Consider the following 56,005-nt stretch of genomic DNA (forward strand, 5'->3'; position numbering starts at 1 on the left):
CGATTCTGCGTCTGGATAGGTCGTGTCGGGGCGACAGGATTCGAACCTGCGACCTCTCGGTCCCAAACCGAGCGCTCTACCAAGCTGAGCTACGCCCCGGGAAATAACCTCGGTAAGTCTAGTGCACCGAGTATCAGCCAAACCTGTACTACGATATTCGAGTGCCCTCCGGGGTGCGCGGGGATGTAGCTCAATGGTAGAGCCTCAGTCTTCCAAACTGATGACGCCAGTTCGATCCTGGTCATCCCCTCCGTAATGTTCCAGAACCGTCAGCCGGCCGTTCGGATGCTCGTGGTCGCCTGCGAGGTCACCGAACGTGTGTAGTACCCGGCCTTGGTGCCCGTCACGGTGACGGTGATCCGCGCGCCGGCATCTGCGGCGGCCAGTCGGTAGAACGACCCGGTCGCGCCGGCAATCGGTGATCCGGAGCGTTTCCACTGGAAAGTCAGCCCCACGGGCGCCGGGCCCCAGGCGGGTGTCGCGACATAGAGGTTCGACCCGACCGTGGGTGTTCCTCCGATCGCCGGCGTCGGCACCGACGTCAGTACGCCGACGACGGTCGCCGTCTCGGACGACGTGCGAGTGGATGCCGCGTAGCCGGCCTTGGTGCCCGTCACCGAAACGGAGATGTGCGCACCGATGTCCTTCGCGGTCAGTGTGTACGTCGACGACGTCGCCCCGGAGATCGGCCCACCGTTCCGGAGCCAGAGGAACGAAAGGGTGACGGGGTCCGGCTTCCAGGTGCCCGTCTTTGCTACCAGCCTGGTGCCTACGGAGGTGTCCAGTGCCGAGATCGTGGGCGTGGGCCCGTTCAGCACGCCGAGGTTGGTCACCGCGACCGTCGGGCCCGACGTCTTCGTCTGCGCGATCTGGTCGCCCTTCGCCCCCCGCACGGCGACGGTGAGCTTGAAACCGAGATCGGCGGCAGTGATGGCATACGACTTGTTCGTCGCGCCAGCGATTGCCACGCCTTTCCGCATCCACTGATAGGTGAAGGCGTCGGGGGTCGGCAACCAGGTTCCCGCAGCAGCGATCACGGTCGATCCGACGGTGGGTGAGCCGACGATCGTCGGTGTCGGCGCCTGGTCAAAGGGATGCTTCAGGGCCAGCGCGGCATCGAGCTCGGACAGATCGGCGGCCGTGCCGACCGTCACGACGGTCGCCTTGGCCGGATCGGTGCTCCCACCCAGCCATCGGGTGAGGAAGCCCGGGTTCGAGGGCGTGAATCGAACGGTGTACGGCGCGGGGATCACGGATCCGATGCTCCACCGCCCAGCGGTGTCCGTCGTGGTCGAGTAGATCACCACGCCATCGGACGGCCTCACGAGCGAGACGATGGCCGCGCCATCCGGTCTCGGTGGGGATGACTGCAGAGTCACCGTCCCCCGAAGGGTAGCGAGCGTGAGCGCGGTGTTGATGTTCGCGTCGACGGCCGTCAGCTGCTGCCCGGCAGAGACGGTGAGAGTGGATGCCGCGGCCGACGTCGGTGAGGCACGCCACCACTGACGGAACGACCCCTTCTCCTTCGGCGTGAAAGAGACCGAGTACGAGCCGGGAGCGACGCCCGGGAAGCGGTAGGCACCGTCCGCTCCGGTCGTCGCCGTCGGCGACGGCAGCCCGGGATACCGGGGAGTGAGCTTCACCGTCACCGCGGCCACGGGCGCACCCGAGCTCTGCAACCGGGCGGTACCCGACACGGTTGCGGCGGCGACAAGGGAGACGTCGATCGTCCGATCGGTGTCGGGCGCCGCTGTCGTCGACCGGAAAACGGTCGAGTAGCGCAGGGATGGGTCGGTGTACGTCACCTTGACGCCGACGGTGCCTGCGAAGGGGCCGATCGTGTACCTGCCCGACGACGACGTGATGACCGTGGCGGCCGTCTGGGCAGAGACGGCAATGTTCGGCAGCGGCTTACCTGCCGGGGAGGTGACCACACCAGTGATGAACGTCTTCTCCGACATCTGAAAATCCGCGTTCGTCACCTTCTGGCCTGCGACCACCTCGACTATCTGAGGGGAAGGCTGATTCAGAAGAGGATCGGACACGGGCTGCACCGCATACTGAGCCTTTGTCAGACCGTTGATTCTGAAGTAACCCGCGGCATCCGTGGTGGCCGTGAAGATGATGCTCCCATGAGAGTTGTCCTTCGCTTGGACAACCAGTCCACCGACACCGACAGACGGAAGGGCGGTGGTGGTGATGTGGCCAGAGATGACCGCGGACGGAAGGAGGACGACGGTCGTCGAGAGTGTGGCATTCGGCGTCAGCACAAATGCCGGTGAATCCTCCAATGAGCGCGCTACGAAGTCGCCGGAGTGCGCAGCCGAACCGGCCAGACGGTAGGAGACGCGATTCGGGCTCTCCCCCGCACACGTTCGAGTGGCGAGCGCGTCAGTGAAGGTGAACTTCCCGGCACTGTCGGTCACCACAGACTTGTCGTAGACGGTGCGTGGTTCCTCACCATCGCAGCCGAATGCCTCACCGGAGAGCGTCACCCGCACGCCCGCCAGTCGAGGCCCCCCAGAGCTGCCGCCGAAGACGACTCCCGACACCGAGCCCAAGGTGTCTCCCTCCGCCGCGTCAGCCTGTGCGACCACCGGGCCCGCAATCACGAGCCCTGCCGCCACAGCGAGGGCAGCGAGGATCGCCGCCCCGCGCATCCGAAAACCGCCGAGTCGTCGAAGATCCACGTCAGTCATGTTCCCCCCAAGGAAAGGCACCGAGCCTGGGAACAACCTACCGTCAGCCGGCCCCGAACGGGCTACTCGAACGCGGCTACTCGAAAGCAGCCTCGAAGCCGCAGGCGGGGCAGATCCACACGCCGAGGTCGAGGGCGGCCTCGGCCCGTTCCTCGTCGCGCGTGATGGTGTGCCCACAGTTGGGGCAGGAGAATTCGGCCATGGGGCGATCCTATTGCTCGCGCGTGGCCGCTGCCTGCGCCGCGACGAGCTTGGCATCGATGCCGGTCGCCGGGCACAGCTAACCTGTGACGCATGGGTGAGGTCAACGACAGGTACCGCGGCATCCTGAAGTCGGTCGGCAACACGGAACGGCTGCAGTACTTCAGCGATGCGGTCTTCGCCATCGCGCTCACACTGCTGGTCCTAGAGATCGCGTTGCCCGAGATCCAGGATCCGACCAACCTCACCATCAACGAGGGCCTACTCGACCTCTGGCCGAAGTTTCTGGCATATGCGCTGAGTTTCGGCGTGATCGCCATCAACTGGGCGGGGCACCACCGCAAATTCGCGGTCACCACCGGTTTCGACGCCGGCGTGGTGTGGATCGACCTGCTCCTGCTGTTCCTCATCGCGTTCCTCCCGTTCCCCACGTCGCTGCTCAGCGACTACCCGGGCTACGTCACCCCGGTCATCCTCTACGCCGCCATCGTGAGCGCGATCAGCCTCGTGCAGTTCTGGCTCTGGTCGTACGCGTATCGCAAGTCGTTCCTCGACGAGCGCATCGATCGTTCGATCTACCGGATGGTCAGGGCCGACCTCCTCGTCGTGCCAGTCGTCTTCATTGTGTCGATCCCGATCGCGCTGCTGCCGTTCGACTGGGCCGCCTTCGCGGCGATGTACTTCTGGATCGTGACGTGGCCGGCGAACATCGTCATCGGGCGTCTCCGAGCCCGTACTTCCGCGTGAATACAGGTAACCCTGCCCTTCGTTAGCCGAGCCTCAGCTTGCTTGCGCGACATTTCAGGCTGAGTAACGTTGAGGTCACTGACCCGCCCGATGGGTCGCAGACTTCAGAAGGGAGACGTCATGTCCGACGTTGTCACCACCATCAAGAGCTCGTCCAACCCGGATGTCGCCGCAGCCGCCGCGCAGTTCCTCAGCCAGGTCGTCATCGACTCGCAGGCGCTCGTGCTGAACGGCAAGCAGGCCCACTGGCACGTTCGTGGGGCGAACTTCATCGCCGTGCACGAGCTGATCGACGAGATCGTCGAGCACGCCGAAGACCACGCCGACACCGCCGCTGAGCGCGTCGTCGCCCTGGGCCTCCCGATCGACGCCCGCGTGGGCACGGTCGCCGCAAAGACCACGCTGCCCGAACTGCCCGCCGGGTTCCAGCCCGCCGAGGTCATGGTCGCCGTTCTGGTCGCCTCGATCGACGCCCTGCTCGTCAGCGTGAACAAGGCGATCACCGAGCTCGGCGCTATCGATGCTCCCAGCCAGGATGTCGCGATCCAGATCGCGCGCAGCCTCGAGAAGGACCGCTGGTTCCTCTTCGCTCACATCGCGACCGTCTAGACGCTCCGCGACACCGCTTCAGGCCGAAAGGGCTCCGTCATGGGGCCCTTTCGTCGTTTCGTCGTTCGCCTCCACTGAATCGGCGGCCCTGGCGCAATCCGTCGCGAAGACGGCCGCGGATCGGGCTGTGGCCGCCGATTCGTCGTCGCGCCCGCCTATCGGGCCCGATGGGTGCCACGGATCAGGTGTCAGGCACGCCTGCGCCAGACTTTTCTGATATTCTCTCAGTTGTGATTCCCGTGCCCCAGCCCCGAAGCGGAGCCGCTTTAGGCGAGCAACCCCCGGGCCCGGCTACGCAGCTGCCGCAACATCTCGATGGCGCCAGACCGCCCCGCCATCGGCCGGCAGCCGTTGTCGTCATCGTGATCGCAGTGGTGTTTGCCGGAATCGCCGTCGGCGTCGCCCTGCTGCTCGGCCGCGGGTTCGATCTGGTGCTCATCGGGCTCATCGCCGCGTTCCTGGTGCTCGGGGGGCTCGGCTTCGCACTCCGTTTCCTCCCCAGCACTCTTCCGCTGGTCCCCACGGCGCGAAGCGCCCTGGGGTTCCTGGCGCTTGCCACCCTCGCCGTGCTGGTCTCCCTCTACGTCTATCCTCTCTTCGCGAACGGTACGGGGCCGGGGCGCGGGTTCGCTCCCGCAGGGCCCTCGGTGAGCCTCACCAGGCAGGCGACCGTCGTCTACTCGCTGACGGGAAGCGCGGGCGCCCGTGTGAGTGCGGCGTCCCCCCTGCCAAGCGGCGACTCGGCACCGGAGACGGTCGACCAGCTCCCGTGGGAGAAGTCGGTGCAGCTCACGGTCGACAGGACCACGCCCGGCACCTTCACCCTGGTCGCCATCGGGCTTCCCGCGGGTGATGACGCCCAGCTCGCCTGCACGATCACCCTCGACGGGACAGTTGTCGCGCATGAGGAATCGACCGGAGAGTTCCGCTCCGTCTTCTGCAGCGGCACACCGTAGTGGGACGTCTCACTCGGGTGGCCGTTGCGGCGGCGGTCGGCCTGCTCCTTGCCGCAGTGATCGTGCTGGCGATCATCCAGCGGCTGCATCTCTACCCCGGGCTGGCACGTCTCTGGGAATGACGAGCGCGGTCGCACCGGCGGCCCTCTGCGCAGATGGCCGCCGGAGGGTCAGGCGAGGGCGGTAGCCCAGGGGGCGAGGTGTGTGGGGCGGCCGGCGAGGAACGTGGCCGAGACGGGCATCCCGCGGAGCTCGTCAGGGTCGGAGGCCAGCGGGTCGAGGTCGGTGACAACGAGGTCGGCCGGCATACCCACGCCGATGAGGGGATTACCGTTCGCCGATGCGGCGACCGCGTCCGCCGCCGCGATGCGCTGCTCCGGATGCCACGGGGTGCGCCCGTCGCGCGAGCGGCCGACAGCGGCAGCCATCGTCACCCACGGGTCGAGGGGGGCGACGGGGGCGTCCGATCCGAGCACGAGGAGCGCACCGGATGCCCGGAGGGACGCCAGCGCGAAGGCCCTGTCGGTGCGACCCTCCCAATAGTGGTCGGCCACGTCGCGGTCGTCCATCGCGTGTTCGGGCTGCACGCTGGCGGTCACGCCGGCCGCCGCGAACCGCGCGAAGTCGGCGCCCGCGACCAGTTGGGCGTGCTCGATGCGCCCGCCCGAGCCGAGGCGTTCGAAGGCGTCGAGGGCGAGGGCGTTCGCGTGGTCGCCGATCGCGTGCACTGCCGGCACCAGCCCCGCGGCCGTCGCGCGTTCGAGCAGGGCGAGCAGGTCATCCGGAACCACCGTCAGCATCCCGTACGACCCCGGCTGCCCTTCGAGCCCCGGGTATTCGTCGTAGCAGTAGGCGGTGCGCGTGTTCAGGGAGCCGTCGGTGATCACCTTGAACGGTCCGACGGTCAGGAGGCCGCCCGTCTTGGGGATGATGTCGCCGGTGCGCAGCCGCGCCTCGATCGCCTGGTCGAGGTGCGCGGTGTAGATGCCGACAGCGACGCGGAGGTCGCGTTGTCCCGCAGCGATCCGTCGCCGCCAGACGGCGAGGTTGTCGGCCATCTCGAGGTCGACGATGCCGACCACTCCGCGGGAGGCTGCCACGCGCGCCGCTTCCGCAGCCAGGGCGTCGCCGGCCTCGGCGCTGACGTCGTTCACGAGGCCGGTGACGCGGAAGCAGTCGTCTTCGCGGAGCAGTCCGGTCGGGTGGCCGGCGAGCCCGAAGTGGGCGAGAGCCGCCGAGTTCAGCCAGCAGCAGTGCAGGTCGCCACTGATCAGGATGACCTGCCGCGCACCCGCCACGGCGTCGAGGGCTGCGCGGTCGAGGGGCGACTCCCAGAGCCCGTCGCGGAGGCCGAAGCCGATGAGGGGGGCCGGCGCCGAATCGTCCGATGCCCCGACGCCGCCCGTGGCCGAGCCCAAGCCCGCGCCCGCACCGGGGCCCGCTCCCCCACCGCTGACGATCGATGCCACCCTCGCGAGCACGTCCCCCGCCGACGCGGTCGAGCCCGAGAAATCGTGCCGCCGGCCCTGCGCCGCCCACTGCGTGAAGTGCACGTGGTTGTCCCAGAGGCCCGGCACGAAGAATCGCCCGTCGAGCGCCAGCACGCGCGACCGGGACGGGGTCGATACGATGCCGTTCGGCACGATGGCGCGGATCCGCCCGTCGGCCAGAAGCACATCGAACGTGCCCTCGTGCCCGGGCATCCGACCGCCCTGCAGGAAGATGTCGTCGGTCATGCGGTCTGGGGCGGCACCGCGAGGGGGTGCACGCGGCGCATCTCGGCCGCGAGAGCGGGGTTCGCGTAGTGCTCGCCGACGCTCAGTTCGTGGATGATCCGCTCCACCGTCTCGGCAGGACGGTTCTGGCTGAGCTTCCACTTCGCCTCGATGCGGGTCGCCGTGAGGCGGAAGCCGACCGTGCCCGCGCTGATGCGGGCCGCGTACTCGGCGTTCTCGAGCGTCCCGTTCATACGGCGGGGCTCGGGCATCCGGTCTTCGAAGTGGTCGACGAGCCGCGCCAGCACGTCGAGGTTCTCCGCATCGGAGAGGATCTCAGGCACACCGTGCAGGTGCGCGACGATGAAGTTCCAGGTCGGCACCGCGGGATTCGCGTCGTACCAGCCCGGCGAGATGTAGCCGTGCGGGCCCTGCACCACCACGAGCACCTCGTGCTGGCCGAGTTCGTGCAGCCGTTCATCCGGCCGACCGACGTGGCTCAGGATGGCGATGCCGTCGGCGCTCTCGTCGAGCACCACGGGGTAGTGCGAGGCGACCAGGCCGTCTGACGTGTTGCTGACCAGCGTGACCGACGGGTTCTCCCTGATCAGGCGCCGGATCTCGTCATCGCTGGGCGCGTCGAAGGCCGGGTTCTCCCTCATGCGGCGACCGTTCGCGGCGTCTTCTGGTCTGTGGGGCACCAGTAGAGCTTTCGTGAGCCCATCTCTTCGAGCAGGATGTTCGTTCCGCAGACGCGGCAGGGCAGACCCTCGCGTTTGTACACCCAGTAGCGGTCGGCACGACTCCGACGCGCTTTCGCTTCGTCGGCGGGCGAGAGGTCGTCCATCGTGAGCATCATGCCGGTGCGGATGCCGATGTCGAGCAGGTAAACCCAGTCCTGCCAGAGCGCGCGCAGGCGTTTGACCGAGACGTTCTTCCCCGGGGTGTGCGGGTTCAACCGCGCCCGGAACAGCAGCTCGGCGCGGTAGACGTTGCCGATCCCGGCCACCACCGACTGGTCCATCAGCAGCAGTCCGATCGGCGTCGGCTTGGTGCGCACCCGCTTCACGAACCGGTCTTCGGATGCCCGGCTGGCGTCTTCGGCCGGGTCGGGGCCGAGCTTCTCGATCGCCACGGCGACCTGGGCGGAGTCGATCACCTCGCAGGCGGTCGGGCCGCGGAGGTCGGCGACGCTCTCGTCTGTCATGAGGCGCACACGCACCTGGCCCACGGGCTCGGGCGGGAAGGTCTCGAGGTCGGTGGACTTCGCCGTCTCGCTCTCGGCCATCCGCAGGGCACGACGGAGCCTCGGCGCGCCGATGCTGCCCCGTGCCTCCGACTCCTCGGTGATCGGCGACACGATGCCGAAGAAGTCCCAGGCGCCGTAGAGGCCGAGATGGATGCGCAACCACCTGTCGTTCTCGAACTCGAGGAACATCTGCTTGCCCACAGCGTGGGAGCTGAGCATCCGGAGCCCGTCGATCTCGGACGCGCCCTCGGCGAAGCGGCCCTGCGGGGAACTGACGGTGACGGTGTGGCCGACGAAGTCGCGCTCGAACTGGAGCGCGATGCGGTGGACGGAGTGGCCCTCGGGCATGGCGCGGGCTCCGCGCTACTCTGCCGAGGGCTGTGCGGAGGGTGCCGCGTCGGCCTGTGCGTCCGCAGCGGCCGGCACGTCTGCTCCCACGTGCACGCCCGTGATCGCCCCGGTCGCCTCGTACTCGGCGAGCTGCGCGATGCGGCGCGCGTGCCGCTCCTCGAAGGAGAACGGCTCCGTGATGAACGTGTCGATGAAGGAGACCGCCTCGTCGACCGTGTGCTGGCGCGCGCCGATCGCGATGAGGTTCGCGTCGTTGTGCTGGCGGGCCAGCAGCGCCGTCGCCTCGCTCCAGACGAGCGCCGCTCGCGCGCCGTTCACCTTGTTGGCGGCGATCTGCTCGCCGTTGCCCGACCCGCCGAAGACGATGCCGAGCGCCTCGACTCCCGCCCGCTGGTCGCGCACGACACCGAGCGCGGCATTGATGCAGAAGGAGGGGTAGTCGTCGATCGGGTCGTAGCCCGTCGGTCCGTGGTCGATGACCTCGTGCCCGGTGGCCGTGAGGTGGTCGAACAGGTGGCGACTGAAGTCGAGCCCAGCGTGGTCTGTGCCGAGGTGGATGCGCATCCCCCGAGTTTACAAGTCGCGGACCCCGTGCATGTGGCTAGGCTGGAGGGCGGAAATAACGCACGCACGCGACATCCGGCCCACGAGGCCGCGCCTCGCGTATCAGCCCCACGACCAGTACGGAGAACATCAGTTGCCTGGAGAGAACCTCACCCGCGATGAGGCCCGCGAGCGCGCCTCGCTCGTCTCGACGTCGAGCTACGACATCAGCCTCGACCTGACGACGGGCCCCGAGACGTTCCTCAGCACGACCACGGTGCGCTTCGCGGCGACCGAGGGTGCGTCCACGTTCATCGACGCCATCACGAAGACCGTGCGGAGCGTCACCCTGAACGGCACGGAGCTCGACCCCGCCGCCGTCAGCGACGGTGTGCGCATCCAGCTCGATGGGCTGCAGGCCGAGAACGAGCTCACCGTCGTGAGCGACGCGCTCTACACGAACACGGGCGAGGGCCTGCACCGCTTCGTCGACCCGGTCGACGGCGAGGTCTACCTGTACAGCCAGTTCGAGGTTCCGGACTCCCGCCGCGTGTTCGCGGTGTTCGAGCAGCCCGACCTGAAGGCGACATTCACGTTCACCGTGACGGCACCGAGCTACTGGCAGGTCGTGTCGAACTCCCCGACCCCCGAGCCCGTCGCAGCCGGCGAGGGCACCTCGACGTGGAGCTTCGAGCCGACGCCGATCCTCTCCTCCTACGTCACTGCCATCGTCGCCGGCCCCTACGTGGTCGAGCGGAGCGAACTCACCTCGAGCGACGGCCGCGTCATCCCGCTCGGCGTGTTCTCGCGGGCCTCCCTCTCCCAGTTCATGGACGCGGACTACGTGTTCGAGAAGACCCGCCAGGGCTTCGAGTTCTACGAGAACGCCTTCGACTATCCCTACCCGTTCGCCAAGTACGACCAGCTCTTCGTGCCCGAGTTCAATGCGGGCGCGATGGAGAATGCCGGCGCGATCACGTTCACCGAGGCGTACGTCTTCCGCTCGAAGGTCACGGATGCCCAGCGGGAGCGCCGCGTCGTGACGATCCTGCACGAACTGGCGCACATGTGGTTCGGCGACCTGGTCACGATGAAGTGGTGGAACGACCTCTGGCTGAACGAGTCGTTCGCCGAGTACGCCTCGACCCTCGCCACCGCCGAGGCCACCGAGTGGAAGGGCGCCTGGGCGACCTTCGCGTCGACCGAGAAGAGCTGGGCGTACCGCCAGGACCAGCTTCCCTCCACCCACCCGATCGTGGCGACGATCAACGACCTCGACGACGTGCAGGTGAACTTCGACGGCATCACCTACGCCAAGGGTGCCTCCGTGCTCAAGCAGCTCGTCGCGTGGGTCGGCCAGGACCAGTTCCTCGCCGGGGTCAGCCACTACTTCAAGAAGCACCAGTTCGGCAACACCGAGCTGAGCGACCTGCTGCTCGAGCTCGAGCACACCAGCGGCCGCGACCTCGCGGGCTGGTCGGCCGACTGGCTGGAGACCGCCGGCGTCAACACCCTGCGCCCGCTGGTCGAGACCGACTCCGACGGGGTCATCACCTCGTTCGTGATCGAACAGAGCGCCATCGAGGCGTACCCGACCATCCGCCCCCACCGCCTCGCGATCGGGTTCTACAACCTGCACGAGGGTGCGCTGATCCGCAACCACCGGGTGGAACTGGATGTCGCGGGCCCCTCGACCCCGGTCGACGAGCTGATCGGGCTGACCCGGCCCGACCTGGTGCTGCTGAACGACGACGACCTCGCCTACGCGAAGATCCGTCTCGACGACATCTCCCTCTCGACCGCGATCGCGCACCTCGCCGCGATCGAGGACGGTCTGGCCCGTTCCATCGTCTGGGGCTCGGTGTGGGACGCGACACGCGACGCCGAGACGAAGCCGCGCGACTTCGTGCGGCTGGTGCTCGGCAACGTGGCGACCGAGGACGAGTCGACCACGCTCCGCACGGCGCTGAACCAGGTCGTGCAGACGGCGAACACCTACGTCGCTCCGCCCTTCCAGGCGTCCACGCTGGCGCAGGCGGCCGACGAGCTGTGGGCCCTGGCGCGGAACGCGGCACCGGGTTCTGACGAGCAGTTCCAGTTCGTGAAGTTCTTCGCCGCGGCCGCACGCACCGAGGAGGCCCTGGCGCACGTCGCCGGACTGCTCGACGGCTCCGTGGTGCTCGACGGGTTGACCATCGACACCGACCTCACCTGGGACCTCCTCACCGCGCTGGTTGCGGGAGACAAGGCGGGAAGTGCGGAGATCGATGCTGCCCTCGCCGCGGACAACACCGCCTCGGGTGCACAGTCGGCCGCGAGCGCGCGGGCGTCGATCCCGACGGCGGAGGCCAAGGCGGCGGCGTGGGCATCCCTCGTCGACAGCGACAGCGCCTCGAACCTCATCGTGCGGGCGACGACCGTGGGCTTCCAGCGGGCGTCGGATGCCTCGCTCCTGACGCCCTACATCGCGAAGTACTTCGAGGTCGTGAAGACGCTCTGGGAGACCCGCACGTATCAGATCGCTGCGACGCTGATCACCGGTCTCTACCCGGCCGGCCTCGCCTCGGTGGAGCTCCGCGACGCGACCGTGGCGTGGCTGGCGACCGACCCGGAGCCCGCTGCACTCCGCCGCCTCGTGGTGGAGAACCTCGCGGGCGTCGAGCGGGCCCTGGCAGCGCAGGCACGCGACGCCGACTGAGTCGCAGATTCGACAGCGTCATCAGGGGCCCCTCAGAATCGTCTGGGGGGCCCTCGCTACGATTGAGGCCATATGAGCGACTTCTTCACCAACCTCGGAAACTTCTACACCTCGTACCAGCACCTGCTCAACATCGTCTTCATCGTGTTGGGTGCGCTGGTCATCCGCCTGATCCTGCTGCGCTCGGTCGACCGCGTGGTGAAACGGATCGTCACCGGCGTCAAGAAGAAGCACGACGCCGCCGACACAGAGGCGATCATGGCCTCTCCGGTCGCTGCGGTGCGGGTGGTGCAACGCACGCGCACCATGGGCAGTGTGCTGTCGAACGTCATCACCTGGGCGATCGTGGTGTTCGCGTTCATCCTGATCCTCGGCGAACTGCAGTTCCAGGTGACGGCGATCGTCGCCTCGGCCGGTGTGCTCGGCGCGGCCCTCGGCTTCGGCGCCCAGAACATCATCAAGGACATGCTGAACGGCCTCTTCATGGTGGTCGAGGACCAGCTGGGCGTGGGTGACGTCGTCGATCTCGGCCCTGCGACCGGTGTGGTCGAGGCGGTGGGCATCCGGGTCACGACCCTGCGCGACGTCAACGGAACGCTCTGGTTCGTGCGGAACGGCGAGATCCTCCGCGTGGGCAACATGTCCCAGGGCTGGGCGCGGGTCATCATCGACCTCGCGGTGCCGTACGACACCGATGTCGACGCCGTGCAGGAGAAGATGCTCGACACCGCCAGCACGATGACGTCGAGCCCGAAATGGCGCTCGAGGGTCATCGAGAAGCCCGAGATCTGGGGCCTCGAGAGCATCTCTGCCGAGGCACTCGTGATCCGGCTGGTCGTCAAGACGCGCACGAACGCGAAAGACGATGTCGCCCGCGAGCTCCGGATGCAGCTGAAGAAGGCCCTCGACGAGATGGGTGTGCACCTGCCGTCGCTGAACAGCATCGTGCTGAGCGGCTTCGAGGGGGCGAACTCGGTGTCGGGCGCGCGCCCGCCCCGCACCCGTCCGGTTCCCGTGGCCGAGACGCCCGGGCCCGATGGAACACCGGAGAATGGATCGGGTGGCCCCGGAACCCCGGGCAGCCCCGGCGGCAGCACGCCGCGCACCCCACCGCGAGGACGGATCCGATGACCGACGCCAGCCCTCAGCCCGCCAGCGGGATTCCGCTCATTCCGGTCGTTCCCACGGCGGGAGCCGCGGCATCCGGAACCGGCGAAGCCGCGGGTAGCACCTTCTACGAGCAGCTCGGCGGCCGCCCCACCTTCGAGAAGCTGGTGCGCGAGTTCTACCGGGGCGTTGCGTCGGATCCCGTCCTCGTGGCGATGTACCCCGAAGAAGACCTCGAAGGCGCGATCCAGCGCCTGACCGGCTTTCTCGAGCAGTACTGGGGCGGGCCGACGACCTACAGCCAGGAGCGCGGGCACCCGCGGCTCCGGATGCGGCACAACCCGTTCAAGGTGAACCCCGACGCGCGCGACCGGTGGTTGTCGCACATGCGCGCGGCCGTGGATTCGCTGCAGCTGGCGCCCCTGCAGGACGCGACGCTCTGGGACTATCTCGAACGCGCCGCTCATGCGATGGTGAACACGTTCGACGAGTAGCCGACACGGCTCGCGGGACGCCCGCGACGGGAACGAAGGAGTTCTGACATGAACGCACAGTCCGACGTCATCATCGTGGGCGCGGGCCTCGCCGGGCTGGTCGCGGCTGCCGAGCTGGTCGACGCCGGTCGGCACGTGACGATCGTCGAGCAGGAGCCCGAGGCGTCCCTCGGCGGGCAGGCGTGGTGGTCGTTCGGCGGACTGTTCCTCGTCGACAGCCCGGAGCAGCGCCGCCTCGGCGTTCACGACAGCCTCGACCTGGCCCGCCAGGACTGGTTCGCCTCGGCAGGATTCGACCGCGCCGAAGACGCCTGGCCGAAGCGCTGGGCCGAGGCCTACCTGCAGTTCGCCGCCGGTGAGAAACGCTCCTGGCTGCGGCAGCAGGGTGTGCGGTTCTTCCCCGTCGTCGGCTGGGCCGAGCGCGGCGGCGGCACGGCCCTGACGCACGGCAACTCCGTGCCGCGGTTCCACATCACGTGGGGCACGGGCCCCGGCGTGCTCGAGCCCTTCGTGCGCCGGGTGCAGGCGGGCATCCGGAGCGGACTCGTGACGATGCGGCACCGGCACCGGGTGGACGCCCTGGTGAACACCGACGGGCGCGTGACCGGCGTGCGCGGGGCGGTGCTCGAGCCCTCGTCTGCCGCGCGGGGTGAGACGAGCTCCCGGGTCGACGTCGCTCCGTTCGAGCTCGAGGCCTCGGCCGTCATCGTGACGAGCGGCGGCATCGGCGGCAACCACGACCTCGTGCGGCAGAACTGGCCGGCCCGGTTCGGGGCTCCCCCGGCCTCCCTGCTCTCCGGCGTTCCGGCGCACGTCGACGGGCGGATGCTCGGCATCACCCGCGCGGCAGGGGGTACCCTCATCAACTCCGACCGCATGTGGCACTACACCGAGGGCATCACGAATTTCGACCCGGTGTGGCCGGCGCACGGCATCCGGATCCTGCCGGGGCCCTCGTCGCTCTGGCTCGACGCCACGGGGAAGCGACTGCCGGTGCCGCTCTTCCCCGGCTTCGACACGCTCGGAACGCTGGAGCACATCCTCTCGACCGGTTACGACCACAGCTGGTTCGTGCTCACGCAGAAGATCATCGAGAAGGAGTTCGCTCTCTCGGGCAGCGAGCAGAATCCCGACCTCACCGGCAGAGACCTGCGGCTGCTGGCATCCCGCGTCGGTCCGGGCGCGCCCGGACCCGTCGAGGCGTTCAAGGCGCGGGGTGTCGACTTCGTCGTGGCATCCTCCCTGCCGGAGCTGCTCTCGGGGATGCAGTCCCGCTCCGGCGATGCTCCGCTCGATACAGCGCGGGTGACGGCCGAGATCGAGGCGCGGGACCGCGAGATCGGGCACGAGTTCACGAAGGATGCCCAGATCACGGCTGTGCGCGGGGCACGGCAGTACCTCGGCGACAAGCTGATCCGGGTGGCTGCGCCGCACCGGCTGCTCGACCCGGCGGCCGGGCCCCTGATCGCGGTGAAACTGCACATTCTGACGCGCAAGTCGCTCGGCGGCATCCAGACCGACCTCGCAGGCCGCGTACTCGGTGCAGCGGGGTCGCCGGTGCCCGGGCTGTTCGCGGCAGGCGAGGCGAGCGGCTTCGGCGGCGGCGGGATGCACGGCTACCGCTCGCTGGAGGGGACGTTCCTCGGCGGATGCCTGTTCTCGGGGCGGCAGGTGGGGCGCGCGGTGGCGGCCGCGCTGTAGGGCGCGGCCGGGTCGCTGTAGGGAGCGGCGGAGTCAGCGCGGGGCTGGAGGGCGGGCCTGGGGCTGTGCACGCTGCGGCGACTGGGGTGCTGCCGTTCCGGCACTCAGCGGGTGAGGATGTGGCCGCGCCGGGTGCTGAGCCTCGTCCACGGGCCGGACTCGTAGAGCGCGACGGGGTCGTCAGGGCGCAGGAAGCCGAGGCTCACCGCGGCGAACGCCGCACCCGAGGCGGTCTCGTGGCCGATGCCTTCGATGGGGCGACCCCAGACCTGGCTCCGCACCCGGTGCACGAGCTGCTCGCCGGTGTCGGGCGGCAGCGCGGCCGCGACCTCGGAGATACCGTCTCCGGCGGTCTTCTCGAGCACGGCGGAGTCGACGAGGCCGAGGTTCGTCCAGCCGCCCCGGGGCGGCGAGATGCCGGCCCACGCCGTCGGGCCCTCCGACGGAGGAAGGTTCACCTCGACCGGGCCGGTACCACCGTTCGCGACGACCGACAGGAGCGCCAGCCGGTCGAGCAGGGCCCGGATCGACACGATCTCGTCGAAGACCAGCTCCCGGTCGGTCAGCGCGAAGGTACGGAGCCCCAGAACGGTCGGACCGGTGTCGAGCAGGCCCTTCGGTGCGAGCACCGACGCGTAGACGGCCAGCACCCCCTGGCCGCCGATCAGGCGCACCGAACCGGTGCCCACCCGGGCGGAGCGCCCGAGGAACACCTTGAAGTCACCGAGGGAGAGCGCGTCGGCGAGTGAGAACGAATGGACCATCAGCTTCTAAACTACAGAAGCTGACGCCGCCCCGCATGATCCTCGGGCGAGCTGTGGCCGGATCGAGACGGAGAGACAATGACGGACGCCTTCGGGAGCCTGCTTTCGGCCCTCGACATCACCGACAGCGGGGCGAGAACGAACGAGGACATCTTCGTCGGCCCCTCCGAGTGGACACCCCAGGGCCGCGTGTTCGGCGGGCAGGTGCTGGCCCAGTCCCTGGTGGCGGCAAGCCGCACCCTCGACGACAGCCGCGCCGCACATTCGATGCACGGTTACTTCCTCCGGCCCGGCGACATCGCGCAGCCCATCACGTTCTCCGTCGACCGGATCCACGACGGCAGGTCGTTCTCGACGAGGCGCACGCAGGCCTACCAGAACGGCTTGCCGATCCTGTCGATGATCGCTTCGTTCCAGACGTCGGACCCGGGCCTCGACCACCAGGTGCAGATGCCCGAGGGCGTGCCCGACCCGGAATCGCTGCCGACGACGGCCGACATCATCGGTCACCTCGATCATCCGGTGGCCCGTAGCTGGGCCTTCGAGCGCCCCTTCGACATCCGTCACGTCACCCAGCCGGTGTACCTGCGTTCGGATGAGAGCGGCGCCGCGCAACAGGCGGTCTGGATCAGATGCATCTCCCGATTGCCTGACGATCCTGTGCTGCACCGCGCGGCCCTCGCCTACGCGAGCGACTACTCGATTCTCGAGTCGGTGTTCCGCCGTCACGGGCTGAACTGGCTGACGCCCGGGGTCAGGGTGGCGAGCCTCGACCATGCGATGTGGTGGCACCGGCCGGGCCGGGCTGACGAGTGGGTGCTCTACACGCAGGAGTCCCCCTCGGCGACCGGCGGGCGAGGGCTGGCGATGGGGCGGATGTTCTCCCGGGACGGCCAGCTGCTCGCCAGCGTTGCGCAGGAGGGCACGATCCGGGTTCCGGGGCTGTAGAGAGGGCGCCGGCGGTGCGGGTCAGCGGCGGTGCAGGTCAGCGCCGGTGGAGGTCAGCGCCGGTGGGGGTCAGCGGCGGTGCAGGAACTGCAGGGGCGCTTCGACGAACGGTTCCCACGCCGCCCGCTCGGGGGCCGAGATGCGGCGGGGCCGGCCGTGCGCCGCGTCGAAGAGCACGAGAGTCGTGGCGGCACGGGTGAACAGCACACGCGACTCGCTCTCGACCGGGTTCCAGACCTCGTAGCAGACGTCGAGGCTCGCACCCGCGAGTCGCCCGATCCAGAGCTGGAGGTCGAGAGGTTCCCGCAGGTACGGAATCTGTGCCAGGTACTCGATCTCCTGGCGGGCTATCAGCGAGAGCGTGTTGGCGTCGGCGCGTCCGTCGAGCACCGCCATGGCGGAGTTGCCGCTGTACTCGGTGACCTCGCCGTCCGGCGTCTGGCGCGTCGTGGAGTCGGTCGACCAGAACGCCTCGATGCGCGCCTCTTCCAGGAGGCGCAGCATCGAGACGTTGTTGACGTGGCCGTAGGCGTCGAGGTCGGACCAGCGGAGGCGAGTCGGTACGTGCAGGCGCATCGGGCGACTGCGACTCAGTCGCGGGTGAGCTTGCGGTACGCGGAACGGTGGGGCTTGGCCGCATCCGGGCCGAGACGCTCGATCTTGTTCTGCTCGTAGGCCTCGAAGTTGCCCTCGAACCAGTACCAGTTCGCCGGATCCTCCTCGGTGCCCTCATAGGACAGGATGTGCGTCGCGATCCGGTCGAGGAACCACCGGTCGTGTGTGATGACCACCGCGCAGCCGGGGAACTCGAGAAGGGCGTTCTCCAGGCTTCCGAGGGTCTCGACGTCCAGGTCGTTCGTCGGTTCGTCGAGCAGCAGCAGGTTGCCGCCCTGCTTGAGGGTCAGCGCGAGGTTCAGCCGGTTGCGCTCACCACCGGAGAGCACACCCGCCGCCTTCTGCTGGTCGGGACCCTTGAAGCCGAAGGTGGAGACGTAGGCTCGGGACGGGATCTCTGTCTTGCCGACCTGGATGTAGTCCTGGCCGTCGGAGACGACCTCCCAGAGAGTCTTCTTCGGGTCGATTCCGCCTCGGTCCTGGTCGACGTAGGAGATGTCGACCGTGTCGCCGATGCGGAGCTCACCCGAGTCGAGGGGCTCGAAGCCCACGATCGTCTTGAACAACGTCGACTTTCCGACACCGTTCGGGCCGATCACCCCGACGATCCCGTTCCGCGGGAGGGTGAACGAGAGGTCGTTGATCAGCACACGCTCGCCGAAGCCCTTGGTGAGCTTCTTCGCGTCGATGACCTGCGAGCCGAGCCGGGGCCCGACGGGGATCACGATCTCCTCGAAGTCGAGCTTCCTGGTGCGCTCGGCCTCACTCGCCATCTCCTCGTAGCGCGCCAGGCGCGCCTTGGACTTCGCCTGGCGGCCCTTGGCGTTCGACCTGACCCATTCGAGTTCTTCCGCGAGGCGCTTCGAGAGTTTGGCGTCTTTCTTGCCCTGCACCTGGAGACGTTCCTGCTTCTTCTCGAGGTACGTCGAGTAGTTGCCTTCGTAGGGGTACAGCTTGCCGCGGTCGACTTCGGCGATCCATTCGGCGACGTGGTCGAGGAAGTACCTGTCGTGTGTGACCGCGAGCACGGCGCCCGGGTACTTCGCGAGGTGCTGCTCCAGCCACAGCACGCTCTCGGCGTCGAGGTGGTTCGTCGGTTCGTCGAGAAGCAGAAGATCGGGCTTCTGCAGGAGCAGCTTCGTCAGCGCCACACGGCGCTTCTCACCACCGGAGAGGTTCGAGACACTCGCGTCTCCGGGCGGGGTGCGGAGGGCATCCATCGCCTGTTCGAGCTGGGAGTCGAGATCCCAGGCGTCGGCAGCATCGATCTTCTCCTGCAGCGTGCCCATCTCCTCGAGCAGGGTGTCGAAGTCGGCGTCGGGGTCGGCCAGGGCGGCGGAGATCTCGTTGAAGCGATCGATCTGGCCCTTGATCTCCCCCACGCCCTCCTGCACGTTCTCGAGCACCGTCTTCGACTCGTCGAGCTCGGGCTCCTGCATCAGGATTCCCACGGTGTAGCCCGGGGACAGCGTCGCGTCGCCGTTGCTCGGAGTGTCGAGCCCGGCCATGATCTTCAGGATGGTCGACTTTCCGGCACCGTTCGGACCCACCACACCGATCTTCGCCCCCGGGAGGAACGACATCGTGACGTCGTCGAGGATCAGCTTCTCGCCCACGGCCTTGCGGGCGCGCACCATAGAGTAAATGTATTCGGCCATGACTAGAAGTCTATGGTGCGGGTCTCACCGATCAGGCACTTGCCGGTGCCGAGCAGCGGGGCCACGAGGCTGTGGTACTCCCCGAAGCCGTACTGGCCGATGAGGCACTGGCCGCCGAGCGCCACCGAGAACTGCACAGAGTCGGCCTTCACCCCGACTGTGGTGATGTCGGGTGTCAGCTGCATGTCTGCCACGGCGAATCCCCCGTTCCGGAGGGCGGTGACGAACCCCGCCCCGTCGGGGGTCTGGTTCGCCGCCGTCGCGGCCGCGACGACCCCACTGTTGACGGCGTCGAAGAACGGGAGGTTGTCGGTGGCCGACCCTCCGGGGACGAACGTCGCCGCTGTGGTCGGGGCAGGTGCGGGCGCACCCGTCTGGGTGGACGACGAGGTCGGGGACGGGTTCGGTGCATCCGTCGCCGTGCAGGCGGCCAGGACGAGGGCAGTGGCCGCCGTCAGAACCGCGGTGAGCACGACGCGAGACGAGCGCGCTGGCATGAAAACTCCATTTGTTGTGACGGATCCCCTATAGACGCGTCGAGTCTAGGTGAGGAGCGTGGGCGTCACGCTCCGAATCGGCCGTGGATGCCGGCGTGAAGCCGTCGGGTTCGAGCCCGTTGCCGGATTCGAGACCGCTGCCGGGCTCATGAGGGCTGCCGGGTACATGACTGCTGCCGGGTATGGTCCAGCCACCCGGCCCCAGGCCACCGCCCGCACCGAGGGAGCCGCTCGCCTCGCGCCCGTCGTCGCTCGACGGCCCCGGCCCCGCCGCTGCCGCCGCCGATCCGGACTGCAAGCTCTTCTGGAACGTCGTGGTGCCCCAGCCGAGGTCGTGACCGACCGATTCCGCTTCGATCTCCACGGTCATCCCGCTCTTCTCCGCGTTCTCCCACTCGCGGATGCGCAGCCGGCCCGCAGCAACCACCCGGTCGCCCTTCGCGACCGAGGCTGCGAGGTTCGACGCCAGTTGGCGGAAGGCCGTGACGGTGTACCAGTTCGTTCCCATGTCGACCCAGCTGTTCTGTTGACGGTCGAATCTGCGTTGGCTCGAAGCGAGCCGGAAGCTCGTGATCTCGAGCCCCTCCGTCGTCGTGATGTGCCGGGGCGTGGTCGCGATCACGCCGGTCAGGGTGATGGTGTCGGGCATGGCGTTCTCCTCTGGTCGTGAGCGGCCGGCCTCCCGATGCGGACTGCGAGGGGCGGTTCCCGGCTGCTCCGACGAGTCTGGATGCGCTGTGCCCGGTCGAGCGGGCGCCCACGACGATCTGTGGAGAGAACCGCGATCCGGTCGGTTGTGAGCGGGAGGGCGTGCGTGCGGCACGTCAGTGCTCGCCGGCACGTCGGGGGGGCGCGGCACGTCGGCGCGGGTCGGCACCGGAGTCGATGTCAGTGGCTCGGCATAGCCTGCACTCACACCAACAGCCGGGCCGGCGCGAACACCAGGAGGTCATGTCATGCACACCATCACCGTCGCCCGGCACACTGCGTCGGCCCCCACCCTGCGCCAGGTGCGCCCCACGCTCTGGCGGGTGCTCCGCTCCGACGGGAGCCTGGCCGGCTACATCGAGCGGGCGACGGAACGCTACGAGGCCCGTCGGATGCTCGTCTCCACCCGGCAGGTGGTGGGCGTCGGCGACTTCGCGTCCATCGACGACGCCCTGTCGAGCTTCCGCTGATGCTCGCCACTCCCCTCCCCGCAACACACGCCCGCATCATCCGGGGCATGGCCGAAGGCCGGAGGTAGTCTTCCCCCATGGAATGGTGGAGCAACTTTCTGGACTGGGCCAACACTGACGGCGGCGCGTACGTGATCACGAGCATCGCGGTTCCCGCGGTCTCGATCATCGTCGCGGGGCTGCTCGCAGCCTGGATCGCGAGCGGGTCGATCAAGCGCCTGCTGGCGGGCCGGGATCGCGACCTGAAGGTCGCCGCTATCGGCGCGCTGGTGGACTCGGCTGAGCAGGCCTCCGTCTGGAACTCGCTCACCCCTCAGGAGCAGGTGCTCTCCGACCGCGCAACAGGGCAGGCCGACATCCAGGTGCGCCTGCTGCCGATCAAGGGTGCAGCGGTCGCCGCCAACTGGGCCGCGCACTCCCTGGCGGAGATGAAGCGCAACTCCGCGACGTTCGGCTACCAGGTGGAGCCGGCCGTGATCGTGTTCCGCGACCAGCTCGTCGAGTGGCAGAACCGGCCCGGCCGCACACGCCGCTCGTTCCAGAGCGATCTCGACCGCTGGTCCCAGCAGGGCACAGACACCGAGCGTTCGTTGAAGGAACAGCAGGAGGCGTGGGTCGCGCAGCAGCACCACGAACAGCACGGGGCGACGGCAGCTGCGACATCCACTGCCCCGGCAGCCACCGCGCAGGCGCCGGCCGTCAACGCGCCCGCACAGCCTGCGTCTGCGTTCCAGGCACCGACATACCCGGCCCAGGCGGTCGAGGCACCCCGCGCCGGGGCCGGCACGCTCGACACCGCACGGGTGCTCAGCGACGTCGATGCTGTTCAGCGCCACATCGACGCCCCCGCCTCGCGCTGAGCGCGGCCCGACAGAACAGCATCGTTCGGAACGGAACGCTCTCACGCAGAGTCCCCCCGGAGGGATTCGAACCCCCGGCCTGATGGGTAGAAACCATTTGCTCTTCCGCTGAGCTACGGGGGGAGGACTCAGCCTCCATTATGCCGCAGCCACGGCACTGGGTCCGAGCAGCTACTCTGCCGTCTGCTTCTTCGAGCGGGCCTTCGCCGGCTTCGCCCGGTTGTACGCGATCGCCGCCCGCACCAGCGTCTTGAACGACTCCTCGTCGACCTCGTCGCCCTCCGCGAACTCGACGGAACGGCGCTGATTGCCGCCCAGCTCACCGTTGAACAGGCCGTCGGGGTCGGCGATGAGCGCGCCGTACATGAACCCGAGTTTCACCTTCGTCTTGAAGATGTTGCCGGCGATGAGGATGCCGTCGAGCTCCCAGACGGGAGCTCCCATCCACTTCCACTCCTCGACGATGCCGGGATCGACACCTCGGATGATGGCGCGCATCTCGGCGAGCTTCGCGCCGCGCCAGTCCGGATGTTTCGCGATCAGGCTGTCGATCTCCTCGGTGGGATTCATGTCCGTCCTTCGTTTCTCTGGCTGATCGTACGTCATGGCGAGGCCAGCAACCCGGCCAGGAGCGCGCTGAGTCGGCGCTGATCAGCCGGCTCGAGCGAGGCCAGCAGCGGGAGAAGCTGCTCAGACACCTCGGCGAACACCCCGGCGGCGAGCTCGGCCCCGCGGGCGGAGAGCGTGACGACGACCGCCCGCCGGTCATCCGGATCGGCAGACCTCTCGACAAGGCCGCGGGCGAGGGCCCGATCGACCAGCCCGGACAGGGTGGACTTCTCGAGCCCGAGGAAGGAGGCCAGCCCCGACATGCGGAGGCGCCGGTCGCGGAGCACCCCGAGCATCCGGAGCTGCGTGAGCGAGAGGTCGTGCTCCAGGCCGACCCGGCCGAGTACAGCCGTCACGACGAAGGCCGTCTGCGCGAGGGCATCGATGAGGGCGTTCTGGTCGCGCCGCTCGTCCCGACTCTGCTGTGACATGGCTGAAGCTTAGTTGACATCATTCGTGATCCCAACTACTTTCATTCGTAATACCAACCATCTTTCGGAGGATCACATGTTTGCAGCCGTCGTCACCTCGTTCGATTCGGCCCCCCGCTACCAGGAAATCGCAACGCCCGAGGCGCAGGCACCGACCGAGATCGTCGTCGATGTGCTCGCCGCCGGCCTCCACCCCCGGGTACGTTCGCAGGCCGACGGGTCGCACTACACCAGCACCGACGAACTCCCCCTCGTCCCCGGCATCGACGGTGTCGGGCGCGGGCCCGACGGGCTGCTGCGATACTTCGTGCTCCCCGACACCGTGCGCGGATCGATGGCCGAGCAGACGGTCATCGACACCCGACGGAGCATCGTCCTTCCGGCCGGCAGCGACCCGGTCGCCGTCGCAGCCGTCATGAACCCGGCAATGTCGTCGTGGATCGCCCTCCGGCAGCGCATCGACTTCGCGCCGGGATCGAACGTGCTCGTGCTCGGTGCGACAGGAAGCGCGGGCCGCCTCGCGGTGCAGATCGCGAAGAGGTTCGGTGCGGCATCCATCGTCGCCGCCGCGCGGAACGCCGACCTGCTGGCCGAACTCGCGGCCGCTGGCGGAGCACAGACCGTCTCACTCGCCGGCGAGCCAGCGGATGTCGCCACGCGCCTCGGCGCGGCAGCCGCGGAGGTCGACGTGGTGCTCGACTACCTCTGGGGCGAACCCACGGCGGCTGCGATGGCCGCCGTGGTCACGCACCGTACCGACGAGTCCCGGCCGCTCACGTGGATCGAGATCGGCTCGGTGGCGGGGGCCGCGGCATCCATTCCCTCCGCCGCTCTTCGTGCCAGCCGCCTCAGCATCGTGGGCAGCGGCCAGGGCTCGGTGAGCGGGCGCGAGATCCTCGGCGAGCTGCCCGCACTCGTGCAGGCGATCGACGAGGGCGCGTTCGAGGTGGAGACCCGCGCCGTGCCGCTCCGCGACGTCGGGGCGGTGTGGCTCGACACGTCGAACACGCGCGAGCGCGTCGTTCTGGTGCCCTGACCTCCGGAGGTCAGAGCGGTCAGCGCGGCGCGGGGGCGTTCCAGAGCAGGATGACCGGCACGTCGTGCTCGTAGCCGAGCGCGCTCAGGGTCGAGGTTCCGAGCGAGAAGATCTGCCCGCCCGTCGGGGGCAGCTCGACCCAGGCGGCGGCGAGTGCTCGCAGGATGTGACCGTGCGCGACCAGCAGCACGTCGTTTCCGGCCTGGACGTCAGCGCGCACGCGACCGAGCACGCGGAGGGCCCGCGACTGCACTTCGGCGTTGTTCTCCCCCGGAGTCGCCCCGGACGGCACCCCATCGGTCCAGAGGTTCCAGCGCCCGCGCTCCGCCTTGATCTCGACGGAGGTGCGGCCCTCGTAGGCGCCGTAGTCCCACTCGGCGAGGTTCGCATCGACGGTGGCCTGGTCGCCGAAGCCGACCAGTTCGGCCGTCTTCCGGGCACGGATGCGCGGGCTGGTCAGCACCTGGCTGAAACGGCGGCCCGCGAGGATCCGGCCCACCGCGAGCGCCTGCTCTTCTCCGTTGGCTGTGAGCGGAATGTCGGTGACCCCGGTGTGCTGGCCGGTGAGGCTCCACGCCGTCTCACCGTGCCGCACGAGCACGATCCGTCCGGACGTCTGCGGTGCGAGTTCTGGTGACACGGGCGACACTCCACTTCAGTTGCAGCTTCAACCGTATCGCACCGCCGGCCCCGGCCCCGGGCCCGGCCCGTGTCGGGGGCCGACGCTAGACTCGCACCATGAGTGCACAATCAGACCGGCTGGTCTGGATCGACTGCGAAATGACCGGCCTCGACCTCAGCGTCGACGAACTCGTCGAGGTGGCCGTCGTCGTCACCGACTTCGACCTGAACCTGCTCGACCCCGGTTTCACCATCGTGATCAAGCCCGACGATTCGGCACTCGAGCACATGAACGACTTCGTCCGCAACATGCATGCCACCTCAGGGCTCGACCAGCTCATCCCGAACGGCGTGAGCCTGGCCGAGGCCGAGTTCGAGGTGCTCGAGTACATCCTGAAGTTCGTGCCGAACGAGCTGAAGGCGCCGATTGCGGGCAACACCATCGGCACCGACCGCATGTTCCTCGCGAAGTACATGCCGCGGGTGGATGCCCATCTGCACTATCGGAGCGTCGACGTCTCCTCGATCAAAGAGCTGGCGCGCCGCTGGTTCCCGCCGATCTACTTCCACGCCCCGGCGAAAGACGGCGGGCACCGCGCCCTGGCCGACATCCTCGAGTCGATCCGCGAGCTCGAGTACTACCGCAAGGCGATCTTCGTGGCCCCGCCCGGGCCTTCATCGGTCGATCTGAAGGCCATCTCGGCAGAAGTGGTTAACGAGTTCGCTCCGAACCTGTAGACTCGCTTCGTTCCAAAAAGTGCTTCGCCCCCGGGCGGGGCCATGGTGGGTATAGCTCAGTTGGCAGAGCGCCTGGTTGTGGTCTAGGAGGCCGCGGGTTCGAGCCCCGTTACTCACCCCACCGAAACGAGCGGTCCGACACTGTCGGGCCGCTCGTTTTTTCTTCCCCCCTGGAGGTTCCGGATGCTCGACCTCGACGCCGACGCCTTCGAGGCGCTTGTGGTCGCCGAACTCGACCTGCTGCCCGACGACATGATCGATGGGCTCGAGAACGTGGCCTTCGTCGTCGAGGATCGCCCCGAAGACGGATCCCTCGACCTCCTCGGACTCTACGACGGAACTGCCCTCACCGATCGCGGCCAGTACGGGTTCGGCGAGATGCCCGACCGCATCATCCTGTTCCGGGAACCGCTTCTGGCGATGTGCGCCGACCTCGACGAATTGCGGGACGAGATCCACGTGACGCTGGTGCACGAGATCGCGCACTTCTACGGCATCGACGACGAGAAGCTGCACGAGCTCGGCTGGGCCTGACAGGCGCACTCCAAGGGACGCAAAGCGCTCCAACCCCACCTCGCTAGAGCGTTTCGGGGCCCTTCGGCGGGGCGAGACGTGGGCGGGAGGATGCGCGGGGCGCGGTGGCCGGAAGAGGGCGCGGGGCGCGGGGCGCGGGGCGCGGGCGCGAGGCGCCGGGTGCGGGTCGCTCGGGGGGTTCAGGGCGGCGCCGCGCTAGCTTGGGGGCATGCCTTCGACGCTCGCCCACCGCATCCGCCGGGGAGTGGTGATCGCGGTCGGCACCGTCGTGATCCTCGGGCTGGGGGTCTACGGGCCGGCGACGCTGCTCGGTCCGCTCCCTGCCGCGACGGCGCGGGTGCTCGACACTCCCGCCATCACGCCGGCCGCCGCCGCGCCGGTGCTGCCGTCGACCGGCGCGAGCGGGGTCACGGTCGCGGCCGGGGGCACTGCTGCCGCGACATCCGCAGCCGGCGACGGCGCACCCGCCACGCCGGGCGGCGCAGGCACCACAACCGCAGCATCGGGGGCAGGCACCACCGCGGCACCGAGCGGCGCAGGCACCACCGCGGCACCGGGCGCAGGCACCGCCACCGCAGCACCGGGCGGCGCAGGCACCTCCGCGGCACCGACCGCGCCCCCCGCAAGCGCCGTCACCACAGCGGGCATCGCCGATCCCGTGCCCCTCGGCGGCACCACGAAGGTCATCACGGCGCTCGTCGTGCTGAGCGCTCATCCGCTCGCCGCAGGCACTCCCGGCGACCCCGTCGTCATCACTGCTGAGGACTACGCCGACTACGTGCGGTACATCGCCGACAGCGCCCGGGCCGTCTCTTTCATCACGAATGAGAGCTGGTCGGAGCGCGACATGCTCATCGCGATGCTTCTCGGCTCCAGCAACAACCATGCCGACGCGCTGGCGCGCTGGGCGTTCGGTTCGACGGACGCGTACCTCGCCGCCGCCGAGACCTGGCTGACGGCGAACGGGATGACCGGCACCACCGTCACGGACACCACCGGGCTCAGCGAGGGCTCTGTCGGCACGGCATCCGACCTGACGCGCATCGCCCAGCTCGCGTTCGAGACGCCCGTCATCGACGAGATCATGGCGTTGCCCTCGGCGACGGTCAACGGCAACCGCGCGGTGCAGAACCTCGCGGTCTACCTGCCCGATCTCGGCGTCACCGGGCTGTCGCTGAGCTACACCGACGAGGCGGGGCTGTGCCTGCTGTACCGCGCCACGGTGCCGCTGGCCGGCGCGGCCGGTGCTGACGGAGCGGCTGGTGCTGACGGAGCGGCTGGTGCTGACGGAGCGGCTGGCGCTGCGGCGACGACCACAACGGACGCGACGGCGACGGCCACCGCCACAGCCACCGCCACCGCCACCGCCACGATCTACGGCGCGATGCTGAGGGAGCCCGACTACCCGACCCTCGAGGCCGACCTCACGGCACTGGTGGGGAGTGCATCCACCGGCCTGAAGCCGACCGAGCTCGCCGCAGAGGGCGCACCCTTCGTCGAGTACAGCACCGCCTGGGGACAGACCGCGCGCGGTGTTGCATCCGCCTCAGAGTCGCGGATGCTCTGGGCGACCACTCCCGTCACCCAGACATCGACGGCGGTGACCCTCACCACGGCACGCACCGGGGCGGCAGCGGGAACCGCGACGTTCGCGTTGCCGGAAGGGGCGGTGGATGTTCCGCTGACCCTCGACGCGCCGCTGGCGGATCCCGGGCCGCTCTGGCGCCTGGCGCATCCGTTCGACGTGATCGGGGCGTTCCTCGCCTCGCGCGGCTGACCCTCTACGCACCGCAACCAGTGCTGCGGCATCCGCCCCACGCACAAATGGGCGAACCTGGGGCGACACGGCACCGCATGCGGGCCCGTGTTGACCCAGGTTCGCCCAGATAGTCGCTCCGAGGGCTAGACCAGCGCCTCGCCGGGCTCCACGCCATCTTCGTCGCTGACCGGCGAATCGCTGTTCGCGGCGTCGAACGAGTAGGTCACGTGGGTCTCGCCGTTCAGTTCACGGGCGCCCGTGGCGTGGTACTCGAAGTTCGCTTCGATTCCGTCGACGAGGGCGATCACGCCGAAGGTCTTGTCGTACTCTCCGCCGACGAGGATGCGCTTGTCGGTCTGGCCGACGAGGGGTCCGTCGGTGTATTCGACGACGTAGGAGTTCGGGGTCTGTGTTGCATCAGTCATGCTCCGAGCGTACCGGGCGGCGGGGGTCAGCTCTGGCTGCCGATGAAATTCCAGTGTCCGGTTGACACGGAGACGACCACTGCGACGAGCGCCACGACGACGGCCAGGGCGATGAGCAGAGCCTCGCGCCAGCCCATGACGGATGCCCGGGCGTACGTTCGCGCGCCGGACGACCCGAACCCCCGCGCCTCCATGGCCGTCGCGAGCTTGCTCCCCCGGCGGATCGAGAGCACGAGCAGAGCGAAACCCTGACTGAAGAACCGCCTCAGCCGCCCGGAGTCGCCGACCCCGCGGGCCCGCCTGGCCAGTTCGAGCGAGCGCCAGTCCTCGAGGAACAGGCCCACCAGTCGCAGCCCCGCCAGCCCGCCGAGCACGAACCGGCTCGGCAGGTGCAGCACCTGGGCGAGGCCGTCGGCGAGGTCGGTCGGGTCGATCGTCACGAAGAGCACGATCGCGGGCAGGCCGATGGCGAGCACCCTGAGCCCGGTCGCGACGGCGAGTTCGATGGACCCGTCGGTCACGTTCACGAGCGCGAACTGCAGGTAGACCTGCCCCGACGGACGGCCGTAGAGCAGGGTGGTGAGCGCGGCAGCCGGCGCGGCGATCAGCACGGGCAGGGCGCGGAGGAGGAACGTGCGGAGCCCGAGCCCCGCCCAGAGGAACAGCACCGACTCGAGCACGAGCGCGACGCCCGCCGAGACCCAGTCGATCGAGAGCACGAGCGTGAGGCTGAGCAGAAGCGCCGCCAGGAGTTTCGCGACAGGGTTGATGGCGTAGACGGCCTGACTGCCGCGCACCGGGTTCAGGATGCTCACGCGGCACCGCCCCGGTGCATCGGCGTCGGGGCGGCGGAGCTGGGCGCCCCGGGCATCCAAAACTCGCGGGCGATCACGCGGCACCGCCCGGAACCGGAGGCCCGGGCATCCGGAACTCGCGGTCGGCCAGCACGTCGACGAAGTCTGCGTCGTGGGTGACCGCGACGAGTGCCGTGCCGGCGTCGAGCAGTTCGGCGAGGAGGGCGACGAGTTCGGCCCAGGTACGGGAGTCCTGGCCGAAGGTGGGCTCGTCGAGCACGAGGAGGGAGGGGCGGGTGGCGAGCACGGTGGCGACGGAGAGGCGGCGCTTCTCGCCTCCCGAGAGGGTGAACGGATTGGCCTCGGCGAGCGCTGACAGCCGGAGGCGGGCGAGGAGTTCGTCGACCCGTTCGTCGATCTCGCGCTGCGGGAGCCGGAGTGCGGCGGGGCCCACGGCGAGCTCCTTGCGGAGAGTGCCGCTGAGGAACTGGTGCTCCGGGTCCTGGAACACCGTGCCGATGCGGGTGAGGAGCTGCTTAGATGTCCAGCGGATGGGCGTGGGGCCGGCGCCTGCGGCGAGCGCGTCGCTCGCTTCGAGGACGCCGGCGGCTCTGCTGCTGGCGTCCCGGCGGGCGCGTTCGGCGCGGCGGTCTCCGCCGGGTCGGTCGCCTGCGGGGGGGATGAGGCCCGCGAGTGTGAGGGCGAGCGTCGACTTGCCCGCGCCGTTCGGCCCGGTGATGACGGTCGCGAGGCCGGCCTCGACGTCGAGCGTGAGGCCTTCCGCGACGGGCTCCCCTTTGATGCGCGCGACGGCGAGGTCGCGGGCGCGCAGCAGTGGCGGCGCCCCGGGTGATGGCGCAGCCGGTGCCCCCTGCTCGGCGGATCCGGTGTTGAGGTTCTCGAAATCGACGAACCGGCGGCCCTCGTCGAGTCCGTCGCGGAGAGCGCGGAGGTTCCGGCCAGGGCCGCCGATTCCGCTGCGCGCCGCGAGGTCAGCCGTGTCGGCGGTCGCAGGGAAGGCAGGGTGGGAAGGTGTTGCGGGCGCGCCGGAGGGCGCGGCCGTGGAGGCGCCCCCGGGTGTCGCGAACCCCGGGGCGGCGGGCGTTGCAGACAGCGGGGCGGTGGGGGCGGGCGGGGTGGGGAGGGTTGCGAGGGCGCGGGCGGGGCGCGGGGCGCGCAGCGGGCGGGCCGGCGGGAAGCCCGGCACCCAGACTCCGGATGCCGCGAGCTCGGCGCCGCGCGCACCGAGAACCGCGTCGGGCGAGCCGTCGGCCAGCACGCCGCCGCCGGGCGCGAGCACGACGACGCGGTCGACCACGTGCTGCCAGATCGAGACGCGATGTTCGATCACCACGAACGTCGCTTCGGAGTGCGCGAGCACGCGGGCCACGGCATCCCGTACCTCCACGACGCCCGCCGGGTCGAGGTTCGCGGTGGGCTCATCGAGCAGCAGGAGCCCGGGCTGCATCGCCAGAACACCGGCAAGCGCGAGCCGCTGCTTCTGGCCGCCCGAGAGCGCCGAGGTCGGGTGTGAAAGGGGGAGGTGGAGGCCGACGGCGTCCAGTGCGGAACCGACTCGCCGCCAGATCTCCTCGCGCGGCACTCCGAGGTTCTCGCAGCCGAAGGCGACATCGTCGCCGACCCGCGCGAGCATGACCTGGGAGTCGGGGTCCTGCAGCAGCAGCCCCACCCGGCCCCGGGCATCCTGCGGCCGCGTGCCGCCGATGAGCAGCGACCCGCGTTCCTCGCCCTCGTCTGCCGCACCGAGCACGCCCGCGAGCGCGCTGATGAGCGTCGACTTGCCGGCGCCGGACGCGCCGAGCAGCAGCACCCGCTCCCCCGCCGCGATCTCGAGGTCGAGCCCGTCGACGGCCCACGCGCGTCGCCCGGCGTGCCGCCACCCCCACCCGCGCGCCGACACGTCCGCGCCGCCCGCACCGGCCCCGCCGCCCGCGGCGCTGCCGCGCGCGGCGCCGCCGCTCACGCCGCCACCCCGCCGCCAACTCCTGTGAGCGCGGGCCGCGCAGCCGAGCGCGACGCGCGCTGCGGCCGCACTCGACAGGGGAGGCCGCACTCACCAGCGCGGGACCGTCCGGCGCGCGCGGGCGGCGCGGCAGACGGCACTGCGTGGCTCAGACCAGCGCCCGCGACTCGCGGCCGGCCGCGAAACGGTTGAGCGCGCCGGTGGCCGCGATACCGCGCATCGCCAGCCACGACAGCAGCCCGGCGAGCACGATCCCCGACACGATCGACGTGGCCGAGTAGATCAGGATGAACGGGGTGTCCGACCCCGGGTACGACAGCGTCAGGTCGGTGATCGAGAGCGCGATGCCCGCCCCGACGCCCGCGAGCAGCGCCACCCAGATGCGGTAGCTCGAGTAGAGGAACAGCGCGAAGACGATCTCCGCTCCGAGCCCCTGCACGGCGCCCGAGAGGAGCGTCGTGATGCCCCACTGCGTGCCGATGAGCGCCGAGACGATCGCCGCCACGAGTTCGGTATAGAGGGCCGCGCCGGGCTTCCGGATGATCAACCCGCCCAACACGCCGGCGAACAGCCAGCCGCCATTGAACAGGCCCTGGAGACCCGGCAGGGCCGCGCTCAGCGGGGTCGTGACGGGGTTGTAGGCGAGCCCCCACGCCCAGAAGATGAGGCCGGCGGCCACACCGATGACGCTGGCTGTGATGATGTCGACCACCCGCCAGCGGAAGCGCCCTCCGAAGCCCCGACCCGAGCCGGAGCCCGCGTCTGAACCCGAGGTGGATGAACCGGTGTTCCGGAGATCTGCAGTTGTTGCGTGCACTGTCGTGCCCTTTCGTCGATACGAATGAGGCACGGGTTCTGTGAGATTGTCCTCCCTGCGCTGGCATGATCCAGATCAGGTTCGACGGTCGAAGGTTGAGAACCTTCCTCTCAGCCCGGCTCACCGGACTCCCGTGTTGCCTGAAGTATCCCATAGTGTGAGGTTCTATGCAGGTCCTCATCGTTCTCGCCGTGCTGATCGTGGTCGCGGGGCTGTTCCTCGCCGTGCGCGCGCACCGGCACATGACCGAGACCTGGCTGCTGCGGAAGGGCACCCGCGCGCCCGGCCAGGCCGTGACCGTCGCTCCCCCGCTCTCCGCCGGCCTGATCTCCCGGCTGGCGACGACGGTCACGATCATCTCCTACACCTCCGCGGATGGCGCAGCCCGCAGTCTGGTGCCGCGTTCGGGCGCAGCCACCTTCAAGATCGCCGGCGCGAGCGGCGGGGTGACCGTGCTCTACGACGGGGCGCATCCGCTCAAGGAGGACCGGATCCGCGTGGGCTTCGGCCGGACCCCGGAGCGGTGGCACCGGGTCCGCATCCGACAGGCTGCATAGCGCACGAAGGTGAACGCCCGGCCCCCGGGAAGAAGTGTGAAAAACTGGGGTCATGCAGTTGCGAATCTTCACAGAACCCCAGCAGGGGGCCAGCTATGACGATCTCCTCGCCGTTGCACAGGCCACCGAGCGGCTGGGGTTCGATGCCTTCTTCCGCTCCGACCACTACCTGCGGATGGGCGACGGCGACGGCCTGCCCGGCCCGACCGACGCCTGGACCACCCTCGCGGGCCTCGCCCGGGAGACCAGCCGCATCAAGCTGGGCACGCTCGTGTCGAGCGTCACCTACCGGCACCCGGGCATCTTCGCGATCCAGGTCGCCCAGGTCGACCAGATGTCAGGCGGCCGCGCCGAACTCGGGCTCGGCACGGGCTGGTTCGAAGCCGAGCACCTGGCGTACGGCATCCCGTTCCCACAGAAGCGGTTCGGGATGCTCGAGGAGCAGCTCGAGATCATCGAGGGCCTCTACGGTACCCCCGCCGGCGAGAAGTACTCCTTCGAGGGCGAGCACTATCGACTCGTGGACTCCCCCGCCCTGCCGAAGCCTGTGCAGACCCCGTTGCCCGTGATCGTCGGCGGCAACGGGACGAACCGCACCCCGGCCATCGCGGCGCGCTTCGCAACCGAGTTCAACACGCCGTTCGCCAGCATCGAGGCCACCGGCCCCCAGTTCGACCGCGTGCGGAGCGCCTGCGAGGCGATCGACCGCGACCCGTCGAGCATGACCTACTCGTCCGCCCTCGCGGTGGTCGTCGGCGCCGACGAGGCAGAGTTCCTCCGGCGCGCCGAGGCGATCGGGCGCGACCCCGAAGAGCTGCGGGCATCGAGTATCGCCGGTACGGCATCCGAAGCCATCGACCGCATCAACGCCCTGGGGCAGCTCGGCGCAGAACGCGTCTACCTCCAGGTGAACGACCTGCACGATCTGGAGCAGCTGGAATTCATCGCGGCCGAGATCGCGCCGCACGTACAGTAGGACCGGTCTGTGTGCTGCGCCCACCCGGGGCGCCGCCCGGCCGTGCAATCTTGAGGAGTGACCTGTGGACAGTTGGCCTGGATCCGCGTATCCGTTGGGGGGGACCTTCGACGGCAGCGGCACCAACTTCGCCCTCTTCAGTGAGGGTGCCGAGAAAGTCGAACTCTGCCTGTTCGGAGAGAAGGGTGCGGAGACGCGCGTGCTGCTGCACGAAGTCGACGCGTTCGTCTGGCACTGCTACTTGCCGCAGGTGCAGCCGGGCCAGCGGTACGGCTACCGCGTGTACGGGCCATACGACCCGGCGAACGGGCAGCGGTTCAACCCGAACAAGCTGCTGCTCGACCCGTATGCGAAGGCGACGAGCGGAACGATCGACTGGGACCAGTCCCTCTTCTCGTACAACTTCGGCGACCCCGACAGCGAGAACGACCTCGATTCGGCCAAGCACATGATGTTCGGCGTCGTGATCAACCCGTTCTTCGACTGGTCGGGCGACCGCGTGCTGAAGGTGCCCTACCAGGACACGATCATCTATGAGGCGCACGTGAAGGGGCTCACCGAGCTCAACCACGAGATCCCGAAGGACCAGCGCGGCACCTACGCCGGCATCGCGCACCCGGCGACCATCGAGCACCTCCAGAAGCTCGGCATCACCTCGCTCGAACTGATGCCCGTGCACCAGTTCGTGCAGGACAGCACGCTGCTCGACAAGGGCCTCTCGAACTACTGGGGCTACAACACGATCGGCTTCTTCGCCCCGCACAGCTCCTACTCCTCGGCCGGCGAGCGCGGCCAGCAGGTCCAGGAGTTCAAGGGCATGGTCAAGGCCTTGCACGCGGCGAACATCGAAGTGATTCTGGATGTCGTGTACAACCACACCGCCGAGGGCAACCATCTGGGCCCGACGATCTCCTTCCGGGGCATCGACAATGAGGCGTACTACCGGGTCATGGACGATGACAAGCGGTACTACATGGACTACACCGGCACCGGCAACACCCTGAACGTGCGGCATCCGCACTCCCTTCAGCTCATCATGGACTCGCTCCGGTACTGGGTGACCGAGATGCACGTCGACGGCTTCCGGTTCGACCTCGCAAGCACCCTGGCGCGCGAGTTCTACGACGTCGACCGCCTGTCGAGCTTCTTCGAGCTCGTGCAGCAGGATCCGGTGGTCTCGCAGGTCAAACTGATCGCCGAGCCCTGGGACGTCGGGCCGGGCGGCTACCAGGTCGGCAACTTCCCGCCCCAGTGGTCGGAGTGGAACGGCAAGTACCGCGACACCGTGCGCGACTTCTGGCGCGGCGAGCCGTCGACGCTCGGCGAGTTCGCGTCGAGGTTCACCGGCTCGGCCGACCTCTACGAGCACTCCGGCCGACGCCCTGTGGCGTCGATCAACTTCGTCACCGCGCACGACGGCTTCACGCTGGCCGACCTCGTCTCGTACAACGAGAAGCACAACGACGCCAACGGCGAAGACGGCAACGACGGAGAGGCCTCCAACCGCAGCTGGAACTGCGGGGCGGAGGGCCCGACGGAGGACACCGCCATCCGGAGCCTGCGCGCCCGCCAGCAGCGCAACTTCCTCGCGACGCTGCTGCTCAGCCAGGGCGTGCCGATGCTGCTGCACGGCGATGAACTCGGCCGCACCCAGAACGGCAACAACAACACCTACGCACAGGACAACGAGATCTCGTGGGTGCACTGGAAGCGCGCCGACGAACCCCTCACCGAGTTCACCGCGGCCCTGATGCGGCTCCGTAAGGAGCACCCGACCTTCCGGCGATCGCGCTTCTTCGACGGCCGGCCCGTGCGGCGCGGGCGCGGCGAGCCCCTGCCCGACATCGTGTGGCTGAACCCCGACGCGCTCGAGATGGAGCCGGAGGAGTGGGATGCACCGCTCCACCGTTCGCTCGGCGTGTTCCTCAACGGGCAGGGCATCCGGGGCCGCGACTACCGCGGCGAGCGTGTCGTCGACGTGAACTTCCTCGTCTACTTCAATGCAGACGATTCGGATGTCGCGTTCACCCTCCCCTCGGCCGAGTACGGTTCGGCGTGGGACGTCGTGATCGACACGGCGGGCCAGGCCACCGACGAGGCACCCTCCCGCCCCGGTGACGTGCTCACCGTCTGGCCGAAATCGATGATGGTGCTGCGCGCCCACCGTCGCGAGACCACCGACCCCGATCACTCCGTCGCTGCGTCGCTCAGCAGCATGACGGGTGCGATTCCCACGATCATCCCTGCCACCCGGCCGTCGGCCGGCTAGCCCCTCATCACCCCGCGGGGGGCCCGGTTCGCCGGGTTCCCGCGGGGTCTCCACGAGACGAGACCCATGCCTGCTCCTGCCCCCAAGTCGACCTACCGCCTGCAGATCACCCCCTCGTTCACTCTCGACGATGCGGCGGCCACAGCCGGCTACATCCACGATCTGGGCGCGGACTGGCTCTACTTCTCCCCGCTCCTGAAGGCCGAGAAGGGCAGCGACCACGGCTACGACGTGGTCGACCACTCGGTCATCGACCCCGACCGGGGCGGTGCGGCGGGTCTGGATGCCGCGGTAGCCGCCGCGCGCGCCCTGGGGCTCGGCGTGCTGATCGACATCGTGCCGAACCATGTCGGTGTGGCGACGCCCACCATCAGCGGCTGGTGGTGGGACCTGCTGAAGCACGGCCGCTCCTCGGCGTTCGCGTCGTACTTCGACGTCGACTGGTCGTTCGGCGAGGGCAAGGTGCGCATACCTGTGCTCGGTTCGGCACCGGTCGCGGGCGAGGAGATCGAAGGGCTCGAAATCGTCGGCGACGAGCTGCACTACTACGACAACGTGTACCCGATCGCGCCGGGGACCGCGTCTGCGGGCTCCCCCACCGCCGTGCTCGAACGCCAGAACTACGAGCTGATGGACTGGCGGCGCGCCGACGACAAGCTCAACTACCGGCGCTTCTTCGCCGTGAACTCGCTCGCGGGCATCCGGGTCGAGGAGCAGATCGTCTTCGACGACTCGCATGTCGAGATCGCGCGCTGGTTCCGCGAAGGCCTCGCCGACGGCCTGCGGGTCGACCACCCCGATGGGCTCCGCGACCCGGAAGGCTACCTCGAACGTCTTGCGACGCTCACCGGACAGGGCTACGTGCTGGTCGAGAAGATCCTCGAGGGGCGCGAGCAGCTGCCGTCATCGTGGCCCACCGCGGGCACGACGGGGTACGACGCACTGGCCGACTTCGACCGGGTGCTGGTGGACCCTGCCGGGCAGGCGGCGCTGGATGCCCTCGACCAGGCGTCGGCAACGGACGACCGGCCCGTGCCCGCCTCGTTCGAGTCGCTCATCCACACCACGAAGCGTGGCATCGCCGACGGCATCCTGCGCTCGGAGGTGCTGCGCATCCAGCGTGACCTCGCCGCGAGCGGTGCTCTCGACGGCGCTGCGGGAGCGCTGGCGGGTGGCGCGGCTGGCCCGGGCGCGTCCGGGCCCGACGCCTCCGGCATCGACGTTCTCGACGACTCGGTCGCCGACGCGATCGCCGAACTGCTCACCTGCTTCCCGGTGTACCGCTCCTACCTGCCGCTCGGGCTCGACCAGCTCGAGGCTGCGGCGTCTCTTGCCGTGTCGCATCGGCCGGAACTGGCGTCCGCGATCGAGGCGATCCTCCCGGCGCTCTCGGATGCGTCGAACGAGGCCGCGAAGCGCTTCCAGCAGACCTCCGGCATGGTGATGGCGAAGGGCGTCGAAGACACGGCGTTCTACCGCTACAACCGGCTCACCTCGTTGAACGAGGTCGGGGCCGATCCGGGTGAGTTCGCGGTGGATGTGGCCGAGTTCCACAAACGCCAGGTGGCGCGCCTCCGGAACTACCCGCACGCCATGACCACCCTCTCGACCCATGACACCAAGCGCGGGGAGGACACCCGGGCACGCATCAGCGTCATCTCCGAGCTGCCGGAGGAGTGGGCATCCACTCTGCGCCAGCTCCGCTCGCTCACCCCGCTCGGCGACGCCCAGCTCGAGAACCTGCTCTGGCAGGCCATCGTCGGCGCGTGGCCGGCGTCACGGGAGCGGCTGCACGCCTACGCGGAGAAGGCCTCCCGCGAGGCCGGCGACTCGACCGGTTGGCTCGACGTGGACGAAGCTTTCGAAGCGAAGATGCACGGGCTCATCGACAGTGTGTTCGACAATCCGGCTGTGACCGCGATCCTGTCGGCGTTCATCGCGAAGGTGGAACAGCCCGGCTGGTCGAACTCGCTCTCGCTGAAGCTGCTGCAGCTCACCGCACCCGGTTCGCCCGATGTCTACCAGGGCAGCGAGCTGTGGGAGACGTCGCTGGTCGACCCCGACAACCGGCGACCGATCGACTACGCGAAGCGGCGCACACTGCTGGCGTCGATCGACGGCGGGCTGCGGCCGGCGATCGATGCGACCGGAGCGGCGAAACTGCTGGTCACGTCTCGGGCGCTGCGGCTGAAGCGCGACCGGCCGGGACTGTTCGAGGGCTACCGTCCGCTGGTCGCGACAGGTTCCGCGGCGGCTCACGTCATCGCGTTCGACCGCGACCAGGCCGTGACTGTCGCGACGCGGCTGCCCGTCGGTCTCGCAGCCGCCGGCGGCTGGGGCGACACCTCTCTCGAGTTGGATGCGGCGCGCGTCGTCGACGTGATCACGGGCCGGTCGTTCGACGGCTCCCGCATCCTTCTGGCAGACCTGCTCGATGAATACCCGGTCGCGCTGCTCGCGCCGGCAACCGAAGCGTAGAGGCGAAGCGACATGGCGATCAAACAGTTCGATGTGTGGGCGCCGCGGGCGTCAGCGGTGACGTTGCGGCTGCGGGAGGTGGGCGCCTCCGAAGAGGCGGTCGACCTCGCGGCGGCGACGGCGGCAGCGGGCGCCGACCCGGCGACGACGGATGTGGATGCCGCGGGTGCGGGTGCTGCGGGTGCCGGTGGCTCCACCGGCGGGCTCCGGTCGGTCCCGATGGAGCCGCGCGGCGACGGCTGGTGGACGGCTCCCGGCCTCGACGGGTTCCTCGAGGCCGACTACGGCTACGTGGTGGTTCCGGCCGACTCCGACACCCCGCCCGACGACGACGGGGACTCCTACGCCGATGCGGGCGCCGACGGCCCGGAGCCCGGCAGCGATCGCCTGGAGCCCGATTCGGAGCTGCAGCGGGCATCCGAGGGCCCGATCTACGATGCCGTGGCGCCGAGCGTCAGCGACGAGCAGGTGCTGCCCGATCCGCGTTCCCGTCGCCAGCCCTCGGGCGTGCACGGACTCTCTCGCACCTACGACCCGGCCACCTACACCTGGCACGACCAGGCGTGGAAGGGCCGGCAGCTCGCGGGCGGCGAGATCTACGAGCTGCACCTCGGCACCTTCACGCCCGAAGGCACGCTCGATGCCGCGATCGAAAAGCTCGACCACCTCGTGTCGATCGGCGTCGACTTCGTCGAGCTACTGCCGGTCAACGCCTTCAACGGCACGCACAACTGGGGCTACGACGGCGTGCTCTGGTTCGCCGTGCACGAGCTCTACGGCGGGCCGGAAGGGTACCAGCGCTTCGTGGATGCCTGCCATGCGGCAGGTCTCGGCGTCATCCAGGACGTCGTCTACAACCACCTCGGACCGAGCGGCAACTACCTGCCGCTGTACGGTCCATACCTGAACGACGCCGCCGCGAACACCTGGGGCTCGGCGATCAACCTCGACGGCCCGGGCTCGGCCGAGGTGCGCCGCTACATCATCGACAACGCGCTGATGTGGCTGAACGACTACCACGTCGACGGGCTGCGGCTCGATGCCGTGCACGCCCTGCACGATTCATCCGACCCCCACCTGCTCGCCGAGCTGTCGACCGAGGTGGATGCCCTCTCGAGCTTCCTCGGAAAGCCGCTCACCCTCATTGCCGAGAGCGACCTCAACGACCCCGTGATGTTCACCCCGCGGGAGAGCGACGGGTACGGGCTCGCGGGGCAGTGGAGCGACGACTTCCACCACGCGGTGCACGTCGCGCTCACGCGGGAGACCACCGGCTACTACGAGGACTTCGACTCGCTCGCGGCGCTCGGCAAGGTGCTGACCGAGGGGTTCTTCCACAACGGAACGTACTCGTCGTTCCGCGAGCGGAACCACGGCAAGCCGATCGACACGGCCCACACCTCGTCCTGGCGGCTCGTCGTGGCGAACCAGAACCACGACCAGATCGGCAACCGGGCGACCGGCGACCGGCTGACCGCGTCGCTGACGGATGGCCAGCTCGCCATCGCCGCGGTGCTGACGCTGCTCGGGCCGTTCACCCCGATGCTGTTCATGGGCGAGGAGTGGGCGGCCTCGACTCCGTGGCAGTTCTTCACGTCGCATCCGGAACCGGAGCTCGGTGAGGCGACCGCTCGCGGGAGGATCGCGGAGTTCGCGAAGATGGGCTGGGACGAGTCCTCGGTGCCCGACCCGCAGGACCCGTCGACGTTCGAGAACTCGAAGCTGGACTGGAGCGAGGCGGCGGGCGACGGTTCTGGTGCCAGCGCGGGCTCGGGCGCTGGTTCGGGTACCGGCTCGGGCTCGGGCGAGACGCGGCACACGAAGCTGCTGCGCCTGTACCGCGAACTCGCGGCGCTCCGCCGGGAGGCCCCCGAGTTCACCGACCCCCGCTTCACGCAGGTGGCGGTGCGGTTCGACGAAGAAGCGCGGTGGTTCGAACTCCGGCGCGGAGGCATCAGCATCCTGATCAACTTCGCGGACACCCCCATCGACGCCGCGACCATCGACCCCGGTGCGTCCGCGGGTGAACTGCTGCTCGCAACCCAGGACGTGCTCGCGGACGCCCGCCCCGCGGCACCCACCCTCCCCGCCACCGCGGAGGCCGCGACATCCACCGCCCCCGGCGCTGCCTTCCCCGAGCCCGGCGCTGCCGGCGCCACCCTCCCCGCCCACTCGGCCACGGTCTTCCGCCGCCCCTGACCCCACCCTGCCCCCACCCCCACCCTCCCCGCCCACCTGAAGGGCCCCATATCGCGCCAAGCGCGGACCCGGACGACGATATGGGGCCCTTCGGGTGCGCCGAACCGGGCGGGAAAGGTGGCGGCCCGGGGTCAGGCGGGCGGGGCGGGGTGGTCGGGGCGGCGGCGTTCGCGAGGGCCCGGCTCGACGAGCGAGGCGCGCTTCAGGATGTTGCGGCCGAACTTCTCGGCGACACGGTCGACCGTGACTTCCGCGTCGCGCCAGCTCGACGGGGCGGCGGACTCGTCCTCCCAGAGGGACGGCTGGTGCACGGTCTCGTGAGCTTCGACGAGATTCTCGGCCCGCACCCCGATCAACCGCACTCGCTGCTCGAGCCCGACATGGTCGAAGAGGTCGCGGGCGGCGTCGGAGATGGTTTGTGCGAGATCGGTCGGCTCGCTGAGCGTGCGGGACCTGGAGATCGTCGAGAAGTCGCTGAACCGCACCTTGAGCGCGACCGTCTTCGCGGCGAGCCCCGCCCGGCGCAGCCGCACCGCGACCTGGTCGGAGAGGCGGAGCAGTTCGAGGCGGAGCTGGCGGGGATCCGACATGTCGAACTCGAACGTCATCTCGTGCCCGATGCTCTTCTCCACCCGTTCGGTCACCACCGAGCGCCGGTCGTGACCGTTCGCCAGGCTGTGGAGCTTCTGGCCTGACGCTTCGCCGACCCGCGAGACCAGTGTCTGCAGCGGGGTGGCGGCGAGGTCGCCGACCGTGCGGATGCCGAGGCGGGTGAGCGCCTCGGCGGTGCTCGCGCCGACACCCCAGAGCGCGCCGACGGGCAGCGGGTGGAGGAACGCGAGCGACTCGGACGCCGGTACCACGAGCATCCCATCGGGTTTCGCGCGGCCCGAGGCCATCTTGGCGATGAACTTCGTCGATGCGGCGCCGACCGAGCAGGTGAGCCCGGTCTCGGCGAAGACCCGCGCCCGCACGGCAGCACCGATGGTGGAGGGCGAGCCGAGCAGCCGCCGCGCGCCCGCCACGTCGAGGAATGCCTCGTCGATGCTCAGCGGTTCGACGAGCGGCGTGACGTCGCGGAAGACGTTCATCACCTGCGCCGAGTAGTGCCGGTACTTCTCATGGTGGCTCGGCAGAACGATCGCCTTCGGGCAGAGCTGGAGCGCCCGGGCGGTGGGCATGGCCGAGTGCACGCCGAACCGCCGCGCTTCGTAGGTGGCGCTGGTGACGACTCCGCGGCCGCCCGCACCGCCGATGATGACCGGGAGACCGCGGAGTTCCGGATGCTCGAGAAGCTCGACCGAGGCGAAGAAGGCATCCATGTCGATGTGCAGCATGGTCGAGGTACCGTCGTCTGCGCCGCCCCCGAAGATACGCTCGCCCGCGCTGGGCATGGCACCGGATGTTGTGCGGCCGCCGCTGCGGGCCCCGGATGCTCGCCCACCGTTCTGGCCGGGCTCTGCCGCGCCGGGCGCTGCCGCCCCGGGCGCGGCCGCCCCTCCGGCACCCGACGAACCGGGCACGGGCGTGCGCGACGGAATCGGCCGGGACTCCCACCCCGCCGCCCGCTTCGCCTCGCTCACCCCTCCAGCCTAAGCGCCACCCCCGACACTCCCCCCTCCCCCCTTCCCCTCTCACCCTGCCCCTCCCATCCCATCCCGTCCCGCCCCAACCCGCCCCGTCCCGTCCCGTCCCGCCCCGTCCCGAGATCGAGTGGGCGATTTGGGCCCCACCTCAGGGATTTTGGGGCCCAAACTGCCCACCCGATGGGGTTTGAGGCTCTGGGGGGGTGAGACGGAGGGTGGGGGGTCAGGGGGTGCGGGCGCGGAGGAGGGCGGCGAGCTTGTTCGCGGTGTTGACGTTGCGCGCGGTGTAGACGGGGCCGAACTGTTTCCAGAAGGAGACGGGCACACGGCTGTTCGAGATGCCGTCGGGGTGCCAGGAGTAGACCGCATGCGGGCCTGCCGCGAACACTTCGGGCAGGGTGGAGGCCGCGTCGGGCAGCTCGACCGAGGTGGCGTCGAACGCAGCGGCGGCGGCAGGGCCGGCATCCGGGGCGGGGGCGGCATCGGGGGGCGGGGCGGCATCCGGGGCCGGGGCGGCAGCGGGGGGCTGGGGCAGGAAGGTGACGACGAGGCGCGAGAGGTCGGTGCCGATGGCGAGGAGCGGGTTCGCGTCGAGGATCGAGAGGAATTGGGCGGCCGACAGCACCACGAAGCCCGCGCGGAAGCCCGCAGCGGTCTCGAACGCGTGCTCGATCGCTCGGACATCCGCGAGCGCCAGCGGCCTGTCGGAGGCGAACACGACGTTGCCGCTCTGCAGCAGCGTCTTCACGTCGGAGAATCCGAGACCCTCGAAGATCGCCCTGAAGTCGGCCATCGTGATGCGGTTGTTTCCGCCGACGTTGATGCCGCGCACCAGCCCGACGTACTGCTGCGGAGCGCCCGCAGCCGCAGCACCAGCCGCAGCCGAAGCCGCGCCGGCAGACCCGCGCCCGCTCACAGCTCCGTCACCTGCCCGGCCTCCACCCGCCACTGCCGGTTCAGCGTGACGGTCTCGAGCATGCGGCGGTCGTGGGTGACGAGCAGCAGCGTGCCCTCGTAGGCGTCGAGCGCCTGCTCGAGCTGCTCGATGGCCGGCAGGTCGAGGTGGTTCGTCGGCTCGTCGAGCACCAGCAGGTTCACCCCGCGAGCCTGCAGCAGCGCCAGCGCGGCGCGGGTGCGCTCACCGGGTGACAGCGAGTCGACGGGGCGATCGACGTGATCGGCTTTCAGGCCGAACTTCGCGAGGAGCGTGCGCACTTCGGCGAGCGGCATGTCGGGCACGACTGCGGCGACGGCCTCGAACAGCACCGTCGAGCCGGCCAGGAGGGCCCTGGCCTGGTCGATCTCGCCGACGGCGACGCTCCGGCCGAGCGACGCCGTGCCCGAGGTGGGCTGCTGCGTGCCGAGCAGCAGGCGCAGCAGCGTCGACTTCCCGGCACCGTTCGGGCCCGTGATGCCGATCCGGTCGCCGCCGTCGACCTGCAACGACACAGGGCCGAGCGTGAACGACCCCTGCGAGGCGACAGCCGCGCCGAGCGTCGAGACCACCGCGCTCGAACGCGGGGCGGACCCGATGGTGAACTGCAGCTGCCATTCCTTGCGTGGTTCGTCGACCTCGTCGAGCCGGGCGATCCGGCTCTCCATCTGGCGGACCTTCTGCGCCTGCTTCTCGCTCGATTCCGCGGCAGCCTTCCGCCGGATCTTGTCGTTGTCGGGCGACTTCTTCATCGCGTTCCGCACGCCCTGCGACGACCATTCGCGCTGGGTGCGGGCCCGGCCCACGAGGTCGGCCTTCTTGGCGGCGAACTCGTCGTACTCCTCGCGCGCGTGGCGCCGGGCGGTCATCCTCTCCTCCAGAAAGGACTCGTACCCACCGTTGTACACAGAGATGCTGTTCTGGGCGAGGTCGAGCTCGACCACAGTCGTCACGCACCGCGCCAGGAACTCGCGGTCGTGCGACACGAGCACCACTCCCCCGCGGAGTCCCTTCACGAAGCTCTCGAGGCGGGCGAGGCCGTCGAGGTCGAGGTCGTTCGTGGGTTCGTCGAGCAGCACGAGATCGAATCGTGAGAGCAGCAGCGCCGCGAGCGCGACACGGGCGGCCTGCCCGCCGGAGAGCCCCGTCATGGGCAGGGTCACATCAAGCCCGAGGCCGAGGTCGGCCAGCGTGGCGGGAATCCGGTCATCCAGATCGGCGGCCCCGCTCGCCAGCCACCGGTCGAGCGCAACCGAGTAGGCGTCGGCGTCAGCCGTCTTGCCAGAGCCGAGCAGCTCGGAGGTTCGCTCCATCTCGAGGGTCGCCGCGGTCGCGCCGGTTCGCCGACCGATGTACTCGGCGATGCTCTCACCCGGGATGCGCTCGTGCTCCTGGGGCAGCCAGCCGACGAAGGCGTCTGCCGGAGCGAGCGAGACGGTACCCGCGAGCGGCGCATCCACTCCCGCGAGCAGCCGGAGGAGCGTGGTCTTGCCCGCCCCGTTCGCACCTGTCAGACCCACGACGTCTCCGGGTGCGACGGTGAGGTCGAGGCCGGAGAAGAGGGTGCGGTGGCCATGGCCGCCGGAGAGGCCCTTCGCGACGAGTGTTGCTGTCATGGTTCCAGTGTGGCAGGGGCTGGCGCTGTGGGAAGGCTCTCCACAGGTCCGGCGGCCAACGGCTGTGCCGAGCCTGCCTGTGGAGGAGACGAGATGGCCTGTGGAGGAGAGGGTGGAGGAGAGGAGCTACCGGCGGGGCGGGTGATCGGCGAGGATCTGGTTCACATCGATCTGCTTCAACAGGGCATCCCAGTCGATCTGCCGCGCTTCGGCTGCCACGCTCTCGTCAGCGAACGCCCGGCCGTTGCGGTGCACGACGACCCCGGCCGGAACGAGCCTGTTCAGCTCGGCGAGCACGGCATCGTCGACGGCCTCGCTGTCGAAGTCCGCGCCCACCTCGGCGATGTAATCGGCCGAGACCGTGTACGAGACGATTCCCACATCAACTTGGCTCATGGGGGGAGCCTACTCCGGAGACCTCACCGGCGGCGCCTCAATGGAGCCGCCCCAAGGGAGCTGAGTGCCCCACACCCCCGTTCGAGGGAACCTTCCCCCCACCCGGCCCAGGTCTGCTGCGACGACCCTGCGTCGACTCTAAGCTGGGTTCCACCAGACGGGGCGCCCACGCCCGCCGTCGTTTCGAGGGGGGAGCTCTTTTTCGTGGACCATTGGCTCAGCACCATTCCTCCCGTCCTGGTTCTGCTCGTCGTGTTCGCCTTCGTCGCGGTGGAGAGCGTCGGTGTGCCGCTGCCCGGTGAGACCATCCTCGTCGCGGCGACCCTCGTCTCCCTCGGCGGTTCCGTCTCCCCGTGGGCCGTCGCGCTCGCCGGCGCTCTCGGCGCCGTCGTCGGCGACTCCCTGGGCTACGTCATCGGCCGGCGGTTCGGGGTGCGGCTGCTGTACGTGCTCGCCAGGCGCTTCCCCTCCCGGTTCAGCCCCGACCGCATCCACCGGGCCATCGGCCTGATGAACCGCTGGGGCGCCCTCGCTGTCTTCGGCGGCCGGTTCGTCGCGTTCCTCCGGGTCATCGTCGGCCCGCTGGCCGGTACGCTCCGGATGCCGTACCGCCGTTTCCTCGTCGCCAATGTGGCGGGCGCTGTCGTCTGGAGCGGGGCCGTGACCCTCGTCGTGACGATGCTCGGCCGTGCGGCGGAGGAGCTCATCCACCAGTTCACCTGGATCGCGCTGCTCGCAGTGCTCCTCGGCATCGTGGTGGTCGCGACCATCGCGGTGTACCGCTCGCGCCGACGGGCGGCAGAAACGGCGGCGGCAGTCGCCACCGTTCCCGCAACGGCCGGTACCACCGCGACAGCGACCGGGGCCCCCGATGCTGCCACCACTGCCCCCGCCCTCACGATGAGCGACCTCTTCGAGACCGACGGAAGCCTCAGCCCCCTCGCCGCCTCGGCCGGGCTCACCCCGGGGACCGCCGGGAGCACTGCCGGCCCGGGCGTTGCGGGTATCGCGGGTGTAGGGGCCGCGCTCGGCGCTGTCTTCGCTCCCGTCGGCCTGGCCATCCGCCGCACCCCGTTCACCGCCTCGCTCCTCGGGCTCTTCCTCGTGGCGGCGGTCGCCACCGGGGCCCTCTGGGATCCGATCATCCAACGCAGCTGGTATCCCGACATCGCATACGGTGTGCCGTCGACGCTCGACGGCCGCTGGTGGACCGTCATCACGGGCACGTTCTTCGCGCGACTGCCGATCCACTACGCCATCCTCGTTGTCGGTCTCCTCGTCGGGGTCGGCTGGGCCGAGCGCACCTTCGGCACGTTCCGCGCGTTCGGCATCTTCGCCGGTGGCCAGATCGTAGCCGTCGTGGGCACCTCGTTCTTCCTGCTCTCCGCCCGCTCGTTCGACAGCGACTGGGCCAGCGCCCTCACAACGAACTACGACGTCGGGCCCTCCGGCGGGATCTTCGCGTGCCTGGCCGCCGTCCTGGTGACGCTCCGGGCCCCGTGGCGGCTCCGGGCACGGTTCGCCCTCTTCGCCTACGTCACCGTGTCGCTCATCTACATCGGCACCATGTCCGACATCCAGCACTTCCTCGGCGTGGTCGTCGTGATGCTGGTCGTGCCGTTCCTTCAGCCGCGCGGGAGCCGGGTCGGTCGGCCGAGCAGTCGCGAGTGGCGCATCCTGGCCTTCGCCAGCCTGGTCATCCTCGCAGTGGTCGAGGCTGTCGGCACGTTGCTCCCGTCCGACGACGCGGGCACCAGCGCCCTGGCCGGAACGAGCACCTGGATCGACGTCGCCGTCGACGTGCTCGTCATCGCCCTGATCGCGAACGGTGTGCGTCTCGGGCACCGCCTGCCCTGGGTGATCGGCGTGATCCTCGGGGTGTTCAACGTGCTCGAGTTTCTGGGCCTCGCCGTCTACGCGATCGTCGCGCGCGACTTTCCACCGAACCTGTTCGTCACCATGACGAACTCCTCCCTCTGGATCGCGCTGCTGGTCATACTCTGGCTCGGCCGCGGCGCGTACCGGGTACCGTGGCGGCGGTCGCGTCGCATCGTTCGCCAGACGACGGATGCCCGCAGGACCCCGCTCGCCATCCTCACGAACGACGGCGGCGGCACCCTGTCCTGGATGACGATGTGGGACGAGAACCAGTACTTCGTCACCGCCGACGGCCAGAGCTTTGTGGCCTACCAGCGCCGCTCGGGCGTCGCGCTCGCCCTCGGCGACCCGATCGGCCCGGCAGACCGGCTGGGTGCGACCATCGCCGAGTGGGTTGCCGAGTGCGAGCGGATCGGGTTGGCCCCGGCCCTGTTCTCGGTCTCCGATGCCACGCTGGCCGTCGCACCCGAGGGCTGGACGCACCTGCAGGTCGCCGAAGACACGATCATCGACCTGCCGACCCTCGAGATGACGGGAAAGAAGTGGCAGGTCATCCGTTCTGCTCTCAATCGGGCGGATCGCGAGAAGGTCACCTTCCGCATGACCACCCTCGCCGACGAGCCGTGGGAGATCGTCTCGCAGGTGCGTGCCATCTCCGAGGAGTGGGTCGGCGACAAGGCCTTGCCCGAGATGGGCTTCACCCTCGGCGGTGTCGACGAGGCGCTCGACCCGCACGTGAAGACCGCGCTGGCTCTGGATGAATCGGGCACCGTACAGGGCGTGCTGAGCTGGTTGCCCGTGTTCGGTGCCGACGACACCGTGCGCGGCTGGACCCTCGACCTGATGCGGCGGCGCGACGACGGAGCCTTCCGGCCCGTGATGGAGTACCTGATCGCGTCGTCGTGCCTGCACTTCCAGGCCGAGGGGGCCCTGTTCGTGTCGCTCTCGGGTGCTCCCCTCGCGCACGCCGCAGGGTACGAGGCGAGCGGGATCGACGCGGTGCTCGACTCGCTCGGCAAGGTGCTGGAGCCGCTCTACGGATTCCAGTCGCTGCACAACTTCAAGACGAAGTTCAACCCGCGCTACGAACGGATGAGCCTGCTGTACCGTGACGAAGGCGACCTGCCGAAGATCGCGCTCGGGCTCACGCGGGCGTTCCTGCCGCACGAGTCGCTGCTCGGCATCGCGAAGATGGGGCTGCAGCGCTGACCTGCTGCCGGGCATCCGTTCACCGGGAGAAGCTACCCTGAAGGTATGGAATTCAGGTACCTCGGCAACAGCGGGCTCAAGATCTCGGAGATCACCTACGGCAACTGGCTGACCCACGGTTCGCAGGTCGAGAACGAGGTCGCACGCGCCAGTGTGGCCGCGGCGCTCGAGAACGGCATCACGACGTTCGACACCGCCGATGCGTACGCCGCGACCGCTGCGGAGAAGGTGCTCGGCAAGGCGCTGAAGAACGAGCGGCGATCATCCATCGAGATCTTCACGAAGGTCTACTTCCCGACCGGCTCCGGCCCGAACGACACCGGTCTCAGCCGGAAGCACATCATGGAGTCGATCGAGGGTTCGCTGACCCGGCTCCGCACCGACTACGTCGACCTCTACCAGGCGCACCGCTACGACTACGAGACGCCCCTCGAGGAGACGATGACCGCATTCGCCGACATCGTGCGCCAGGGCAAGGCGCTCTACATCGGGGTGAGCGAGTGGACGGCGGCGCAGATCCGCGAGGCGGCATCGCTCGCCCACCGGCTCGGCTTCCAACTCGTCTCGAACCAGCCGCAGTACTCGATGCTCTGGCGCGTGATCGAGGCCGAGGTGGTGCCCGCCTCCGTCGAGGCCGGCATCTCGCAGATCGTCTGGTCCCCCGTCGCCGGCGGTGCGCTCAGCGGCAAGTACAAGCCGGGTGCTCCGGTACCCGAAGGATCGCGCGCGACCGATACGAAAGGCGGCTCGCAGTTCATGACCCGCTGGCTCGACGACGACACGCTCACCCGGGTGCAGAAGCTCCAGCCGATCGCCGACGAAGCCGGGCTCACCATGGCGCAGCTCGCGGTGGCGTGGGTGCTGCAGAACCCCAACGTCGCCTCGGCGATCATCGGGGCATCCAAACCCGAACAGATCGCGTCGAACGTCGCCGCCGCAGGGGTGAAGCTCGAAGCCGGGCAGCTCACGGCGATCGATGAGGCGCTCGGCGACCTCGTCACGCGCGACCCCGCGCTGACCGTGTCACCGGCCGCGCGGATCGGCTAGGCGGGGCTTCGGATGGATCGCGCCACACGTTTCTCCCTGCTCGGGCTTCTCGGGTCGTTCATCACCGTCGCCGCGGCGGTCGCGAGCGCCGTCACGCACGGCGCCTACGGCACGGTGTTCCTCATCATCATGCTCGCGGGCATCGTGTTCGCGGCGGTGATGGTGGTCTCGGCGCGCCTCGAGCGTCGCCGCATCCGCAAGCTGTCGGAGCCGCCGAAGCCCCTCCCGCCCACGATGCGCTTCCGCTAGCGGCGGCCGCGGCTCCGCCCCCGCGCCCGCGCGGCAGGCGCCTGGGCGCTCGCTCGTTGCGCCGGCCGCGACGCCCGCACGCCACCTGCGCGCGCCACTCGCCACCTCGACGGGTTCCGCTACGGATTGTCGCTTCCGCGCCTGCGCGCGCACGCGCGGAAGCGACAAACTGCGGCGGGAGCGCGGGCGGCGCGGCGCGGGGCTACGGCGCGGCGCGGGCGGGCTACGCCTCCGTGCGGCTGGAGCGCTCGGCGGCGGCGAGGCGGGCCAGGCGCTTCCGAGCCTGCGTCGCACTCGGCTCGTCGTGGCCGAGCATGTTGCCGATGACGCCGAGCATCGCCGCCGTCGACGCGCGGGCCGGCAGCGTCAGAGGGCCAAGTCGCGCGGGTCCGAGCCCGAGCATGTCGCGATACAGCGGCGGAATCGACGACACCGCCCCGTTGAAGAGCACCGCGTAGCCGGGCATCATCCCCTTGCCGAGCGGCGGGCGACGGATGAACTGCAGCGCCTCCGCGACCCGTTCGTCGCTCTTCAACACCCCCGCGTCGTAGAACGCCCGCAGTTGTGCAGCCAGCTCCGCCTCCGAACGGGGCGGATTCGGCACGCCCATCAGCTCCCCCGCTTTCGCCCACTCGCGCACATACGCGTCGGGTCCGCCCGGGATCGGAGTGCTCCAGAGCTTCGCGGTCGCGAGGAAGGAGTCGGTGAACGCCAGGTGCACCCACGACAGCAGCTCCGGATCGTTCGCCGAATACGGCTTCTCGATGTCCTTCGCATCGAGGTAGGTGCCGCGCACCTTCTCGTGCAACTTCAACACCCAGTTCGTCGTGCCCACGGCGGTGGCGGTGTCCGCATAGCTGACCGTGAAGATCCAGCGGATGGTGCCGGCCAGCCGCCCGAGCGGATCCTCCTTGTACCGCGACCAGTCGTGCACCCCGGCCATCGCCCCAGGGTGGAGCGCCTGCATGAGCAGTGCACGCACCCCCGCGACGATCGTCGCGGTCTGACCGTGCACAGCCCACGTCGCCGAGTCCGGCGCGAAGAAGCCGGCGTCGTCGCCGTTCTGCAGGTCGAGCACCCACTGGGGCTGGCCTTCGGGCTGGTTGGTGAAGATCGAGCGCAGTCGGTTGCGCATGGCTTCGGGGAAAATGCTCACCCCTCCAGTGTCTCCCGGCTCCGCGACGTCGCCGCACCCTTGACGCGGGACTCCCAGCAGGCTCCGGGCGTGCGGGCACAGCTCACCGCGCGGGCACGACTCAGCGTTCGAGCACGACTCAGCGTGCACGCACGACTCAGCGCGCGATGACCTCGACCGCCGCGGAGAAGAGCCCGGGCATCCGCTCGCCGACCGGCACGATCATCCGGCGCACCGGTGACTGCGAAGCGAGCAGCAGCCCCGCGGTGAACCGGTTGGCGCTGCCGGATGCCCGCCGCCACTCCCGTTCGTACTGAGCCGCCGCGCGAGCACCGACGCCGCGCGCACCCGCTCCGACCGCCTCGCCCTCCGGCGTGTCGTGAGCGCCCGCGATCACCCGCACCGCAGCCGCGGCCTGGGCGAACCCGATCCGCATGCCCTCGCCGGTCAGGGCGTCGAGGTACCCCGAGGCGTCGCCCGCCAGCAGCACCCGGCCCGACGCGTGCGCCTTCACCCGCTGCCGGAGCGGCCCGGCGCCGGCGACAGGCCCGGCAGGCTCTGCGCCGTTCAGGCGTTCGGCGAGCTCGGGGATGCGCGCCAGTTCGCCCTCGTAGTCCATCCCGCGCGGCCCGAGCATCGCGACGCCGATCAGCCCCTCGGCGACCGGGGTCACGTAGACCTCCACCCCGCCGCTCCAGAACACCTCGACGGCGTCGCTCCACGGTGCCAGGCGGTAGTGCCGGCGGAGCCCGTAACGCCTGGCCCGGGCAGCCGGCACCTCCAGCCCGACGAGCCGCCGGATGCCTGAGTGCAGCCCATCGCAGCCGATCAGCCACCGGCTCCGGATGCCCGATCCGTCACCGAGCGTGACGCCGACCCCCCGGGCATCCTGCGCCACCTCGACGACCCTGCCCTCGAGCCGCTCGACACCGAGCTCGGCCGCCCTCTCATGGAGCGCGCGGGACAGCTCGGTGCGGCGCACACCGCGACCGGATGCTCCGCGAAAAAGGTGCTGCGCCGCACGAGCGCCATCGTGGTATCCGATCCCGGCGATCGGATGCCCGTGCGGGCGCACTCCGAGCCGTTCGAGCTCAGCGAGGGCGCCCGGCATGAGTCCCTCACCGCACGCCTTGTCGACCGGGCCGGTGCGCGGTTCGACGACGAGCACACGCAGACCGGCCAGGCGCGCACCGATCGCCGCAGCCAGCCCCACGGGTCCGCCGCCGACCACGAGCACATCCGGATTCTGCATGCGTCTCTCCTCAGCCCTCGCGAACACCCTGGCTGAGCCCGAACGCCAGCGCCCGCTCCTCCGTCGGGATGCGGAACCGCACCAGCAGCACGAGGTTGACCACCGAGAACACCAGCGCGGTGATCCAGGCGGTGTAGACGAGCGGCAACGCAACCCCCTCGGCGACGACCGCGACGTAATTCGGGTGCCGCAGGAACCGGTACGGCCCCCGATCGACCAGCGGGAGGCCCGGAACGATGATCACGCGAGTGTTCCAACGCGGCCCGAGCGTACCGATGCACCACCACCGGAGACCCTGGCAGGCGAGCGCGACGACCAGCATCGGCCACCCGAGCCACGGGAGGAACACCCGATGCAGCAGGAAGACCTCGAGCAGGGAGGCCAGCAGCATTCCCGTGTGCAGGCTGACCATGAACGGGAAGTGGTTGCGGCCGAACTCGACTCCCCCACGGGCGAACGCCCAGCTGGCGTTCCGCGTGGAGACCCGCAGTTCGACCAGCCGTTCGACACCCGTGGCGAGGATGAGCGCGGCGTAGAACAGCATCAGCTTGTCTCAGGCCACTGCAACAGCACGATCTCGGCGCACACTCCAGGGCCGAGAGCGAAGAGCAGTCCGAGGCTCCCCGAGTCGAAATGGCCCCGTTCGAGCGTCATCGCCAGGACATCGAGAATGGATGCCGAGGACATGTTGCCCTTCTGGGCCATCGACTCCCAGCTGATGTCGAGGGCGTCTTCGGGCAGGGAGAGCGCGGAGGCGAAGGACTGCAGCACGCGGGGGCCTCCCGGGTGCGCGAGCCAGACGTCGATGTCGTCCACCGCGCAGCCGTGCTCCTCCAGGAAGCCGACCACATCAGCGTCGAAATGCTCGTCGATGACGTCGGCGACCCCCGCCGTGAGTACGATCCGGAAGCCGCTCTCCCCCGGGTTGAAGCCCAGCACGCTCTCGGTGCCGGGGTACAACCGGCTGCGCGAGTCGAGCACATCGGGTCCCTGCCCGGGCAGGGTCTTCGCGCGCTCGTCCCCCACCATCACGACGGCGGCCGCGCCATCGCCGAACAGACCGCTCGCGACCAGGTTCGCCATCGAGTCGTCGCCGCGTTGCACGGTCAGTGAGCAGAGTTCGACGGAGACGAGGAGCGCGACGGCATCCGGCTGACCCAGCAGGTAGTCGTTGAGCCGGGCGATGCCCGCGGCGCCTGCGACGCAGCCGAGGCCGAACATGGGCACGCGTTTGACATCGGAACGGAAGCCGAGGCGGAGCGCGAGCAGCGCATCGACCGAGGGAGCGGAGATGCCGGTCACCGACGTGAAGATGACGTAGTCCACGTCTTCGGGTGCGAGAGCAGCTTTCGCCAGTGCCGCTGTGACGGCCTTCTCGGCGAGTTCGACGGCTGCGCCGATGAACAGATTGTTGGTGAGCGTGAAGTTCAGGTCGCTCTCGCGGTACCAGTCGTAGGGCATGACCAGGTGTCGCCGGTCGACCCTGCTGTTCGCGTGGAGCCGGTTCAACAGGGCTCGTTTCGCGGGATCAGAAGTGATGAGCGGACCGAGGAGTTCGGTGATCTCGGACTGAGTGTAGGACTGTGGCGGGAAGGCAGTGGCGACCCCCGAGATGCGTGGCATTTTTGCACGCTACCACGAGCGGGGCGAGCATCCTGCGGCTGACCGGCGCGACGAACCTGTGCTAAGCCGGAGCTAGAGCTTCTCACCCGTCTCCTTCCGTCGCCGAGGGATCAGCGGAAGAGCCAGCACCGGCAGCACCGCGGTCAGGGCGAAGGATGCTGCGAAGCCGACCGCTCCGATCAGGAGGCCCACCAGAGGGGCTGTCGCCGCAGCGGCGAGGAACTGTGCGGTGTTCTGGGCCCCCAGCGCCCGGCCCGACCATCGGCTCCCCGCGATCTCGGCCACGGCGGTGAAGGCGAGGCCGTTGTCGGCGACCGTGACCGTGGAGGCGAGCACGACCGCGAACGCAGCGAACCCCGAGAGCTCGAGCCAGTCGGTGAGGGCCAGAACGAGCATCACGAGGCTGGCCAGGGCAGCAACGACGCGGAGCGGGCCCATCCGGCTGCCGACCCTGTCGGAGACGATACCGACGACGATGCGGCCGAGCGCGCCGACGAACTGGGCCAACCCGACGACCACACCGGCCAGCAGGGGCGGCCAGCCCTCCGACGAGATGAGCCAGACCAGCGCGAACGTCGACACCACGAACTGCGGCACGACGAGCAGCACGGACACCGAGTGGATCTGCCAGAGCAGCGAACTCGACCGGTACGGGTTCGCGCGCTTCCGCGCCGCGGCGGCCTCGGCAGCGGGGGCTGTCGCGCCGGAGCCTGTCGCGCCGTTCGGTTTCGGCGAACGCGGGGGGTCGGTGATGAACAGCAGTGCCGCGAGCGCCGCGATGACGACGATGACCAACGGGAAGACCAGGGCCGCCGACAGGCCTCCCCCGGCGGCCAGGGGCGGAACGACGATCGCCGACACGGCCACCCCGAGAGGCTGCGCCATCTGGCGGATGCCCATGGCGAGGCCCCTCCGATCCGGCGGGAACCAGCCCACGACGAGCCGGCCCCCCGCGGCATTGGCGCTCGCCGCTCCCATTCCGGCGACCAGGAAGAAGATCCCGGTGGAGACGAGGTCGCCGGACAGGACGGCACCCAGCGCAGCGACGGACGTGATGGCGAGGCCCGCACCGATGACCCAGTGCTCCCCGACCCGGTCGGCCAGCGCTCCCCACAGGATGAGCGTCAGCACCATACCGACAGACGGCGCCGCCACCAGGAGCCCCGCCTCGGCCAGGGAGAGGCCGCAGTCGGCATGTAGCGACGGAACGAGGAACGCCGGCGTGGTCACGACGATCGTGCCTGCGACCTGGGAGAACAGGCCGAGGGCGAGCATGACCCAGGGCCGGACGCCGAGGGGGGCCTTCTGGATGGTGGTCGCGGCTGGGCTCTGCATGAGTTCGATCATAGTGGTATACCAAAGCGGTATACCACTGTGCTATGCTCATTTTTGTGACCGAACCAACGCAGACCCCCTCCCAGACCGAGCACATCTACGCCCAGCTCAGGCAGAGCATCCTGGCGCTCGACGTTACACCGGGTGCCCGGCTCACCGAGCGTGGGCTCGAAGCCGACCTGTCGGCCTCCCGCACGCCCGTCCGCGCCGCGCTCATGCGCCTCGAGTCCGAAGGGCTCGTGCAGCGAGACGGGAGGGGCTGGATGGTCGCACCGATCGACCTCGGCGAAGTCGAGTCCCTGCTCGAGCTGAGAGAGGCGGTCGAGTGCGCAGCAGCCCGGCTCGCCATCCAGCACGCGAGCGATGACGACCTCGAAGCACTCGACGAACTCCTGCGATCCTTCGACCCGCGCGATTCGCAGGAGGCCGGCCATCGGATGGGAACCGACTTCCATGTCGAACTGGTCCGCCTGAGCGACAATCCCTTCATGGTGGCCTCGACCGTCTCCTCGATGACTCGGCTGTCACGAACCCGGTGGCTCGAAGTGCGTACGGAGAAGTCGCGGGCACTGGCGGTCTCCGAACACCGCGCGATCGTCGGGGCACTGAAGGCGCGCGACGCCGATGAGGCCACGAGGCTGGTGGCGCTGCACATCGAGAACACGAAGGAGAGGCTCTCGATCTCCCTCGACGAGGAGCGGTCGAAGAGCCTCCGGGCGCGCGGCTTCGTGGTTCTGCGGGGGCTCGGCCGTGCAGCGGAGTGACGCGCTACCAGCCGAGGGTGCCGGGCGCTCCCTTGAACGGGCCGACGACACGCGACGTGATCCAGCCGCCGTAGAAGTCACCGTCCTGGCTGACCACCGTCTCACCGTCGACCGTGCACGAGTCCATTTCCGCGGGGTACACCGCGACCCGGCCGGCCAGCGCCTCGTAGCCCTTCGAGGGCGAAGGGTAGAACCAGGCGGCTCCGACGGCGCTCTGGCCGCCGCCCGTCACACTCAGGTAGCGCGCGGCCCCCTTGAACTCGCAGAACGAGCTCCCGGCAGCATCCGAAAGCACCCCCGGCGCGAAGGCCTCGCGCGGCAGGTAGTAGACGGGTGGATGACTCGTCTCGAGCACTCGCACCGAATCGGTCGTGTCGACGATCGTCTGGCCGCCGAGCGTCACCACGATGCGCTCGTCGCTCGCCTCGACCCGGGGCGGGCGGGGGTAGTCCCAGACCGATTCCTGGCCGGGTGCCGGCACGACTCTCTGGGAACGCGATGGCTGCATAGCCCGAGCCTAGACGGGGCGGCTGAGAAGGGAAACCACAACGCGGCCACCCTTGGTCGCCTGGCTGCCGAGCTGTTCGAAACCGAGCCGCGTATGGAACACCAGCGAACCCGGGTTCGGCGGTTCCAGATTCACCTCGCAGAACACCTCCGCACTGTTCGATGCACGTGCGGCGTCGAAGAGATCGTCGTAGAGCACCTGTCCGAGACGGCGCCCCCGCGCCCCGTCGGCGACGACGATGCGGTCCACGTAGAGAAAACTCGTCGAGCGGTTCGAGAACCAACGATAGTTCTCGCTGTCATAGGGAGCACCCGGGAGCAGCGCCAGGGCGAAGCCCAGGGGCATCCCCTCGTCGGAGTCGTCGACGACCACCACGGCACGGTGACTGAGCGCCACGAGGGCAGCCAGGCTCATCTCGTCGAGGTCATTGACGGCCGGCACCGCCTCGTTGTTCATGGCGAGCACGGCGGGCAGATCATCCGGTCGGAGGTCACGGGTCAGGGCGGTCACCCCTCGACGGTACACGCGGAATGCCCGGGCGAGCCCGGGGCTTTACTCTTGAGAAAGAAGGAGACTCACCATGGACATCGACTGGATCAGCCTCCACGAGACGGCGCACACCGAGTTCGGCCGTCGACTCGCCGCCGTCGTCGACT

General features: G+C 69.4%; 54 protein-coding genes, 4 tRNA genes and 1 riboswitch (1 of these 59 only partly in view). Of the genes, 27 read left to right on the top strand and 31 right to left on the bottom strand.

Annotation, left to right across the window (positions count from 1 at the left end):
- Positions 1–25: 25 nt before the first annotated feature.
- Positions 26–99 (bottom strand) — tRNA-Pro (locus FB464_RS08800).
- Positions 100–179: 80 nt separating this feature from the next.
- Between FB464_RS08800 and FB464_RS08805 the strand changes: the two genes are divergently transcribed.
- Positions 180–250, top strand: a tRNA-Gly gene (locus tag FB464_RS08805).
- Between the two features lie 19 nt (positions 251–269).
- Here the strand turns inward: FB464_RS08805 and FB464_RS08810 are convergent.
- On the bottom strand, positions 270–2,699 hold the full coding sequence (locus FB464_RS08810) for a carboxypeptidase-like regulatory domain-containing protein (protein WP_170207464.1): 2,430 nt from the start codon (positions 2,697–2,699) through the stop codon (positions 270–272).
- A 76-nt stretch (positions 2,700–2,775) separates the two neighbouring features.
- Positions 2,776–2,901: a transposase gene (locus tag FB464_RS20200; RefSeq protein WP_246092987.1), complete on the bottom strand. Its 126-nt coding sequence runs from the start codon at positions 2,899–2,901 to the stop codon at positions 2,776–2,778.
- Between the two features lie 92 nt (positions 2,902–2,993).
- On the opposite strand from FB464_RS20200, the gene FB464_RS08815 reads away from it, so the two are divergent.
- The 4 genes from FB464_RS08815 to FB464_RS20420 all read left to right on the top strand — a co-directional run bounded on the left by FB464_RS08815 (position 2,994) and on the right by FB464_RS20420 (position 5,334).
- Positions 2,994–3,647 (top strand): TMEM175 family protein, encoded by a 654-nt coding sequence (locus tag FB464_RS08815; protein ID WP_116414199.1) that lies wholly within the window; start codon positions 2,994–2,996, stop codon positions 3,645–3,647.
- Between the two features lie 120 nt (positions 3,648–3,767).
- Positions 3,768–4,256: a Dps family protein gene (locus FB464_RS08820; RefSeq protein ID WP_116414198.1), complete on the top strand. Its 489-nt coding sequence runs from the start codon at positions 3,768–3,770 to the stop codon at positions 4,254–4,256.
- Between the two features lie 371 nt (positions 4,257–4,627).
- The gene (locus tag FB464_RS08825) at positions 4,628–5,212 is read left to right on the top strand and encodes a hypothetical protein (protein ID WP_142206655.1); all 585 of its coding nucleotides are present in this window, start codon (positions 4,628–4,630) and stop codon (positions 5,210–5,212) included.
- On the top strand, positions 5,212–5,334 hold the full coding sequence (locus FB464_RS20420; RefSeq protein ID WP_281279752.1) for a hypothetical protein: 123 nt from the start codon (positions 5,212–5,214) through the stop codon (positions 5,332–5,334). Before FB464_RS08825 ends, FB464_RS20420 begins: the two co-directional genes overlap by 1 nt.
- A gap of 48 nt (positions 5,335–5,382) precedes the next feature.
- Here the strand turns inward: FB464_RS20420 and FB464_RS08830 are convergent, their stop codons facing one another.
- The 4 genes from FB464_RS08830 to FB464_RS08845 are packed head-to-tail and all read right to left on the bottom strand — an operon-like array spanning position 5,383 to position 9,091.
- Positions 5,383–6,948, bottom strand: a complete 1,566-nt coding sequence (locus FB464_RS08830) for an amidohydrolase (protein WP_116414196.1) — start codon at positions 6,946–6,948, stop codon at positions 5,383–5,385.
- Positions 6,945–7,589 (bottom strand): FMN-binding negative transcriptional regulator, encoded by a 645-nt coding sequence (locus tag FB464_RS08835; RefSeq protein WP_116414195.1) that lies wholly within the window; start codon positions 7,587–7,589, stop codon positions 6,945–6,947. Before FB464_RS08835 ends, FB464_RS08830 begins: the two co-directional genes overlap by 4 nt.
- On the bottom strand, positions 7,586–8,524 hold the full coding sequence (locus tag FB464_RS08840; RefSeq protein ID WP_116414194.1) for an Fpg/Nei family DNA glycosylase: 939 nt from the start codon (positions 8,522–8,524) through the stop codon (positions 7,586–7,588). Before FB464_RS08840 ends, FB464_RS08835 begins: the two co-directional genes overlap by 4 nt.
- Before the next feature lie 15 nt (positions 8,525–8,539).
- Positions 8,540–9,091 carry a ribose-5-phosphate isomerase gene (locus tag FB464_RS08845; protein WP_116414193.1) on the bottom strand — a complete coding sequence of 184 codons (552 nt, stop codon included), beginning with the start codon at positions 9,089–9,091 and terminating at the stop codon, positions 8,540–8,542.
- Between the two features lie 133 nt (positions 9,092–9,224).
- Here FB464_RS08845 and pepN point away from each other — a divergent pair, with 133 nt between their 5' ends.
- The 4 genes from pepN (at position 9,225) to FB464_RS08865 (ending at position 15,070) form a co-directional block, all read left to right on the top strand.
- On the top strand, positions 9,225–11,768 hold the full coding sequence (pepN, locus tag FB464_RS08850) for an aminopeptidase N (protein WP_116414192.1): 2,544 nt from the start codon (positions 9,225–9,227) through the stop codon (positions 11,766–11,768).
- Positions 11,769–11,840: 72 nt separating this feature from the next.
- Entirely contained in the window at positions 11,841–12,899 is a 1,059-nt protein-coding gene (locus tag FB464_RS08855) for a mechanosensitive ion channel family protein (RefSeq protein WP_116414191.1), read from the top strand.
- On the top strand, positions 12,896–13,369 hold the full coding sequence (locus FB464_RS08860; protein WP_116414190.1) for a globin: 474 nt from the start codon (positions 12,896–12,898) through the stop codon (positions 13,367–13,369). The genes FB464_RS08855 and FB464_RS08860 overlap by 4 nt, the downstream gene beginning before the upstream one ends.
- Positions 13,370–13,417: 48 nt before the next feature.
- Entirely contained in the window at positions 13,418–15,070 is a 1,653-nt protein-coding gene (locus tag FB464_RS08865; protein WP_116414189.1) for an FAD-binding dehydrogenase, read from the top strand.
- Between the two features lie 104 nt (positions 15,071–15,174).
- Here the strand turns inward: FB464_RS08865 and FB464_RS08870 are convergent, their stop codons facing one another.
- On the bottom strand, positions 15,175–15,834 hold the full coding sequence (locus tag FB464_RS08870) for a DUF8185 domain-containing protein (RefSeq protein WP_116414188.1): 660 nt from the start codon (positions 15,832–15,834) through the stop codon (positions 15,175–15,177).
- Positions 15,835–15,912: 78 nt separating this feature from the next.
- On the opposite strand from FB464_RS08870, the gene FB464_RS08875 reads away from it, so the two are divergent.
- Complete coding sequence (locus tag FB464_RS08875) at positions 15,913–16,782, top strand: acyl-CoA thioesterase (protein WP_116414187.1); 870 nt, start codon at positions 15,913–15,915, stop codon at positions 16,780–16,782.
- A 69-nt stretch (positions 16,783–16,851) separates the two neighbouring features.
- Here the strand turns inward: FB464_RS08875 and FB464_RS08880 are convergent, their stop codons facing one another.
- From FB464_RS08880 to FB464_RS08895, 4 genes are read right to left on the bottom strand one after another with little or no spacing between them, the layout of a single operon-like run.
- Positions 16,852–17,358, bottom strand: a complete 507-nt coding sequence (locus tag FB464_RS08880; protein WP_116414186.1) for an acyl-CoA thioesterase — start codon at positions 17,356–17,358, stop codon at positions 16,852–16,854.
- A 14-nt stretch (positions 17,359–17,372) separates the two neighbouring features.
- Positions 17,373–19,055: an energy-dependent translational throttle protein EttA gene (ettA, locus tag FB464_RS08885; RefSeq protein ID WP_116414185.1), complete on the bottom strand. Its 1,683-nt coding sequence runs from the start codon at positions 19,053–19,055 to the stop codon at positions 17,373–17,375.
- A 2-nt stretch (positions 19,056–19,057) separates the two neighbouring features.
- Positions 19,058–19,552, bottom strand: coding sequence for a DUF6993 domain-containing protein (locus FB464_RS08890; protein ID WP_116414184.1), 495 nt, complete (start codon positions 19,550–19,552; stop codon positions 19,058–19,060).
- 28 nt (positions 19,553–19,580) lie between these two features.
- On the bottom strand, positions 19,581–20,201 hold the full coding sequence (locus tag FB464_RS08895) for a single-stranded DNA-binding protein (RefSeq protein ID WP_116414183.1): 621 nt from the start codon (positions 20,199–20,201) through the stop codon (positions 19,581–19,583).
- Positions 20,202–20,508: 307 nt separating this feature from the next.
- Here FB464_RS08895 and FB464_RS08900 point away from each other — a divergent pair, with 307 nt between their 5' ends.
- Entirely contained in the window at positions 20,509–20,730 is a 222-nt protein-coding gene (locus FB464_RS08900; protein ID WP_116414182.1) for a hypothetical protein, read from the top strand.
- Positions 20,731–20,807: 77 nt separating this feature from the next.
- On the top strand, positions 20,808–21,590 hold the full coding sequence (locus FB464_RS08905; protein ID WP_116414181.1) for a hypothetical protein: 783 nt from the start codon (positions 20,808–20,810) through the stop codon (positions 21,588–21,590).
- A 51-nt stretch (positions 21,591–21,641) separates the two neighbouring features.
- On the opposite strand, the gene FB464_RS08910 is transcribed toward FB464_RS08905, so the two are convergent.
- The 3 genes from FB464_RS08910 to FB464_RS08920 form a co-directional block, all read right to left on the bottom strand.
- Positions 21,642–21,713: transfer RNA gene (locus tag FB464_RS08910), tRNA-Arg, on the bottom strand.
- A gap of 48 nt (positions 21,714–21,761) precedes the next feature.
- Positions 21,762–22,160, bottom strand: coding sequence for a DUF1801 domain-containing protein (locus FB464_RS08915; protein WP_116414180.1), 399 nt, complete (start codon positions 22,158–22,160; stop codon positions 21,762–21,764).
- Between the two features lie 32 nt (positions 22,161–22,192).
- Positions 22,193–22,630 (bottom strand): MarR family winged helix-turn-helix transcriptional regulator, encoded by a 438-nt coding sequence (locus tag FB464_RS08920; protein WP_116414179.1) that lies wholly within the window; start codon positions 22,628–22,630, stop codon positions 22,193–22,195.
- A 76-nt stretch (positions 22,631–22,706) separates the two neighbouring features.
- Between FB464_RS08920 and FB464_RS08925 the strand changes: the two genes are divergently transcribed.
- Positions 22,707–23,666: a quinone oxidoreductase family protein gene (locus tag FB464_RS08925; protein ID WP_116414178.1), complete on the top strand. Its 960-nt coding sequence runs from the start codon at positions 22,707–22,709 to the stop codon at positions 23,664–23,666.
- Between the two features lie 19 nt (positions 23,667–23,685).
- On the opposite strand, the gene FB464_RS08930 is transcribed toward FB464_RS08925, so the two are convergent.
- Positions 23,686–24,306 (bottom strand): histidine phosphatase family protein, encoded by a 621-nt coding sequence (locus tag FB464_RS08930; RefSeq protein WP_211327320.1) that lies wholly within the window; start codon positions 24,304–24,306, stop codon positions 23,686–23,688.
- 98 nt (positions 24,307–24,404) lie between these two features.
- Here FB464_RS08930 and orn point away from each other — a divergent pair, with 98 nt between their 5' ends.
- The 4 genes from orn to FB464_RS08950 all read left to right on the top strand — a co-directional run bounded on the left by orn (position 24,405) and on the right by FB464_RS08950 (position 27,336).
- Positions 24,405–25,025: an oligoribonuclease gene (orn, locus tag FB464_RS08935; protein ID WP_116414176.1), complete on the top strand. Its 621-nt coding sequence runs from the start codon at positions 24,405–24,407 to the stop codon at positions 25,023–25,025.
- Between the two features lie 45 nt (positions 25,026–25,070).
- Positions 25,071–25,146: transfer RNA gene (locus FB464_RS08940), tRNA-His, on the top strand.
- A gap of 62 nt (positions 25,147–25,208) precedes the next feature.
- The gene (locus FB464_RS08945) at positions 25,209–25,559 is read left to right on the top strand and encodes a metallopeptidase family protein (RefSeq protein WP_116414175.1); all 351 of its coding nucleotides are present in this window, start codon (positions 25,209–25,211) and stop codon (positions 25,557–25,559) included.
- A 208-nt stretch (positions 25,560–25,767) separates the two neighbouring features.
- The gene (locus FB464_RS08950) at positions 25,768–27,336 is read left to right on the top strand and encodes a D-alanyl-D-alanine carboxypeptidase family protein (RefSeq protein ID WP_116414174.1); all 1,569 of its coding nucleotides are present in this window, start codon (positions 25,768–25,770) and stop codon (positions 27,334–27,336) included.
- Positions 27,337–27,461: 125 nt separating this feature from the next.
- Here the strand turns inward: FB464_RS08950 and FB464_RS08955 are convergent, their stop codons facing one another.
- From FB464_RS08955 to FB464_RS08970, 4 genes are all read right to left on the bottom strand, one after another.
- Positions 27,462–27,743: a hypothetical protein gene (locus FB464_RS08955; RefSeq protein WP_116414173.1), complete on the bottom strand. Its 282-nt coding sequence runs from the start codon at positions 27,741–27,743 to the stop codon at positions 27,462–27,464.
- A 26-nt stretch (positions 27,744–27,769) separates the two neighbouring features.
- Complete coding sequence (locus FB464_RS08960; protein ID WP_116414172.1) at positions 27,770–28,558, bottom strand: energy-coupling factor transporter transmembrane component T family protein; 789 nt, start codon at positions 28,556–28,558, stop codon at positions 27,770–27,772.
- Positions 28,559–28,631: 73 nt separating this feature from the next.
- Positions 28,632–30,521 carry an ABC transporter ATP-binding protein gene (locus FB464_RS20205; RefSeq protein ID WP_116414171.1) on the bottom strand — a complete coding sequence of 630 codons (1,890 nt, stop codon included), beginning with the start codon at positions 30,519–30,521 and terminating at the stop codon, positions 28,632–28,634.
- Between the two features lie 148 nt (positions 30,522–30,669).
- Positions 30,670–31,338: an ECF transporter S component gene (locus tag FB464_RS08970; protein WP_116414170.1), complete on the bottom strand. Its 669-nt coding sequence runs from the start codon at positions 31,336–31,338 to the stop codon at positions 30,670–30,672.
- Between the two features lie 35 nt (positions 31,339–31,373).
- A riboswitch (TPP riboswitch) is annotated at positions 31,374–31,483 on the bottom strand.
- Between the two features lie 22 nt (positions 31,484–31,505).
- Here FB464_RS08970 and FB464_RS08975 point away from each other — a divergent pair.
- The 5 genes from FB464_RS08975 (at position 31,506) to treZ (ending at position 39,817) form a co-directional block, all read left to right on the top strand.
- Complete coding sequence (locus FB464_RS08975; protein ID WP_116414169.1) at positions 31,506–31,895, top strand: hypothetical protein; 390 nt, start codon at positions 31,506–31,508, stop codon at positions 31,893–31,895.
- 52 nt (positions 31,896–31,947) lie between these two features.
- Positions 31,948–32,871, top strand: coding sequence for an LLM class F420-dependent oxidoreductase (locus FB464_RS08980; RefSeq protein ID WP_116414168.1), 924 nt, complete (start codon positions 31,948–31,950; stop codon positions 32,869–32,871).
- Positions 32,872–32,935: 64 nt separating this feature from the next.
- Positions 32,936–35,140, top strand: coding sequence for a glycogen debranching protein GlgX (gene glgX, locus FB464_RS08985; protein WP_116414167.1), 2,205 nt, complete (start codon positions 32,936–32,938; stop codon positions 35,138–35,140).
- A gap of 66 nt (positions 35,141–35,206) precedes the next feature.
- Positions 35,207–37,618 (top strand): malto-oligosyltrehalose synthase, encoded by a 2,412-nt coding sequence (gene treY / locus FB464_RS08990; protein ID WP_116414166.1) that lies wholly within the window; start codon positions 35,207–35,209, stop codon positions 37,616–37,618.
- A 12-nt stretch (positions 37,619–37,630) separates the two neighbouring features.
- The gene (treZ, locus tag FB464_RS08995) at positions 37,631–39,817 is read left to right on the top strand and encodes a malto-oligosyltrehalose trehalohydrolase (RefSeq protein WP_246092988.1); all 2,187 of its coding nucleotides are present in this window, start codon (positions 37,631–37,633) and stop codon (positions 39,815–39,817) included.
- A 131-nt stretch (positions 39,818–39,948) separates the two neighbouring features.
- On the opposite strand, the gene FB464_RS09000 is transcribed toward treZ, so the two are convergent.
- From FB464_RS09000 to FB464_RS19790, 4 genes are all read right to left on the bottom strand, one after another.
- Positions 39,949–41,211, bottom strand: coding sequence for a DNA polymerase IV (locus FB464_RS09000; protein WP_116416494.1), 1,263 nt, complete (start codon positions 41,209–41,211; stop codon positions 39,949–39,951).
- Positions 41,212–41,626: 415 nt separating this feature from the next.
- Positions 41,627–42,319, bottom strand: coding sequence for a DUF1697 domain-containing protein (locus FB464_RS09005; RefSeq protein ID WP_170151878.1), 693 nt, complete (start codon positions 42,317–42,319; stop codon positions 41,627–41,629).
- Complete coding sequence (locus FB464_RS09010; protein WP_116414164.1) at positions 42,316–43,953, bottom strand: ABC-F family ATP-binding cassette domain-containing protein; 1,638 nt, start codon at positions 43,951–43,953, stop codon at positions 42,316–42,318. Before FB464_RS09010 ends, FB464_RS09005 begins: the two co-directional genes overlap by 4 nt.
- 126 nt (positions 43,954–44,079) lie before the next feature.
- Positions 44,080–44,349 (bottom strand): hypothetical protein, encoded by a 270-nt coding sequence (locus FB464_RS19790; protein ID WP_170151877.1) that lies wholly within the window; start codon positions 44,347–44,349, stop codon positions 44,080–44,082.
- Between the two features lie 204 nt (positions 44,350–44,553).
- On the opposite strand from FB464_RS19790, the gene FB464_RS09015 reads away from it, so the two are divergent.
- The 3 genes from FB464_RS09015 to FB464_RS09025 are packed head-to-tail and all read left to right on the top strand — an operon-like array spanning position 44,554 to position 48,732.
- On the top strand, positions 44,554–47,436 hold the full coding sequence (locus tag FB464_RS09015) for a rhomboid family intramembrane serine protease (RefSeq protein ID WP_170151876.1): 2,883 nt from the start codon (positions 44,554–44,556) through the stop codon (positions 47,434–47,436).
- Positions 47,437–47,481: 45 nt separating this feature from the next.
- The gene (locus tag FB464_RS09020) at positions 47,482–48,483 is read left to right on the top strand and encodes an aldo/keto reductase family protein (protein WP_116414162.1); all 1,002 of its coding nucleotides are present in this window, start codon (positions 47,482–47,484) and stop codon (positions 48,481–48,483) included.
- Between the two features lie 12 nt (positions 48,484–48,495).
- Positions 48,496–48,732 (top strand): hypothetical protein, encoded by a 237-nt coding sequence (locus FB464_RS09025; RefSeq protein ID WP_116414161.1) that lies wholly within the window; start codon positions 48,496–48,498, stop codon positions 48,730–48,732.
- Positions 48,733–48,955: 223 nt separating this feature from the next.
- Here the strand turns inward: FB464_RS09025 and FB464_RS09030 are convergent, their stop codons facing one another.
- From FB464_RS09030 to FB464_RS09050, 5 genes are all read right to left on the bottom strand, one after another.
- A complete protein-coding gene (locus FB464_RS09030) occupies positions 48,956–49,888 on the bottom strand; it encodes an oxygenase MpaB family protein (RefSeq protein WP_246092989.1) in 933 nt (310 codons plus the stop codon).
- 136 nt (positions 49,889–50,024) lie between these two features.
- Positions 50,025–51,119 (bottom strand): NAD(P)/FAD-dependent oxidoreductase, encoded by a 1,095-nt coding sequence (locus FB464_RS09035; RefSeq protein ID WP_116414159.1) that lies wholly within the window; start codon positions 51,117–51,119, stop codon positions 50,025–50,027.
- A gap of 10 nt (positions 51,120–51,129) precedes the next feature.
- Positions 51,130–51,663, bottom strand: a complete 534-nt coding sequence (locus tag FB464_RS09040) for an isoprenylcysteine carboxyl methyltransferase family protein (RefSeq protein WP_116414158.1) — start codon at positions 51,661–51,663, stop codon at positions 51,130–51,132.
- A complete protein-coding gene (locus tag FB464_RS09045; RefSeq protein ID WP_116414157.1) occupies positions 51,663–52,742 on the bottom strand; it encodes a type III polyketide synthase in 1,080 nt (359 codons plus the stop codon). The genes FB464_RS09040 and FB464_RS09045 overlap by 1 nt, the downstream gene beginning before the upstream one ends.
- A 72-nt stretch (positions 52,743–52,814) precedes the next feature.
- Positions 52,815–54,077: an MFS transporter gene (locus tag FB464_RS09050; protein WP_211327319.1), complete on the bottom strand. Its 1,263-nt coding sequence runs from the start codon at positions 54,075–54,077 to the stop codon at positions 52,815–52,817.
- A gap of 56 nt (positions 54,078–54,133) precedes the next feature.
- Here FB464_RS09050 and FB464_RS09055 point away from each other — a divergent pair, with 56 nt between their 5' ends.
- A complete protein-coding gene (locus FB464_RS09055; protein WP_246092990.1) occupies positions 54,134–54,841 on the top strand; it encodes a GntR family transcriptional regulator in 708 nt (235 codons plus the stop codon).
- 4 nt (positions 54,842–54,845) lie between these two features.
- Here FB464_RS09055 and FB464_RS09060 read toward each other — a convergent pair whose 3' ends face one another.
- Positions 54,846–55,349 (bottom strand): DUF427 domain-containing protein, encoded by a 504-nt coding sequence (locus FB464_RS09060; protein WP_116414155.1) that lies wholly within the window; start codon positions 55,347–55,349, stop codon positions 54,846–54,848.
- Between the two features lie 9 nt (positions 55,350–55,358).
- Positions 55,359–55,859, bottom strand: a complete 501-nt coding sequence (locus FB464_RS09065; RefSeq protein ID WP_211327318.1) for a GNAT family N-acetyltransferase — start codon at positions 55,857–55,859, stop codon at positions 55,359–55,361.
- Positions 55,860–55,929: 70 nt separating this feature from the next.
- Here FB464_RS09065 and FB464_RS09070 point away from each other — a divergent pair, with 70 nt between their 5' ends.
- Positions 55,930–56,005: the 5' portion of a TIGR03086 family metal-binding protein gene (locus FB464_RS09070; protein WP_116414154.1), read on the top strand. It continues 485 nt past the right edge of the window; the window shows 76 of its 561 coding nt (coding positions 1–76); it begins with the start codon at positions 55,930–55,932; its stop codon lies off the right edge, out of view.

Origin of the sequence: Subtercola boreus (assembly GCF_006716115.1) — a bacterium.
GTDB lineage: Bacteria > Actinomycetota > Actinomycetes > Actinomycetales > Microbacteriaceae > Subtercola > Subtercola boreus.

Excerpts from the sequence above, each read along its gene's own strand:
- FB464_RS08810 (WP_170207464.1), bottom strand. The coding sequence starts at position 2,699 with ATGACTGACGTGGATCTTCGACGACTCGGCGGTTTTCGGATGCGCGGG.
- FB464_RS20200 (WP_246092987.1), bottom strand. The coding sequence starts at position 2,901 with ATGGCCGAATTCTCCTGCCCCAACTGTGGGCACACCATCACGCGCGAC.
- FB464_RS08815 (WP_116414199.1), top strand. The coding sequence starts at position 2,994 with ATGGGTGAGGTCAACGACAGGTACCGCGGCATCCTGAAGTCGGTCGGC.
- FB464_RS08820 (WP_116414198.1), top strand. The coding sequence starts at position 3,768 with ATGTCCGACGTTGTCACCACCATCAAGAGCTCGTCCAACCCGGATGTC.
- FB464_RS08830 (WP_116414196.1), bottom strand. The coding sequence starts at position 6,948 with ATGACCGACGACATCTTCCTGCAGGGCGGTCGGATGCCCGGGCACGAG.
- FB464_RS08835 (WP_116414195.1), bottom strand. The coding sequence starts at position 7,589 with ATGAGGGAGAACCCGGCCTTCGACGCGCCCAGCGATGACGAGATCCGG.
- FB464_RS08840 (WP_116414194.1), bottom strand. The coding sequence starts at position 8,524 with ATGCCCGAGGGCCACTCCGTCCACCGCATCGCGCTCCAGTTCGAGCGC.
- FB464_RS08845 (WP_116414193.1), bottom strand. The coding sequence starts at position 9,091 with ATGCGCATCCACCTCGGCACAGACCACGCTGGGCTCGACTTCAGTCGC.
- FB464_RS08855 (WP_116414191.1), top strand. The coding sequence starts at position 11,841 with ATGAGCGACTTCTTCACCAACCTCGGAAACTTCTACACCTCGTACCAG.
- FB464_RS08860 (WP_116414190.1), top strand. The coding sequence starts at position 12,896 with ATGACCGACGCCAGCCCTCAGCCCGCCAGCGGGATTCCGCTCATTCCG.
- FB464_RS08865 (WP_116414189.1), top strand. The coding sequence starts at position 13,418 with ATGAACGCACAGTCCGACGTCATCATCGTGGGCGCGGGCCTCGCCGGG.
- FB464_RS08870 (WP_116414188.1), bottom strand. The coding sequence starts at position 15,834 with ATGGTCCATTCGTTCTCACTCGCCGACGCGCTCTCCCTCGGTGACTTC.
- FB464_RS08875 (WP_116414187.1), top strand. The coding sequence starts at position 15,913 with ATGACGGACGCCTTCGGGAGCCTGCTTTCGGCCCTCGACATCACCGAC.
- FB464_RS08880 (WP_116414186.1), bottom strand. The coding sequence starts at position 17,358 with ATGCGCCTGCACGTACCGACTCGCCTCCGCTGGTCCGACCTCGACGCC.
- ettA (WP_116414185.1), bottom strand. The coding sequence starts at position 19,055 with ATGGCCGAATACATTTACTCTATGGTGCGCGCCCGCAAGGCCGTGGGC.
- FB464_RS08890 (WP_116414184.1), bottom strand. The coding sequence starts at position 19,552 with ATGCCAGCGCGCTCGTCTCGCGTCGTGCTCACCGCGGTTCTGACGGCG.
- FB464_RS08895 (WP_116414183.1), bottom strand. The coding sequence starts at position 20,201 with ATGCCCGACACCATCACCCTGACCGGCGTGATCGCGACCACGCCCCGG.
- FB464_RS08900 (WP_116414182.1), top strand. The coding sequence starts at position 20,509 with ATGCACACCATCACCGTCGCCCGGCACACTGCGTCGGCCCCCACCCTG.
- FB464_RS08905 (WP_116414181.1), top strand. The coding sequence starts at position 20,808 with ATGGAATGGTGGAGCAACTTTCTGGACTGGGCCAACACTGACGGCGGC.
- FB464_RS08915 (WP_116414180.1), bottom strand. The coding sequence starts at position 22,160 with ATGAATCCCACCGAGGAGATCGACAGCCTGATCGCGAAACATCCGGAC.
- FB464_RS08920 (WP_116414179.1), bottom strand. The coding sequence starts at position 22,630 with ATGTCACAGCAGAGTCGGGACGAGCGGCGCGACCAGAACGCCCTCATC.
- FB464_RS08925 (WP_116414178.1), top strand. The coding sequence starts at position 22,707 with ATGTTTGCAGCCGTCGTCACCTCGTTCGATTCGGCCCCCCGCTACCAG.
- orn (WP_116414176.1), top strand. The coding sequence starts at position 24,405 with ATGAGTGCACAATCAGACCGGCTGGTCTGGATCGACTGCGAAATGACC.
- FB464_RS08945 (WP_116414175.1), top strand. The coding sequence starts at position 25,209 with ATGCTCGACCTCGACGCCGACGCCTTCGAGGCGCTTGTGGTCGCCGAA.
- FB464_RS08950 (WP_116414174.1), top strand. The coding sequence starts at position 25,768 with ATGCCTTCGACGCTCGCCCACCGCATCCGCCGGGGAGTGGTGATCGCG.
- FB464_RS08955 (WP_116414173.1), bottom strand. The coding sequence starts at position 27,743 with ATGACTGATGCAACACAGACCCCGAACTCCTACGTCGTCGAATACACC.
- FB464_RS08975 (WP_116414169.1), top strand. The coding sequence starts at position 31,506 with ATGCAGGTCCTCATCGTTCTCGCCGTGCTGATCGTGGTCGCGGGGCTG.
- FB464_RS08980 (WP_116414168.1), top strand. The coding sequence starts at position 31,948 with ATGCAGTTGCGAATCTTCACAGAACCCCAGCAGGGGGCCAGCTATGAC.
- treY (WP_116414166.1), top strand. The coding sequence starts at position 35,207 with ATGCCTGCTCCTGCCCCCAAGTCGACCTACCGCCTGCAGATCACCCCC.
- treZ (WP_246092988.1), top strand. The coding sequence starts at position 37,631 with ATGGCGATCAAACAGTTCGATGTGTGGGCGCCGCGGGCGTCAGCGGTG.
- FB464_RS09000 (WP_116416494.1), bottom strand. The coding sequence starts at position 41,211 with ATGCCCAGCGCGGGCGAGCGTATCTTCGGGGGCGGCGCAGACGACGGT.
- FB464_RS09010 (WP_116414164.1), bottom strand. The coding sequence starts at position 43,953 with ATGACAGCAACACTCGTCGCGAAGGGCCTCTCCGGCGGCCATGGCCAC.
- FB464_RS19790 (WP_170151877.1), bottom strand. The coding sequence starts at position 44,349 with ATGAGCCAAGTTGATGTGGGAATCGTCTCGTACACGGTCTCGGCCGAT.
- FB464_RS09020 (WP_116414162.1), top strand. The coding sequence starts at position 47,482 with ATGGAATTCAGGTACCTCGGCAACAGCGGGCTCAAGATCTCGGAGATC.
- FB464_RS09025 (WP_116414161.1), top strand. The coding sequence starts at position 48,496 with ATGGATCGCGCCACACGTTTCTCCCTGCTCGGGCTTCTCGGGTCGTTC.
- FB464_RS09035 (WP_116414159.1), bottom strand. The coding sequence starts at position 51,119 with ATGCAGAATCCGGATGTGCTCGTGGTCGGCGGCGGACCCGTGGGGCTG.
- FB464_RS09040 (WP_116414158.1), bottom strand. The coding sequence starts at position 51,663 with ATGCTGTTCTACGCCGCGCTCATCCTCGCCACGGGTGTCGAACGGCTG.
- FB464_RS09045 (WP_116414157.1), bottom strand. The coding sequence starts at position 52,742 with ATGCCACGCATCTCGGGGGTCGCCACTGCCTTCCCGCCACAGTCCTAC.
- FB464_RS09050 (WP_211327319.1), bottom strand. The coding sequence starts at position 54,077 with ATGCAGAGCCCAGCCGCGACCACCATCCAGAAGGCCCCCCTCGGCGTC.
- FB464_RS09060 (WP_116414155.1), bottom strand. The coding sequence starts at position 55,349 with ATGCAGCCATCGCGTTCCCAGAGAGTCGTGCCGGCACCCGGCCAGGAA.